This is a genomic window from Micromonospora sp. NPDC047620, from assembly GCF_043205005.1.
Classification (GTDB): domain Bacteria; phylum Actinomycetota; class Actinomycetes; order Mycobacteriales; family Micromonosporaceae; genus Micromonospora.
On the sequence record NZ_JBIDDG010000017.1, the window covers coordinates 115344 to 166898 of the forward strand.

The 51555-nt window shown below is 71.6% G+C and carries 39 protein-coding genes and 1 pseudogene (1 of these 40 cut by a window edge); 21 read left to right on the plus strand and 19 right to left on the minus strand.

From position 1 onward, the window contains the following. On the plus strand, nucleotides 1–1067 hold the 3' end of the coding sequence (locus tag ACGF5C_RS21860; protein ID WP_393304244.1) for a S8 family serine peptidase. 3202 nt of this gene lie to the left of the window's left edge; the window shows 1067 of its 4269 coding nt (coding positions 3203–4269); the start codon falls outside the window, past its left edge; its stop codon occupies nucleotides 1065–1067. A 394-nt stretch (nucleotides 1068–1461) separates the two neighbouring features. Here the strand turns inward: ACGF5C_RS21860 and ACGF5C_RS21865 are convergent, their stop codons facing one another. Beyond that, nucleotides 1462–5001 (minus strand): S8 family serine peptidase, encoded by a 3540-nt coding sequence (locus ACGF5C_RS21865; RefSeq protein WP_393304246.1) that lies wholly within the window; start codon nucleotides 4999–5001, stop codon nucleotides 1462–1464. Nucleotides 5002–5628: 627 nt separating this feature from the next. Between ACGF5C_RS21865 and ACGF5C_RS21870 the strand changes: the two genes are divergently transcribed. Then, nucleotides 5629–6654: a helix-turn-helix domain-containing protein gene (locus ACGF5C_RS21870; protein WP_393304248.1), complete on the plus strand. Its 1026-nt coding sequence runs from the start codon at nucleotides 5629–5631 to the stop codon at nucleotides 6652–6654. Between the two features lie 168 nt (nucleotides 6655–6822). Here ACGF5C_RS21870 and ACGF5C_RS21875 read toward each other — a convergent pair whose 3' ends face one another. The 3 genes from ACGF5C_RS21875 to ACGF5C_RS21885 form a co-directional block, all read right to left on the minus strand. After that, a complete protein-coding gene (locus ACGF5C_RS21875; protein WP_393304250.1) occupies nucleotides 6823–10086 on the minus strand; it encodes a S8 family serine peptidase in 3264 nt (1087 codons plus the stop codon). A 64-nt stretch (nucleotides 10087–10150) separates the two neighbouring features. After that, entirely contained in the window at nucleotides 10151–10423 is a 273-nt protein-coding gene (locus tag ACGF5C_RS21880) for a sulfurtransferase TusA family protein (protein ID WP_393304252.1), read from the minus strand. 63 nt (nucleotides 10424–10486) lie between these two features. Beyond that, nucleotides 10487–14044, minus strand: coding sequence for an ATP-binding protein (locus ACGF5C_RS21885; RefSeq protein WP_393304254.1), 3558 nt, complete (start codon nucleotides 14042–14044; stop codon nucleotides 10487–10489). Between the two features lie 512 nt (nucleotides 14045–14556). On the opposite strand from ACGF5C_RS21885, the gene ACGF5C_RS21890 reads away from it, so the two are divergent. Together ACGF5C_RS21890 and ACGF5C_RS21895 are read left to right on the plus strand one after the other, a co-directional pair. Next, nucleotides 14557–15819, plus strand: coding sequence for a phosphodiester glycosidase family protein (locus ACGF5C_RS21890; RefSeq protein ID WP_393304316.1), 1263 nt, complete (start codon nucleotides 14557–14559; stop codon nucleotides 15817–15819). A gap of 447 nt (nucleotides 15820–16266) precedes the next feature. Further along, entirely contained in the window at nucleotides 16267–17475 is a 1209-nt protein-coding gene (locus tag ACGF5C_RS21895) for an SGNH/GDSL hydrolase family protein (RefSeq protein ID WP_393304256.1), read from the plus strand. Here the strand turns inward: ACGF5C_RS21895 and ACGF5C_RS21900 are convergent. Continuing rightward, a complete protein-coding gene (locus ACGF5C_RS21900; RefSeq protein WP_393304258.1) occupies nucleotides 17433–17888 on the minus strand; it encodes a DNA glycosylase AlkZ-like family protein in 456 nt (151 codons plus the stop codon). The genes ACGF5C_RS21895 and ACGF5C_RS21900 overlap by 43 nt on opposite strands. Here ACGF5C_RS21900 and ACGF5C_RS21905 point away from each other — a divergent pair. The 6 genes from ACGF5C_RS21905 (at nucleotide 17830) to ACGF5C_RS21930 (ending at nucleotide 25383) form a co-directional block, all read left to right on the plus strand. Then, nucleotides 17830–17958: a hypothetical protein gene (locus tag ACGF5C_RS21905; RefSeq protein ID WP_393304318.1), complete on the plus strand. Its 129-nt coding sequence runs from the start codon at nucleotides 17830–17832 to the stop codon at nucleotides 17956–17958. The genes ACGF5C_RS21900 and ACGF5C_RS21905 overlap by 59 nt on opposite strands. A gap of 217 nt (nucleotides 17959–18175) precedes the next feature. Continuing rightward, nucleotides 18176–20137 carry a YncE family protein gene (locus ACGF5C_RS21910; protein WP_393304260.1) on the plus strand — a complete coding sequence of 654 codons (1962 nt, stop codon included), beginning with the start codon at nucleotides 18176–18178 and terminating at the stop codon, nucleotides 20135–20137. A 120-nt stretch (nucleotides 20138–20257) separates the two neighbouring features. After that, nucleotides 20258–21373, plus strand: coding sequence for an acetylxylan esterase (locus ACGF5C_RS21915; RefSeq protein WP_393304262.1), 1116 nt, complete (start codon nucleotides 20258–20260; stop codon nucleotides 21371–21373). A gap of 303 nt (nucleotides 21374–21676) precedes the next feature. Continuing rightward, nucleotides 21677–21871 (plus strand): hypothetical protein, encoded by a 195-nt coding sequence (locus ACGF5C_RS21920; RefSeq protein ID WP_393304264.1) that lies wholly within the window; start codon nucleotides 21677–21679, stop codon nucleotides 21869–21871. A gap of 205 nt (nucleotides 21872–22076) precedes the next feature. Beyond that, nucleotides 22077–22472, plus strand: coding sequence for a hypothetical protein (locus ACGF5C_RS21925; protein ID WP_393304266.1), 396 nt, complete (start codon nucleotides 22077–22079; stop codon nucleotides 22470–22472). Between the two features lie 2269 nt (nucleotides 22473–24741). Then, nucleotides 24742–25383 carry a DUF4240 domain-containing protein gene (locus ACGF5C_RS21930; protein WP_393304268.1) on the plus strand — a complete coding sequence of 214 codons (642 nt, stop codon included), beginning with the start codon at nucleotides 24742–24744 and terminating at the stop codon, nucleotides 25381–25383. Between the two features lie 169 nt (nucleotides 25384–25552). Here the strand turns inward: ACGF5C_RS21930 and ACGF5C_RS21935 are convergent, their stop codons facing one another. Then, entirely contained in the window at nucleotides 25553–28240 is a 2688-nt protein-coding gene (locus ACGF5C_RS21935) for an AAA family ATPase (RefSeq protein WP_393304270.1), read from the minus strand. A 98-nt stretch (nucleotides 28241–28338) separates the two neighbouring features. On the opposite strand from ACGF5C_RS21935, the gene ACGF5C_RS21940 reads away from it, so the two are divergent. Next, the gene (locus ACGF5C_RS21940) at nucleotides 28339–28749 is read left to right on the plus strand and encodes a hypothetical protein (protein ID WP_393304272.1); all 411 of its coding nucleotides are present in this window, start codon (nucleotides 28339–28341) and stop codon (nucleotides 28747–28749) included. 151 nt (nucleotides 28750–28900) lie between these two features. Here ACGF5C_RS21940 and ACGF5C_RS21945 read toward each other — a convergent pair whose 3' ends face one another. Further along, nucleotides 28901–30100 (minus strand): citrate/2-methylcitrate synthase, encoded by a 1200-nt coding sequence (locus ACGF5C_RS21945; protein ID WP_393304274.1) that lies wholly within the window; start codon nucleotides 30098–30100, stop codon nucleotides 28901–28903. A 68-nt stretch (nucleotides 30101–30168) separates the two neighbouring features. Between ACGF5C_RS21945 and ACGF5C_RS21950 the strand changes: the two genes are divergently transcribed. The 4 genes and pseudogenes from ACGF5C_RS21950 to ACGF5C_RS21965 all read left to right on the plus strand — a co-directional run bounded on the left by ACGF5C_RS21950 (nucleotide 30169) and on the right by ACGF5C_RS21965 (nucleotide 33388). Continuing rightward, the gene (locus ACGF5C_RS21950) at nucleotides 30169–31302 is read left to right on the plus strand and encodes a citrate synthase (protein ID WP_393304276.1); all 1134 of its coding nucleotides are present in this window, start codon (nucleotides 30169–30171) and stop codon (nucleotides 31300–31302) included. Nucleotides 31303–31417: 115 nt separating this feature from the next. Beyond that, a pseudogene (locus ACGF5C_RS21955) lies at nucleotides 31418–31558 on the plus strand (transcriptional regulator); the annotation flags it as partial. Then, nucleotides 31555–32130: an HD family hydrolase gene (locus ACGF5C_RS21960; protein ID WP_393304278.1), complete on the plus strand. Its 576-nt coding sequence runs from the start codon at nucleotides 31555–31557 to the stop codon at nucleotides 32128–32130. The pseudogene ACGF5C_RS21955 and the gene ACGF5C_RS21960, both read left to right, overlap by 4 nt. Before the next feature lie 280 nt (nucleotides 32131–32410). After that, a complete protein-coding gene (locus ACGF5C_RS21965; protein ID WP_393304280.1) occupies nucleotides 32411–33388 on the plus strand; it encodes a S41 family peptidase in 978 nt (325 codons plus the stop codon). A gap of 257 nt (nucleotides 33389–33645) precedes the next feature. Here ACGF5C_RS21965 and ACGF5C_RS21970 read toward each other — a convergent pair whose 3' ends face one another. Further along, complete coding sequence (locus ACGF5C_RS21970) at nucleotides 33646–34257, minus strand: hypothetical protein (RefSeq protein ID WP_393304282.1); 612 nt, start codon at nucleotides 34255–34257, stop codon at nucleotides 33646–33648. Between the two features lie 158 nt (nucleotides 34258–34415). Between ACGF5C_RS21970 and ACGF5C_RS21975 the strand changes: the two genes are divergently transcribed. From ACGF5C_RS21975 to ACGF5C_RS21985, 3 genes are all read left to right on the plus strand, one after another. Then, the gene (locus ACGF5C_RS21975; RefSeq protein WP_393304284.1) at nucleotides 34416–35492 is read left to right on the plus strand and encodes a CapA family protein; all 1077 of its coding nucleotides are present in this window, start codon (nucleotides 34416–34418) and stop codon (nucleotides 35490–35492) included. Nucleotides 35493–35608: 116 nt separating this feature from the next. Beyond that, nucleotides 35609–36112 carry a hypothetical protein gene (locus ACGF5C_RS21980; RefSeq protein WP_393304286.1) on the plus strand — a complete coding sequence of 168 codons (504 nt, stop codon included), beginning with the start codon at nucleotides 35609–35611 and terminating at the stop codon, nucleotides 36110–36112. Between the two features lie 218 nt (nucleotides 36113–36330). Then, a complete protein-coding gene (locus tag ACGF5C_RS21985) occupies nucleotides 36331–38535 on the plus strand; it encodes an ATP-dependent RecD-like DNA helicase (protein WP_393304288.1) in 2205 nt (734 codons plus the stop codon). Nucleotides 38536–38718: 183 nt separating this feature from the next. Here the strand turns inward: ACGF5C_RS21985 and ACGF5C_RS21990 are convergent, their stop codons facing one another. Continuing rightward, nucleotides 38719–39294, minus strand: coding sequence for a TetR/AcrR family transcriptional regulator (locus tag ACGF5C_RS21990; protein ID WP_393304290.1), 576 nt, complete (start codon nucleotides 39292–39294; stop codon nucleotides 38719–38721). A gap of 149 nt (nucleotides 39295–39443) precedes the next feature. On the opposite strand from ACGF5C_RS21990, the gene ACGF5C_RS21995 reads away from it, so the two are divergent. Both ACGF5C_RS21995 and ACGF5C_RS22000 read left to right on the plus strand, forming a co-directional pair. Then, nucleotides 39444–40124, plus strand: a complete 681-nt coding sequence (locus ACGF5C_RS21995; RefSeq protein WP_393304292.1) for an FMN-dependent NADH-azoreductase — start codon at nucleotides 39444–39446, stop codon at nucleotides 40122–40124. Continuing rightward, nucleotides 40121–40441, plus strand: coding sequence for a DMT family transporter (locus ACGF5C_RS22000; RefSeq protein WP_393304294.1), 321 nt, complete (start codon nucleotides 40121–40123; stop codon nucleotides 40439–40441). The genes ACGF5C_RS21995 and ACGF5C_RS22000 overlap by 4 nt, the downstream gene beginning before the upstream one ends. 161 nt (nucleotides 40442–40602) lie before the next feature. Here ACGF5C_RS22000 and ACGF5C_RS22005 read toward each other — a convergent pair whose 3' ends face one another. The 4 genes from ACGF5C_RS22005 to ACGF5C_RS22020 are packed head-to-tail and all read right to left on the minus strand — an operon-like array spanning nucleotide 40603 to nucleotide 44133. After that, complete coding sequence (locus tag ACGF5C_RS22005; protein WP_393304296.1) at nucleotides 40603–41334, minus strand: amidohydrolase family protein; 732 nt, start codon at nucleotides 41332–41334, stop codon at nucleotides 40603–40605. Beyond that, on the minus strand, nucleotides 41331–42071 hold the full coding sequence (locus ACGF5C_RS22010) for an amidohydrolase family protein (RefSeq protein WP_393304298.1): 741 nt from the start codon (nucleotides 42069–42071) through the stop codon (nucleotides 41331–41333). The genes ACGF5C_RS22005 and ACGF5C_RS22010 overlap by 4 nt, the downstream gene beginning before the upstream one ends. After that, complete coding sequence (locus ACGF5C_RS22015) at nucleotides 42068–42964, minus strand: dihydrodipicolinate synthase family protein (protein WP_393304300.1); 897 nt, start codon at nucleotides 42962–42964, stop codon at nucleotides 42068–42070. The genes ACGF5C_RS22010 and ACGF5C_RS22015 overlap by 4 nt, the downstream gene beginning before the upstream one ends. Next, complete coding sequence (locus tag ACGF5C_RS22020; protein ID WP_393304302.1) at nucleotides 42961–44133, minus strand: DegT/DnrJ/EryC1/StrS family aminotransferase; 1173 nt, start codon at nucleotides 44131–44133, stop codon at nucleotides 42961–42963. Before ACGF5C_RS22020 ends, ACGF5C_RS22015 begins: the two co-directional genes overlap by 4 nt. An 81-nt stretch (nucleotides 44134–44214) precedes the next feature. Between ACGF5C_RS22020 and ACGF5C_RS22025 the strand changes: the two genes are divergently transcribed. Then, complete coding sequence (locus tag ACGF5C_RS22025; RefSeq protein ID WP_357696756.1) at nucleotides 44215–45435, plus strand: hypothetical protein; 1221 nt, start codon at nucleotides 44215–44217, stop codon at nucleotides 45433–45435. Between the two features lie 82 nt (nucleotides 45436–45517). On the opposite strand, the gene ACGF5C_RS22030 is transcribed toward ACGF5C_RS22025, so the two are convergent. From ACGF5C_RS22030 to ACGF5C_RS22055, 6 genes are all read right to left on the minus strand, one after another. Next, nucleotides 45518–46573: a dihydrodipicolinate synthase family protein gene (locus ACGF5C_RS22030; protein WP_393304303.1), complete on the minus strand. Its 1056-nt coding sequence runs from the start codon at nucleotides 46571–46573 to the stop codon at nucleotides 45518–45520. Nucleotides 46574–46581: 8 nt separating this feature from the next. Next, complete coding sequence (locus ACGF5C_RS22035; RefSeq protein ID WP_357696752.1) at nucleotides 46582–47598, minus strand: NAD-dependent epimerase/dehydratase family protein; 1017 nt, start codon at nucleotides 47596–47598, stop codon at nucleotides 46582–46584. 93 nt (nucleotides 47599–47691) lie between these two features. Continuing rightward, on the minus strand, nucleotides 47692–48573 hold the full coding sequence (locus ACGF5C_RS22040; RefSeq protein ID WP_393304305.1) for a Gfo/Idh/MocA family protein: 882 nt from the start codon (nucleotides 48571–48573) through the stop codon (nucleotides 47692–47694). 55 nt (nucleotides 48574–48628) lie between these two features. Continuing rightward, complete coding sequence (locus ACGF5C_RS22045) at nucleotides 48629–49633, minus strand: hydroxyacid dehydrogenase (RefSeq protein ID WP_393304307.1); 1005 nt, start codon at nucleotides 49631–49633, stop codon at nucleotides 48629–48631. Beyond that, entirely contained in the window at nucleotides 49630–50529 is a 900-nt protein-coding gene (locus ACGF5C_RS22050) for a carbohydrate ABC transporter permease (protein ID WP_393304309.1), read from the minus strand. Before ACGF5C_RS22050 ends, ACGF5C_RS22045 begins: the two co-directional genes overlap by 4 nt. Then, on the minus strand, nucleotides 50526–51431 hold the full coding sequence (locus ACGF5C_RS22055) for a carbohydrate ABC transporter permease (protein WP_393304311.1): 906 nt from the start codon (nucleotides 51429–51431) through the stop codon (nucleotides 50526–50528). The genes ACGF5C_RS22050 and ACGF5C_RS22055 overlap by 4 nt, the downstream gene beginning before the upstream one ends. Between the last annotated feature and the right edge of the window lie 124 nt (nucleotides 51432–51555).

Below are 51555 nucleotides of genomic sequence, written 5' to 3' on the forward strand. Positions count from 1 at the left end.
TCTACGATCCGCGCAGCGACACGTGGAGCACGGGAGCGCCCATCCCGACCAGCTACGCCGCCTCTGGTGTGGCCACGCTCGACGGCAAGCTGTACCTGGTGGGCGGCTGCACCGACACCTGCGGCAGCAAGGACGTCTGGGTCTACGCGCCCAGCACGGACCGGTGGCAGAAGGCGGCCAGCTACCCGGAGCTGACGTCCTGGCTCTCCTGCGGGACCATCGCCGGCAAGATCTACTGTGCTGGCGGCGCCACGGAGGACCAGGACAGCAAGAAGACGTACGTCTACGACCCGGCAAGCAACGCCTGGACGAGGGCGGCGGACATGCCGTACGGCGCTTGGGGCGCCTCCTACAGCGCTGCCAACGGCTTGCTGATCGTCTCCGGCGGCGTCAACGGCGACTGGATCAGCATGGAGAACTACGCGTACGAGGCGAGCACGAACACCTGGTTCGCGCTCCCGTCATTCACCGTGCAACCCACCTACCGGGGTGGCGGGGCGTGCGGCTTCTACAGCGTCGGCGGTGGCTACGGTGAGCCCGGCTGGCTCACCCGGGCCCTCCCCGGATTCGACGTTTGCGACGAGGGCGACGCATCGTGGCTGTCGCTGGATACGCAGCGGCTCACCGTGCAGCCGAACGCGTCCGTCACGGTGAAGGTCACCCTGAACGCCGGTGCCGTGTCGATCACGCAGCCCGGCGACCTCACCGCCGAGATCGCGGTGGACTCCGACACGCCGTACCGGGTCGCTCCGGTCGGCGTCACCATGCACGTCACCCCACCCAAGACCTGGGGCAAGGTGACCGGCACGGTGACGGGTGTCGACTGCGACGGCACGCCGATGCCGCTGGCCGGCGCGTCGGTGCAGGTCGTCACCTCGGATGCCAGCTACCCGCTCTTCACCGACAAGGACGGCCGCTACGCGCGGTGGCTCGACACGAAGTACAGCCCGTTGACCGTCATCGCCGCCGACAAGGACTTCGAGTCGGAGAGCCGCAAGGTCAAGGTCAAGGCGGGTGCCACCACCGCGGCCAACTTCACCCTGAGATCCTCCCTCTGCGCCGGCTGAACACACGCGTACCAGGGCGTCTCCTGCCCTGTGCGTCGCAGCTGGGCCCGCACCGCCATCCGACGGTGCGGGCCCAGCCCGTTGTGCCGGAGGTACGCCGGTCGCGCGGGGCCCCGGCGAGTGCGTTCCGGTGGGACCGGCTTGGAAGGTTGACCTCCTCCCCCACGGCGAAAGCCGGCGGGATCCCGGGGTTGAGGCGCGTTCACGTCGGCGTTGTTACGTCACCCGCGATCAACGACCGATGAGGTTCTCTTCGGATGGAACGTGCGGCGGCATGCCCGGCGGTGAAACGGGCTCGTCGCGTCGTGCCTCGCTCAGCTGCAGTGCCGTCGCAGATGTCGGGCAAGGGCCCGCCCCGCCGGACGGCGGGACGAGCCCCTTGCTCGTCGGTCCGTCAGGCCTTGTCGGGCCGTTCGGTGACGCGGATGGCGTTGACCAGCGACTTACCGCTGGTCGCCGCGAACCGTACGTTGAGCACACCGTCGGTCACGGTGACCGTGTAGGTCCGGGTGACCGCCGCGTAGGCACCGGCCTCGTACGCGATGTCGAGGGACGGCAGTACCTCGACGTCCTCGGCGAGGACGTCGAAGACCCGCTGGCCTGGCTTGCTGCTCGACACCTCGGCGAAGTCCAGCTCCACCGTGTAGACGCCGTTGGGCACGTTGTCGAACCGGTATTCGTACATGCCCTCCCGCGCGTTCTGGAAGAGCGCCGGGTCATCGGTGCCGCTGATGGCCCGAGTCGTGGCCTTGATGCTCGACGTGCCCTGGTAGCCGAAGGAGCCCGCCGTGTACTTCTGGTCCTGCTGCCAGGTGTCGCCGAGGGTGTCCACGGCGGTGCCGGAGGCACCGGCGTCGAGCGCGGCCTGGTAGCGGGGCACAACAACCTTCACCGGAACGCTGATCACCGGTGCCCGACCGCTGTCGGAGTTCACCTGCACCGTGGCGGTGAGCACCTCGCCCGCTGGGTACCCGGCCGTGTCGACCGAGAGCTTGCCGGTGGCCTTCGCGCCCGTGGCCAGGTCGCCGCCGGTCAGGCTGACCGCCAGCCACGGGGCATCCTCGACGACGGTGTACGCGGTCGGGAAACCCGAGTTGGACAGCTCGAACGCGCGGCTGCGCTGCTGGCCGACGGGCACCACGATCTCGTAAGCGTCATTGGCGACCGCCACCTTGCCGGTCTTGAGCGCCTCGGACACCGTCGCGACGCCGCCCGACTCGAGCGTCACCGCCTGCTCGAAGGGCTGGTACGCCAGGGCGGTGAGCTTGACCGAGGTCGCACCGGACGGCGCCTGGACCAGGTATGAGCCGTCCGGCCTGGTGGTGGCGGTCACCGCCGTGTCACCCGTGCCCACGGTGACCGTCGCCCCCGCGACGGCTTCGCCGTCGTTGGCGTCGAGCACCGCGCCCCGCACCACGCCGGTCTTGCTGGTCCGGAAGTCGATGCTGAAGCCGTCGGAGAGCGCGCCGGCCGTGTTGTAGGAGTACTGGAACGCATCGGTGCCCGTAGCGTTCTCCAGGCCGATGGTGGCGCTGGAGCCGGACTCGAGGCCGGTGCTGGCGATGTCCTTGTAATGGTAGGAGATCGTGCCGTTCTCGCCGATGACGACGGAGAACGAGAACCTCTCGGATTGGGCCGACCAGTGGGCGACGTTCCGCCACTCGACGACGAACGCGCGGTGCGGGGTGGTGCCGATGACGCCGGTGTAGACGCCCGCGGTGCTCGCGTTCACGATCAGGTCGTCCCAGAACGGGTAGAGCGCGGCGTTGGGCGTGGTGGTGCGGGGGATGGTGTTGTTGGCGCTCGAGGTCGAGTTCGAGCCGAAGGTCACCACGCCGTTCGTGGTTATCCAACCGGAGGTGTAGGTCGCGCCGTACAGCGGGACCGGGAAGGGCAGGGTGATCGCCAGGCTCGCCGTGTCGCCGGTGAGGGTCGTCTTGTCCGTGCCCGCGACGTAGTCGCTGCCCTTGGCCGCCGCGCACGCGTACCCGAAGGTGTCGAGGCGGTCCGGCAGGGCGATGTTCACCGTCGTGTCGGCGGCCAGCTCGACGTGCGCGGTACCCGCTGCGGCACATGCGGACGAGGACGTGGCACCCAGGTCGTACGCCCCGAGCGGCAGGGTCACCTCGTAGTGACCCTGGGCGTCCGCAGTGGCGGTGACCGGGGTGTCCTTCACGGTGATCGCCGCGCCCGCAGCGGGGCCGGCGTGGGACGTGACCGTTCCCGAGACCTTCGCCGACGGCGCCTGCTCCAGCGCGAAGTTCCGGGTGGCGGTCTGCCCCTGCGTGATCGTGACAGCGCCGGTGCCCGAGCGGTAGCCGAACTTGGTGACCGTGAGCGTGTAGTCGCCGACGGAGAGCACGGGCAGCGCGAACGTGCCGTCGGCCGCGGTGTTGAGGGTGCGGTCCATCGGTCCGTCCACGACCACCTTCGCCCCGGCGATGGCCGAGCCATCCGAGGTGACCGTGCCGTTGAGCGCTCCGGTAGCGCCGCGCGGCGTGGCGGAGACCGCCGCGAACGCGTCGAGCCGGCCCTCACCGAAGACGTTGTTGTCGGCCGCGGTGCCGCCACAGGTGGTGTTGTCGACGTCGATGGCGGTCTGGTCGAGCAGCGCCTCGGTCTGCGCCACGTCGCCCTGGGTGGCGGGGGACGCCGACCACATCAGCGCGACCGTGGCCGCGGTGTGGGGGGAGGCCATCGACGTGCCGGAGATCGCGTTGTATCCGCCGTTCATCCAGCTGGAGCGCACGTTGACGCCCGGCGCCGCGAGGTTCGGCTTGACCGTCCCGTTCTCGCCGGTGCCCCGGGAGGAGAAGCTCGCGATCGTGTTGTTGGTGTCGAACGCGCCGGAGCTGTAGCTGCTCACGTACGAACCCGGCGAACCGCTGGTGTTGCAGCCCGGTCCCGCGTTGCCGTTGGAGAACGCCGGGAAGATGCCGGCGGTCCGCCAGGCGGCAACCACTTCCTGGTACCAGGGGTCGTAGACGTTGGCGCCCCAGGAGTTGTTCACCACGTCGGGGGCCAGGTCGGGGCGCGGGTTGGCGCCGGTCAGATCCGTGGGCGCGACGATCCACTGCCCGGAGGCGAGCAGCGAGGCGCGGCTGCAGGAGCTGGATTCGCAGCCCTTGGCGGCGATCCACTTGGCACCGGGCGCGACGCCGACCTTGTTGGTGCCACCGTCGTCGCCGACCATCGTGCCCATGGTGTGGGTGCCGTGGCCGTTGTTGTCGCACGGCGCGGCACCGGAGCACACGTCGGCCGGGTCGAACCAGTTGTAGTTGTGGTTGTAGGTGCCGTCGGCGTTGAGGCCGCGGTACTGGTTCTTGACCGCCAGGTGGTCGTACTGGACACCAGTGTCGATGTTGGCGACCACGATGCCCTCACCGCGCACCCCGAGCTCGTTCCAGACCCGGGGAGCGTTGATCCGGTCGACGTTCCACTCGATCGCGTCGACCGTGGGCTCGGTCTCGCCCGCGATTGGCCTGTCGATCGTGATCTCGTCGTCCGCCGTGATCCGCGCGACCTCGGGTAGCTCAGCCAGCTTCCCGACAAGCTCCGCACCGCCGACCGCCTGGAGAGAGTTGTCGATCCAGAAGGAGGTGTAGTCGGCTCCCGCCGACTCCAGCACCTTCACCACGTTGGCCTGGGACGTCGTGGCCTGCTGCTGCTTCGCCGCCAGGACGGCCGCCGCCTTCTCGGCCCTCGTCCGGGCCTTCGTCGCCACCTGCAGGTCGGCGTCGCGGTCGAACTCGATCCAGAAGCTGACCTTCTCCTCCTTCTGGAGCTGTCCGAGCAGTTCGGATTCCGCCTTCCGCTCGACCGCGGTCTCGTCCGTGACCGGCCGGGCAAGTGCGGTGCCGCCGGCGAGCGGCAACAGCGCGAGTGAGGCCAGGGCCGCGATGGCCACGTGCAGCGGCTTTCTTTGTCTTGACACGAGGTCTCCTTCTCGGGTACGGCGGGAGTCGCCCGCTGTGGGGGTGCAGGAAACGGGGTACGGCTCACCGCCCGTGCCAGCGGCCTCATTCATCGAGCCATCTGCAAGCCTCGATTAAGAGCTGGGCGTGATCAAGCGATGACAATGGCTTATGAATGCCATGGCGGAGATACGCCAGTGCCGCGGAGCCAGGTGCCGAGCAAGGCGCTCCAGTCGGCCGGGGCCACGGCCAGGAGGCGCCGCTGGACCGCATTCGCCTGCTGTTCGTTTACGGGCACGGCGCGGGCGACCGCCGCGAGCAGCAGGAGCGAGGCGAGGGAGGACTACCCAGCTACGTCGATCCGAGTGGATTCCGAGGGTGCCCTATTCCGGCGGTAATGGTTTGGTAACTGCCGTCTTCTAGGGTTCGCCGCGCCAGATCGCCCAGCCCCCGAGGTGGCCCATGCATCCGGTCCATGCCGTCGTCGACGCCTGCGGCGAGCCCTGGGTTGCGTGGCTGGCCTCAGGCTGCCGCCGCTTCGGTCCGGTCGCTGATGGCGGTCGTGTCCCCTGCAGCCGAGCTTCCGCCGAAGGCCCGCACAAGGCGTTGCGGCGAACTGTCTCGTCAGCCATGAAGGGGGAGAGACGGTGTTCCAGGCGCTGGGGCTGACGGAGACGGAAACCCGGTTGTACACCCTGCTGATACGGGCCGATCCATGCCGGGAAGACTCGGTGGCGGAGCTACTCGGGGTGCCCCCGGAACAGGCTTCGGCGGCCGTGGACGGCCTGGCCGCCAAGGGCCTGCTGACTCGCGCCGACGGAAATCGCACCCGGCTGATCGTGTCACCGCCCGACATCGCGGGAGAGGTGCTGCTGTTGCGGCGGATGCAGGAGCTGCACACTGCCCGTGCGGCTCTGGGGCGCCTGGCGGACGAGTACCGCACCGCGTCCTGGCCAGACGACGTACGGACGCTGGTGGAGGCGACTCCAGAGGCAGCAGTGGCACAGCGTGTCGAGCAGATTCAGCGCAGAGCGCGCCACGAGGTGTTGATCCTCGATGTGCCGCCCTATCTGACGCCACCGGCGCCGGACAGGGGCGTCACGAACAACACCGAGCTCCAGCGGCTGGCGGAGGGCGTGCGCTATCGGACGGTGTACGACCGGCGGGCGATCGAGGGGGATGGCGGTCTGACCCGGGTCTCCCGCTACATGGCGGCGGGTGAGGAGGCCCGCATCGCCCACCGGGTGCCGCTCAAGGCGATGATCGTGGACCGCGAGCTGGCAATCGTCCCTGCGGTCGCGCGCGAAACGGGACGCGCGGCTGGTTCGGCCCTGATCCATCCAAGCCCACTTCTGGACGGACTGATCGAACTGTTCGAGCTGATCTGGTCGCGGGCACTGCCCATCGAAGCCTCGGGCGTGCCGCACGCGGAAGCGCCCGCACTCGACGGGGAGGACCGTCAGCTGCTCACCCTCCTGCTCAGCGGCCTCACCGATGCGGTTATCGCCCGTCAGCTCGGCATTGGACAGCGGACCGTGCTGCGACGCGTGCGCAAGCTGATGGACCGGGCGGGGGCGGTGACTCGCATGCAACTGGCGTGGTACGCCGCATGGCACGGCTGGATCGGACCGGTGACAACCAACGATCGGCGGACGCCCCCCAAGCACCGGTGAACTGGTCGTACCTGGTGCGCCGCTTGGCTCAGGCGAGGCCAACGGTTGCGCGAGGGCCCGCCGCGAGGCCGGTTGACACCCGCAGGCGGCCCGGGCCGGGCAAACCCGGGCTGCCACGACCGGGTGCCGGGCGGTCTGCGACGCCCGGCACCCGGTCGGCTGGAGAGGTCAGGGCGCCCGGACCCCGTACGCCCGGAGGATGGTCTGCCGCACCGTGTTGCCGACGGCGTCGGCGGCCGTGGCCCGAAGCGAGACGAAGCCGTCCGTCCGCGGGTTCTTCACCTTGGCGGTGCCGTCCTCGACCTCGACCGGCGTCCAGGTGGTCCCGTCGTCGTAGGAGACCTCCAGGCCGGTGAGGGTGGTCGGGGACGGGGCCGCGCCGGGGCTGCGCTGCACGGTCACGGTCAGCTCCGAGGTGCTGGCGGCGACCGCCGAGTTGCTCATGTCCAGGCCCTTGACCTCGGCGCGGACCCCGAGCAGCGGCAGGACCGTCAGCTCGTTCGACGCCGCGGAGCGGAAGGTCCACTCGCACTCGACCCGGGTGGAGAGCCCGGCGTACGGCCGGTTGCGGGTGAGCACCCCGTGCAGCGTGTAGACGCCCTCGTCGGCCGGCACCACCGTGCCGGACTGGTACCACCCGACGGCGTTCCACCGCTTGATCAACTGGCCGTCCCGGGACAGGTCGAGGAAGCCCTCGGCGCCCCAGTCGACGCCGGTCTCACCCTCGTTGCCGCTGATCAGCCACTGCACCCCGTTCCAGTTGTGCAGGCCCATTTCGTTGCCCAGCCGGGCCAGCGCGTCCAGGCCCATGTTGGGGCCGAGCACGGCGCCGTTCCAGACCAGCCGGTTGTCCTGCCCCGGCCCGTAGGTGCGGGGCGCGATCTCGGCCGGCATCCGGCCCGCGACCCGGATCCGGTCGTTCCACGCGCCCGGGGTGCGCCAGTCGACCACCTTCGACGGGAACGCCACCGGCTGGTCGAAGATCGCCATCGGGTGCCCGTCGGCCGGGGTTGCGCCGCTGTCCCCGCCCGACGGAGCGCCCTGCGCCCGGTAGTCCACGGTCACCCGGGCCAGGCCCTCCCGACCGGTCCGGTACGACAGGTCCGCCGGCACGCCGCCCGTCCGCTTGTCGACCACGTGGTAGAAGAACGGGCTCGGCGCCGTCGACGACGCGCCCTTGCGGGCGAACGTGGCGTGCGCCCGGTAGGAGACGGCTGGGTCGGCCACGGGGGCCACGTACAGCGTGCCGAAGTCGACCGCCCGGCCGACCGTCGCGCTGACCTCGCGCGTCCCGTCGGTGACCGGCAGCGATACGCCCGCGACCAGGGAGACCCCCTCGGCCTCGGTGTCGTCCACCCGGACGTCGACCGGGCTGGCGGTCCGCGCGTCCAGGGTCACCGTCCGGTCCGCGTCCATGGTCACCGGGACGACGACCAGGCTGGTGCTGCGCGGGGCGGAGGTGCCGATGCCCTGCACCGCCCAGTACTGGCCCTCCGGCACGGTCTGCGTGGCGGAGCCGCCGGAGAGGTTGAGGAAGTACGTGGCCTCGCTGTAGCGGTCGATGAGCTGCACCGTGCCCTTGGCCGGCTGGCCGGCGCGGTCGATCGCAGTGGCGGTCAGCCGCCACGACGGTACCGGGGTGTGGTCGCCGAGGAGGCTGCGTACCGAGACGGCGCCGTCGGCGGTGGCCGCGGTGAGTACGGCGGCCTGCGTGCCGCGCGGCATCACGTCGTGGACCGTCACGGTGACCGACGCGGTGCCGTGCGCGGGCACCGTGACGCTCTGCTGGTCGAGGGTGAACATGGCCGGGTTGCCGGGCTGCCCGCCGGGCGAGGACGGGGTGTCCACGGTCAGGCCCAGGGTGACGGCGGTGTCGCCGTCGTTGCGGTAGGTCAGCTCATGGCTCTTCTCGGTCCCCGGCTGGCGTCCCCAGCCGGCGACGGCGGTGAGGTTCGCCGGGGAGACGGTGACCGGCTGGCCGACCGCTCGCGCCACGTCCACCCGCCCGGTGCCCTGCTGGTACGGGTTCAGGCCGGCGTTCGGCGTGGCCGCGCCGAGCAGGGCCGCCTTGAGCTGCGCCCCGGTCCAGGTCGGGAAGCGCTGGGCCAGCAGCGCGGCGGCGCCGGCGACGTGCGGGGTGGCCATCGAGGTGCCGCTCATCGCGACCGAGCCGCCGCCGAGCCCGGCGGCGACGATGCCCACGCCGGGCGCGGTGATCTCCGGCTTGACCGCGTGATCACCGACCCGGGAGCCCCTGCTGGAGAAGTACGCGAGCTTGTCGGAGCGGTCGACCGCGCCGACCGACAGCGCCGCGTCGGCGGTGCCGGGACTCTCGACCGTGGACACGCCGTTCTCGCCGGAGTTGCCGGCGGCCACCACGAAGAGCGCGCCGGTCTGCGCGGAAAGTTCGTTGATCGCCTGCTCCAGGGGGTTGACCCCCGGCTCGTCCGGGCCGCCGATGCTCATGTTCACGACCTTTGCGCCGGCGGTGGTCACCGCCCACTCCATGCCGGCCAGCGTCGCCGAGTCCGGGCAGCTTCCGCCGGCGGTGCAGATCTTTCCGACCACCAGCCGGGCGTCCGGTGCGACGCCGCGCAGCGTGCCGTCGGTCGTGCCGCCGATGGTGGACAGGACGTGGGTGCCGTGGCCGTGGTCGTCCTCGGCGCTGCCGACCCCGGTGAAGTCCTGCGCCATGGCCACCCGGCCGGCCAGCATCGGGTGGTCCGAGTCGTAGCCGCTGTCCAGCATGGCCACGGTGACGCCCTTGCCGGTCGAGCCGGACTGCCAGGCGGTGGGCGCGCCGATCTGCGGCACGCTGTGGTCGAGTGTCACCCGGGTCCGCCCGTCCAGCCACACCCGGCTGACCTCACTGCGCATCCGCCCGCCGGCGGTGAGCTGCCGCCAGAACGACTTCCGTTCCGCCTTCCCGGTCCGCATGGCGGTCATCCGCAGCCGGGTGAGGTCCCGGGTCACCCGGGCGGCGGGGAGCAGCCGGCCGAGGGCCGGCGCGGCCGTCCCCCGCGGGTGCTCGACGATCAGCGGCAGGTCCGCCTGGTGGGCGTCGTCGTAGCCATATTCGACGAGCCGGTCCACGTCGAAGAAACGGGCGTCGAGTGCGCCGTCGGCGACCAGGGGCAGCGCGTCGGACGGGAAGACGGAGATGTCCCCGGGACCGTCCGAGCGGGTGGTGAAGGTGATGTCCTCCCGTCCCTCGCCGGCCTGCGGCGCCACGGAGAGCACCCCGGTCGGGCCGGTGGTGACGGTCAGCGTGTCCCCGGTGACCAGGGTGAGGGTGACGGTGCGGGCGGCGCCGCCGGCGGTGACGCCGGCCGGTGGTGACGCCGTGGTCGAGGCGGCGGCCGGTACGCCGCCGAGGGTGAGCGGGAGGACAACGGCCAGCGCGGCCGCCACCCTCCGGGTCCGGTGTGGCACGAGTTCTCCCTGGTGTCGAGGGCTAGGAGGATCGGATGACGCACGCCTGGCGGGCCGGTTCCGGTCACCCCGGGCCGGGGTCCGTCCGGACGCCGCCGGTGTCGATCCGGAAGCCCGGGCCACCGTCGACGGTGGTCACCTCCCACACCGGGTAGCCGTGCCGCGCGCACCATTCGGTGACGGCGACGCGTACCCCGGGGTCGTCGGTGACCAGGTCGATGATTCCGCCGACGGGAAGCTGCCGGGTTCGCGCCGCGAGCACGGCGGCGACCCGGGCCCACGGCTCGCCACCCGCGTCGACGACGACGGCGGCGGCGGGTGGGTGATCAGCGGGCATCGGGATCCTCGATGGTCGTCCGGGCGGCCGGTCGGGACCGACGGGCCGTGGGTCGACGGGACGCTAGGAGGCGGCCGTTACCGCGGCATTACCGGCCTCGCCGTCGGCGTGGACCAGCTCCGCGCGGAGCGCCCCGGCGCGGGTCAGGTCGCGTCGGGCCACCGCGCCGCCGGCTACCACCGCGGCCCGCGCCTCCAGCAGCCGGACCAGCCCGTACGGGTACGGCATGGCCTCGGCCCGCTCCACGCTGGCGCCCAGCACGTCGAGCGCCTCGTCGGCCCGGCCGAGCGCGGTCAGCGCCAAACCGTGCACCCGGCCCGCCTCGACCCCGGCGACCCGGTCGGCACCCTCCCGTACCGCGGCGGCGACCCGTCGGGCCGTCTCGGCGTCCCCGGCCACCAGGTGCGCCCAGGCCCGGATCGGGGCGGCGCCCGCCGTCTCCACCTCCGTTAGCAGGGCGAGCGCCGCCAACGGGTCACCGCGCCGGACCGCGATCTCCGCCAGCCCGGTCCGGGCGTCGGAGAGGGCCTGCCGGTCGCCGGTGGCGGCGGCCAGGTCCTGGCACTCCGCCAGGCACGCCTCCGCACTCTCGAGGTCGTCCGTCCAGAGCCGCAGTGTGCCGAGGTTGACCAGCGCGTACGGCAGGCACCACGGGGTGCCGAGCGGCCGGGCCAGGGTCGCGGCAGAGCGGAGCAGCCGAATGCCCGGGGCCCAGTCGCCGAGCAACAGATGCAGCCGGCCCAGGTTGCCCCGGCGGAAGGCGAGCAGCGCCGGATCGCCGGTGCGTACCGCCAGATCGAGCGCCCGCCGGGCGAACCGCCGCGCCTCGGCCAGCCGACCGTCCAGGCAGGCCAGCTCGCTGAGCTGCGCCGTGACCTTTCCGGCCACGTCCGGGTCGTCGGCCGCCTCGGCGAGCGGCAGCGCCGCCCGGGCGGCGGCGTCGGCCTCGGCGGTACGGTGCAGAAGGGCCAGGCAGACCGACCGGTTGACCAGCGCCCGAACCACCTCCCGGCGGCCGACCGGACGAGACCGGACGGATCCGTCCAGGTCGATGGTGCCGGCTGTGGGCGGCCCATCCGGGGCGGCATCAGGTGCGGACCCGCCGTCCAGGTCGACGTCGAGGCCGCGGGCCACCCGGAGCGCGGCGTCGGCGGCGGCGAGGCTGTCGGCATACCGCCCGGTGGCGAACCGGGTCAGCGCCTCGGCCAAGTGGTGGGCAGCCCGCGTCGCCGGGGCCACCCCCGGCTCGTCCAGCGGGGTGGCGGCCAGCAGCTCGCCCGCATCAAGCGGCCGTCCCGCACCGACCAGGACCTGGGCGAGAGCGGCCCCGGCGGCCACCACACGGTCCGCGCGGACGTCCGCGTCCGGCCGGGAACGCCACGTGGCCAGTGCCTCGGTCAGGACCCGTTCCGCCTCCGGGTAACGGGCCAGCCGGTGAAGCACCTCGCCCCAGGCCAGCCGCGCGTCGGCGGCGGACGGGTCCCCGGCGACGTCCAGCCGCTCCACCAACGAGGCGTAGTAGCCGGCGGCGCTGTCGTTGGCGTAGAGCAACGCCGCCCGGCGCGCGGCCCGCCACAGGTACGGCACGGCACGCGGGTCATCAGCCCGGGTCAGGTGGTACGCCAGCACGTCGACCGCGTCCGGCCGGTTCCGCAGCACCGCGTCGGCGTACGCGCCGTGCAGCTGCCGCCGGACGACCGCGCGCAGCCGACGCGCAGAGGCCATCCGGATCAGCGGGTGCCGGAACCCGTACCCGGGCACCCGCCGCCCCTCGACCAGCACCTCGCGTTCCTCCACGATCCCGGCGTCAATCGCCTCGGCCAGCGCAGCGACCGCCGCCGGGCGCGGCACCGGGGGCCAGAGTCCCTGCCCGGCCACCTCGAAAACCTCCGTCAGCGGCGCGTCCCCACCGGCAACGGCGAGCGCCTCGACCACCCGACGGGCCGGGACGGTCAACCGGCCCAGCCGGGCATTGACGAGCTGCCGGACGGCGACCGGCACCCCGGCCTCACCGACGCCTTCCTCGGCGCCGGCCGGGGCCAGATCAACCTGGCGGAGCGGGCTGGCCAGCTCGATCGCGAAGAGCGGATTGCCCAGCGACAGCGCGTACACCCGCGCCAGCTCGGGCTCGGCGAGCGGACAGCCCGCCGCCTCGGTCACCAGCCGGTCGCAGTCGGCGCGGCTGAGCCGCATCAGCTCGATTCGTTGGGCAAGACCGTGCCGCTGGACGGCCTCCAGGGTGCGGCGCCGCCCGTCGTCCGCCGGCAGGTCCTCGTCCCGCCAGGTGGCGAGGAACCGCCACGGCCGGTCACCGACCGAACGGGCCAGGTTGTGCAGGAGCTGCGCCGAGCCGGCGTCAGCAGCGTGCAGGTCGTCCAGAACCACCAGCAGCGGCCGGGCGGAAAGATCGGTCAGCAGCGCGGCGACCGCCGCGAAAATCCGGCCGCGCTCCTGATCAGCGTCACCCGCTGCGGGCGGGACCAACCCGAGGCTGGGCAACAAGGCGGCCAGCTCTGGATACTGCGCGCCAACCGCAGCCCGCTCGCCGGGTGGCCGGTCGGCAAGGTAACCGTCGAGCGCCTCGACCCAGGCCCCGTACGGTGTGTGCCCCTCGGCCTCGTGCCCCGCGCCCCAGAGCACCAGGGAACCGGCCGCGGCGTGCCGGCGGGCCGCCTCGGTCACCAGCCGGGTCTTGCCGACACCGGCCTCGCCGCTGATCAGCACGACCGGGGTGGCGGCCGGCTGGTCCGGCCCGAGCAACGACAGGGCGTGTTCCCGGCCGGCCAGGGCAAGCCGGCCGGGCCGCCGCGCCTGGGCCGGCAACCGCGGGGCGGGCGCGGTTGCCGGCGCCGTCGCCGAATCGGCGAGAGCCCGCCGGTACAGCCGCTCGACCACGGGCCCCGGCCGGGCGCCGAGTTCGGCCGCGAGCAGCTCGCGGCAGCGGTGGTACTGCCGGACCGCGTTGCGTCGCTGGCCGAGCGCCAGGTACGCGCGGATCAGGGCGGCGTGCGCGTCCTCGGCGGTGGGGTCCTGCTCGAGCATCGGCATCAGCAGGTCCACGGCTCGCTGCGGCAGGCCCGCCGCGCAACTCGCGTCGGCCAGGGCGAGCGCCACCCGGTGCCGGCGTACCGCGAGTGCCTCCCGGCTGGCGGCGATCCAGGTGGCGTACCTGTCCTCGGGCAGCAGTTCGGCGGCGAGTCCGGCGTGCGCCTGCTCCAGCAGCTCCAGCGGGGCGGGCGTGGCGGCCAGCGCCGTGCCGGCCAACGCGAGCGCCTCGTCGAGGTCGACCGAAACCAGGGTGGGGCACAGGACGATCAGGTCCCCCTCGGTGAGCAGATACGACGAGGGGGTACGCGGCGCCAGCTCCGGCTCGAGCGCGTGCCGAGCGGTGTGCAGCGCGACTCGCAGGTTCCGGACGGCGGCGTCCGGTTCGGCGTCGGGCCAGCACACGTCCATGGCCTCGTCGCGGTGCAGCCGGTGGCCGGGAGAGACGGCGAGGAGCTTGACGAGCGTCCGGGCGCTCGGCCGCCGCCAGCGCTCCAGCGGGGGCAGATCGCCGGGGCGCTCGGCTCGGAAGCCGCCCAGCAGGTACAACCGCAGCGACGGCGTACCAAGATCCATGGGCGGGACCCTAGCCGACACCTACGGCCAGCCGGAATGGTGTGACGTGCGGAAATCGAACCAGTGGAAGCGGAACGGCCACCCGATCGATGATCGTGCGGCCGTTCCGGCGTCCGGTGCCCCCCGCTCGCGACCACGGGTGTCGTCTACGACTGCACCGGCGCCTCGCGCTGGGATTCCGCCACGCCACCCAAGCTCTACGGATCCGCTGGCGTCGACTCAACCTGACCACCGGCCAGTGGTCCACCGTCACCGTCTACGCGCCCACCAGCCTCAGCGCTCGCCGCAGGCAGCCCCTGCCGAACCAGCCGGCTGGCTGCGCGGGCACTGGGCGATCGAGGCCCTGGATGCCGAAGCCCGACGGAACAGACACAGCGCGTTCATGCGTCGGAAAGCTCGAGGTGCGCAGTAGGCAAGGCGGCCTTGATGCGGTGTGGTCACCGCCGATGAGGGCGAGCGCCTGGCCGCTCGACCCGACGCGGATCACATCCACAGGAGGTCAATCAGTGCTCATGACGGAATCGCGACGCCGATACGGAACAGTCGCGGGTGCGGCGGCGCTTCTGGTCGTCGTCGGGACGGGTGTGGCGGGGGCCAGTACGACGCCGTACGAGTACGACGTCGAGGTGTCGATCGGCTACACGTCGACCGAGCGGCCAGCGCCGGGCGTGCTGCACAAGGCGTTCACCGTGACTACCTCGCATGGCTCGTCCGAAGGGCACCTCCTCGAGATAGACCTGAGCAACCCGAAGGTCTCGACCGAACTCCTGCACGCGGAGCATGTCGCAGAGGGAACAACCCTCACAGACATGGCTGCCAGCAAGGGCGCGTTCGCAGCCGTGAACGCCGACTTCTTCAACATGGCGTACTGGGAGAACAACCCCGGGCTTGCGACCGAGTCGGCGGATGGCCCGGAGATCACCGGCGGGCGGCTGCGGAAAGGCGCGGTTCCCGCGGCCCAGCGCATTGGGCCAGCCATGTCCACTGGTGCGACCGGGCGTGAGGTCATCGGGGTCGGCGTGGACGGGCGCGGTCGGGTCGACGACGTCTCGATCGGTGGCTTCGTGAAGTCCGACGGCTTGGCCGCGGCCGTAGATGGATACAACCAGTTCGCCCTACCCCAGAACGGTATCGGCGTCTACGACGCCAAATGGGGCTCGGTGACCCGCAAGCGCGCGACGTGCGGCAGCGACACGTCCAGGCTCGCCCCGTGCCTCACCGACGGCGTGACCGAGGTTCTGGTCCGCAACGGCGAGGTCGTCGACATCAGCCACGAGGCAGGTAGCGGGCAGATCGGCCGAGACGAGGTCGTACTGCTCGGGCGGGAAGGCGGAGCCGCCGAACTCGACAAGCTCTCGATCGGAGACAGCCTCGACGTCAAGTGGGGTGCGCAGACCTCGGATCGTGTGCCGCTCCGCTGGGCCGTAGGCGGCTTTCCCAACCTCGCCGACGCCCAGCTCGTGGCCGGCCTCGGCGCCAACAACACAGCCGATCTCGCCCCCGGCACCGCCGCAGGGGTAAGCGCCGACGGACTGACCTTCTACCTCGTGGTCGTGGACGGCCGCTCAGCCGTATCGGCCGGCGTGACACGGGTCGAGATCGCCGAAATCCTGCGCCGGGTCGGAGCCGACGATGGCGTACAGCTCGACCGCGGTGGCAGCACGGAAATGATCATGAAGCCCGAGGCGGACACGCCCGACTACGAGATCCTGAACGTCCCGTCGGACCGCGCAGAGCGCCCGTTCCCCAACGGCATCGGTGTCTTCGTCAAGTGACTCCCCGAGATTCGTTGCCCGGTATTGGTCCTGCACCGACTCAGGACCTGCGGAACGGTAACAGCCCATAGCCGCTCCCGAACCGGCCGCCTGAGACCGCTCAACTCAGTGCCCCCACCGACTCGGCGGGCTCGCCAGCCGGTGGGGGCACTGAGCAGTCGGCAGCACGTTCGTACTCAGACGCTTCAGCTCCAGGACGTAGCCGAGGGAACCTCGTATCCCGGCCTGCAGCCAGCCCAGTTCCGCCAACCAGACCGCGACTCGGCACGGATGGCAGAAGTTGCTCGCCGCGCGTCGCCTACCACTCGACTTCGGCAAGGCGCCGCTTGCCGCCCGCCACCGCCCGCTCATCGCCCTGATGGCATCCATACCCTTCACTCGCCGGGAGTGCCGGCCTAGCGTGCCGTAACCGGTGCCTTCAGGCGCAACAGCCACAAAGGAGCCAAGATGGAGCAACCACCGATCACCCGCAGGCGACTTCTCCATCTGGCTGGGGTCGGGGGCGCGACTCTGGTCGCGCCCGCCGCGCTCAACCAGCCAGCATACGGTCAAGCTGCCCCACCAGCCGCCGCTCAGACGCGAACAGTCTCCAGCCAATCAACACACACCAAGATTGATGTAACTCCCACCATTGAGAACGGAATCGCCTGGTACGACGTCGCCCAATGGGGCGTGGAGGGCAAGGGTTGGCAGGACACGGAGCGCTTCTATGATCGCCTTCCCGCCAGAGCGAGATCAACGGTCCGATCGGCGGTGTGGGATCTGAGCCGCGACTCCGCCGGGATGCTGACCCGATTCGAGACTGACTCGCCTGTTTTCCACGCCCGCTACCGCTTGGACTCCTCGGCACTGGACATGTTCCACATGCCCGCGACAGGGATGAGCGGCTTGGATATCTACGGGCGAACCAGCTCAGGTGTCGACCGCTGGCTCGCTGGGACGAAACCGGCGACGCAGCTTGTGGAGCAACGTCTCGTGAGCGGGGTCGACCCTGGTCGCCGGCTCTACACCGCCTACCTTCCGCTCTACAACGGCGTCGAGTTTCTCCAGATCGGCGTGGATCCGGGTGCCTCCTTCCAAGGAGTGCAACCGCGCACCGAACGGCCTGCGGTCTTCTACGGAACCTCCATCATGCAGGGCGGGGTTTCGTCACGCCCAGGCATGTCGATCACCGCAATCCTCGGCCGGCGCTTCGACTGCCCGACGATCAATCTCGGCTTCTCCGGCAACGGCACGATGGATCTGCCAGTCGGCCAACTGCTGACCGAAATCGACGCGTCGGTTTATGTGATCGACTGTCTTCCCAACATGACTCCGGCCATCGTTGCAGAGCGTACCGAGCCGCTCGTGCGCCTGCTCCGCGACGCACGGCCTGACACCCCGATCCTGCTCGTCGAGGACCGGACTTACGCGAATGCCACTTTCGTCGAGTCGTCCCGGCAGCGGCACGCCGGCAGCCGCGCTGCCCTACACGCCGCGTACATGAACCTGCGCACCTCCGGCGTCAAGCATCTGTTCTACCTCGAAGGCGACAACCTGGTCGGCGACGATGGAGAGGGCGAGGTGGATGGATCGCACCCCAGCGACCTTGGAATGGTCCGCTACTGCGACGCCTACGAGCGGGTCCTGCGACCCATCCTGGCATTGGCGCAGTGACGCTCACCGTGGCCAAGCCCCGTTCGGCTGCGGGGCGCGACGTCGGGTGCGGCGAGCCGGAGCAGCCGGTGGCCCTCGGCGACGACCGCGTCGGTGTCGGCGGGTCCCAGCCGGGTGAACAGCTCGACGGTGACGAGCCCGGCGCGACGGTCCAGCTCCCAGACGCCGGACACGATGCCGTCGACGAGGACCGTGGGCCTGATCAGATCCGGCCAGCCGCGAGTGCAGGGCCAGGTACGGGTCGTCGGCGTGCTGGGTGTTGAGGCCGCCGATCGCCTCGACCGTGTCGACCACCCCGGTCGTGCCGCGCCGCCGTGGAGCCCGTCGACGACGACACCTGCCTGCTGCACGTAGGTGCCGAGTCGGCTGCGGACCTGGCGTGGGATGGTCACCTCGGTCGGCGTCGACTTCACCGTGACCGGTCCGCCGGAACTCGTCGACGCGATCCGCGCCCTCGGTGACCTGTGCCGCCGCGCCACCTGACCGCGCCGCCCGGCGGTGTGCCGGCGACCCGCGCGGCGCGGACAGTGGTTGGTTCGGTGCCTCGGCTTCCGGCGGAGCGACATCGATTCGGGCCGGTTGTGCCGGGTTGTCGCTCCCGGTCGTCAGCCTGCCGCCGGATAACCCGAACGGATCCTTGACGGCCCTTTACAGCGTCATTAAGGTCCGGGCCGTAATAACCCAGACGAACGGAGCCACCATGCCCCTCAGCCGTCGTTCGCTCCTCGCGGGTAGCGCCCTTACTGGTGCCGCACTGGCAGTTGGCCACGGGGCGGTGACCGGCCCGGCGTTCGCGCAGGACGAGCAGGAGCTCACGCCGACGAGTTTCGGTCCTGCCTCTTTGACCGCCGCCGTCCGGGGTGCCGCCGTCATCGGCGACAGCGTCTTCATCACCTCCCGGTTCAACACGCCCGAGGGGAAGATGCGACTGGGCGAGTTCGACGTCAACACCGGCGAGATGCGCAGCATCGACGACCTCACCATCCCCAGCAACGGCGGGCAGAAGCTCGCCGCCGACGGCCGGTACGTCTACATCGGCCCCGCCGGCAGCGCGTACGTCTACCGGTTCGACCCGCAGACCAAGGAGCTGGTGGCCTGGGCCCGGGCCGGGGGCAGCACCACCTGGTACTACGACATGGTCGTGCACGGCGAGCACCTCTACATCGGCACGTACCCGGACTGCACCGTCAAGCGGATCCGCCTGGCCGACGCGACGATCGAGACGTACGGCCGCATCTCCACCTCCCAGTACGCGGCGGCCGTGGCGGTCGACGACGAGTACGTCTACGGCGGGTCGGCCGCGCCCGGCACGCTGCTGGCCTGGCCGAAGGCCGGCGGCGCGCCCACCAACCTGACCCCGCACCTCAGCGCCTCGCCGGTCGGCATCCTCGACATGACGGTCTCCGACGGCGTCGTCTACGTGGCCAGCGGCCGGCAGCTGATCTCCTTCCACCGCGACGGCTCCAACCGGGTCTCCCGGGACATCCCCGCCGAGGACCGCTACGTCGACCAGGTCACCGTCGGCAGCGACGGCAAGGTGTACGCGCTGACCCGGCTCACCACCAACCTGTACGAGGTCACCGCCGACGGCCTGGTGAAGGTCGGGCAGCCCCTCGCCAACGTGGAGAACCAGCTCCTCGCCCCGCTGCCCGGCGGCGCGCTGCTCGGCGTCAGCGGGCTGGGACACCTGTGGAAGACGACGCCGGGCGGCACGGCCAGCGTGTGGCAGACCGCCACCCGGGGCTTCGGCTACCCGGAGACCATCCAGTCGATGATGCGGCACACGCGGGGCACGATCTGGGTCGGCGGCCACTACGCGATGACGGTGCACCGCACCGAGGCCGGCACCAACGACCGGTTCGACATCAACGGCGAGGTCAAGACGATGGCCGAGGGCCAGGCCGGCGTGGTCTACGCGGGCCTGTACCCGAGCACGCAGATCGTGGCGGTCGACCCGGACAACTACGAGATCAGTGTGCTGGGCCTGCTCGGCAACGAGCAGCTGCGCACCAAGCGCATCGTCGTGGACCAGCCGCGCAACCAGCTCATCGTGGCGTCCAGCCCGCAGACCACCAAGCACACCGGCGCGCTGACCTTCGTCGACCTGGCCACCAACACCTTCGACTCGCACCGCGAGTTCCTGCCCGAACAGAGCGTCATGGACGTGGTGGTGCAGGGCACCACCGCCTACATCGCCGGCGACACCTACGGCGAGGGCACCACCGGCCCGATCCGCAAGGTCGCGCAGGTGGCGGCCGTCGACATCGTCACCCGTACGCTGCTGTGGCGCGAGGAGATCAAGCCGGACTGGCAGTCGTACGAGAGCCTGCACGTCGTGGGCAACCTGCTCTACGCCATGGGCCGGCGCCCGCGCGGCGCCTGGTTCGCCTACGACCTGCACACCCGCACCATCGTGATGGAGGGCGACCTCGGCGGGTACGGGCAGTTCAACGGGGTCGACGGCCGGGTGTTCTCCTGGGTGCACTGGACCAACGACATCTGCGAGCTGCCGACCGTCCCGGGCGGCGCGGTGACCACGCTGTACGACAACGTGCCGCGCGGCTGGTACAACAACCCGGCGTTCCACTTCACCCCGGACGGCAAGTCGACCTGGGGCATGCACGGCATGGACCTGGCCCGCTTCCCGCTGCCCAAGAAGTAGTCCGAACTGGGCAGGTAGGCCGACCCGCCGACCGGAACGACCGGTAGGCGGTGCGATGGACGGGCCCGCCGGATCACGGCGGGCCCGTCCACCAGAGGTTGCAATCTGGACGGAGACCTGTTGCGGCACGAACGCCAGAACATCGACCCGGCGCTACCGCACATACCAGACGGCGCCCGGCACACCGACGCCCGCCAACGTGCCGCCGTTCGGCTCGAACACGACTTCCCCTTCGACCCGAGCTACGGTCACCGCCTCGACCAGTTGCTCCGCATCCCGGCACCAGCCGCACCCGCCGACTTCGACGAGTTCTGGCGCTCTCGACACGACGCCGCGCGGCAGGTCGCGACGGAGCCCACCATCGGGCCCCTGGAAGAGGAACGCGACGGCGTACGGATCTTCGGAGTGACCTACTCGTCCGTGGGCGGCGTCCGCATCGGCGGATGGCTCGTGCTGCCTGCCGAGTCGGCGGGACCGACCGCGACCGTCAGCGACGTCGAGCACGGGTTCGTCATCGGGCACGGGTATGGCGGCCGGCATGAGGCCGGCCCCTCCGTACCACTGCCGTTGCCCCGGTCGGCGGCGATCCTTCCCTGCGTACGCGGCATGGGCGCGCGCAGCCTGCTGCCGGGCGTACCCGCCCGCGCCGACGCGCATGTGCTGCACGGCATCGACTCGCGTGACCGGTACGTCGTCGGAGACTGCGTCGCCGACCTGTGGTGCGCGGCGTCGGCGCTGCTGCAACTGGTGCCGAGTCTCGACCTGCCCGCTGGCCCGCGCCTGGGCTATGCCGGCGAGAGCTTCGGCGGCGGCATCGGTGCCCTGGCTCTCCCCTGGGACGACCGCTTCGCCGCAGCCCGGTTGACCGTGCCCACCTTCGGCAACCACCCGCTGCGGCTCACTCTCCCGTGTGTGGGCAGCGGCGAGTCCGTCCGCGCATACCACCGTGAACACCCGGGAGTGACGCAGGTCCTGCGATACTTCGACGCCGCCACGGCCGCGACGAGGCTGCGCATCCCGACACTGGTCGCGCCCGCCCTCTTCGACCCCGCCGTGCCGCCACCGGGCCAGTTCGCCGTGCACAACGGCCTGGCCGGGCCGCGCGAGCTACACGTGCTGACCGCCGGGCACTTCCCCCACGCCGACAGCCAGACCGAGTACGAGGAACTCGTCGCGGCGAGCCAGCGCTTCTTCGGACAGCACCTCGACGACGGCGCCGACGAACCGAAGGTCTGACGGCCGGCACCGGCCCAGGACAGGATCCGGTCGCCGCGCCTCACGGCCCGGCGAACGAGACCGAGACGCTGCCAGGCGTGGGCGTCTTCGTCGCTGAGTAGGGCCCTCCCTACAGTCAGCCGAAGCGGCCTGGACCCCTCACTTGTAAGAAACTGCGCGCTTCGTCTAGCGGCGCCCGTCCGCGTCCATGACCTCGGGCTACGAACCACGCCCGATCGCCGCCGGCTGTCCTCATCTCGGGCCGTTGCTGTCGACAGCGGTTATGGCAGGCGGGACTCGCCTTCGGATCCTAGAGTGGCGTCCATGTCGGGCCGGCGGGAACGCATACGTCGGGAGCTGGGTGGCTTCCTCAAGGAGTATGGCCGCAGCTCTCGATCTCGCAACGGCATGGATCCGAACGATCGCCAGTACAGCCGCAAACTGGAGACCGAAATCAAGCGAATGCGCCCTGAGGACCTCGACCGCCTGATGCGGGACGACGAAGACGACGAGCAGTAGCCACGGACCGTCAGTTTGGAAGGTGCCTGTCGTCTGTCCGGCAGCTAGGCCAGCCTCCCTGCTGAGCAGCAACGCAACCAGAGGTGAAGCGGCCGGATTGCTCAGTTCTGCTACGGCCTGCCGCCTCCGGTTGCCCCCTCTTGACCGCTGTGTCGGGCACGCCTCGGGCACGCTTCGCGGGTAGCGCTGCTGCCCCAACTCGGGGATGATCATCGTCATGTCGGAGCAAGATCTGGCCGGAACCTGGCGTCGCATCATCCGGGGGGACAGCAAGTCCTGGGTCGTGTTCGCCCACGGCACGTGCGTCGTGCTACCAGACCCCGGACCCAGCGTTGACCTCGCCGCTCAGGCCGTCGACATCCTGCGCGAGTACGGCCCCGTCTACGCCGGCTCACCTGCTGGAGACTTTGGCACCATCACCCTCGACCCCGGTCCCGGATGGGTGGTCTACGGCCACCACAACGACGTGCTGACCTACGTAGGACCCGACGAGATCTCGGACAGCAATGATCTGGCCGTTGGTCTGTACGGACGCAGCAAGCGAGACCAGGACGGCCGTGAGCTTGACGTCGTACACGTCGAGGACAAGCGGCCTCGGTAAATCGGGGCCGAGCCGCTCCCGTCGTCAGACGTTGAAGCGGAACTTAGAGCTACTGCCCTGCCAACAGCAGGAACGGCCCGCGATACCTGCTCACACGACGTCTCGGGCTGCCAGCGTTGGTGGCTGGTTGTCGACGTTTGACACTGTCTTGTGCCCCCTGCGTGCCCCGGAGGCGGTGGCGACGGCCTGGGCCTGGTCCTCGTCGACTCCTTGACCCCCAGGCAACCAACACGGGCCGCTGACCTGGGATCGCCAGGGTGGTCTAGCTGCGGACTCCTTCCGTTGGCGTCCGTGGGCGTCCGTGGCGGTGCGCCCCGATTGTCACCCAGTTCGACTCCTGTGCATTCGGGATAGCCTCCGAGCATGCGTTACCTCACCCGGCTGTTCGCCCTCGGCGCGCTCGGCCGCAGGAAAGGCGTTGAGTAGTTCGTCGGACCCATCACGCTGGCAGGCGTCCGCTGGGTCGCGGTCTGGCCCTGGCAGGACGGCTACAATGTGTCCGTCCATGACGTACAGGACCTGGACGACGAGCACTACCGCGATCTGTCCGTGTTCCCGCCCCTCGACCCCGAAGACGAAGACGACACGGGCTACGGCCGCGTGATCGGCCACGTTCCAGATCCGGGCGAAGCGTTGGAGCTGGCGGAGCGGGACACTGGCACCTCCCCGGATCGGTGGGTCAACCACGGGTTGCCTGGGAGGACTATGCGGACTTCGCGTTGGCGAGGCGAGCCCAGCACCGGCCCTGACCGTCAGTTTGGAAGGTGCCTTGAATTGCACACAGTGCCCCTGGCAGGGACGGCCCACCTGGTGGGTTAGTGGTACGCCGTAGCAGGCCACCCTGTCGGTGTGTCTTTAGTTGACCCCTGTTGACCAACCGGACGGGCACGCGTCGGGCACGCAAGCTCCCGGTCCGTGAGCATACGGTCACCGGTCGATGAGCTGCTTGAAAGACGCCAAGCTGGTATGGCAGGCCACCGTCACGGTTTTGGTCGATCACTACACGTCACCCTGGCAAGTGTTCGGCGCTGATCGCCATCTAGCATCACCTCGTGGTTTTAACTAGCACGAACTCAGCTGGCGGGCTGCCGCCTCGGCGTCTCCCGCTGGGAGTCAACATCGCAAGCGCATCGTTGGTTCTTCAGGCGTCGTTGCTAATATTCGCGGCGATTTCCGCCGTATACGCCCAAGCGGGCATCAACGCTGCCGTAAACGACGCAGCGGGTCGTTCCAGCGTCCCGGTAGACAGCAGTTCGGTCGCACTCAAGGCGTCCTACTTCCATTTCGAAGCTCGGCTTACCCTGTGGTATGCAGTTTTCTTCGCGCCTGCATTGGTTGGCGTCGCGTTGTGGGTCAGGACGGGTCAACAGAGTGCGAGAGTAGTCGCCCTCGCAACGAGCCTGCTTAGCGTGCTTTGCTGTTGCGGTTCCGGGGGGTGGCTATGGCTATCTGACGAACCAACAGAAATTGATGAAGCACTTCCGGCCGCATTCGGTCGAATATATCCAGCATGGGTCGAACTGGGTAAGCTCGGACTAGTAGTGTCCTTTGTGCCCGCATTTATCGCGGCAGCCGCACTGGTCTACAGTGGGCGTACCGTTGCCCGCACCTCCCCAGGATCGAACCAGTGACCTCTTCGGTGTGAAAGAACCAGCACGGCTCACTGGCTTGCACTGACAGCAAGCGCGACCTGCGGGAACTGAGTCGGCTCTCGTGTCACGGACCGCGCCCCCGACGGACACCGCCACAGTGGCGCAGTTGACCCAACCTCGCCCGGCACGGACCCGGCTCCCGGGGTCGGAGCTGGCCACCCCTTCCCCTCCCAGGTGAGCAGTTGACCTGACCCCGAGCGGCTGCGAGCCGGCTCCTGTACGACCGGCATGCCCTCGGCGGACACCACCCCCATGCCTGGGGCTTGCCGCGCGGACCCGGCACGCGCCCCTCCCTGCGCCGCGCCCCTCCCTGCGCCGCGCTGCTCCGGCGCGGCGCGGCCGGCTGCCGGCGACGAACCTCCACCACTCTCCCCGCTATCCCGTCTGCGGCGGCCCCGGGCTCCCCGCTCTCCGCGCCAGCCGCCGGGCGTGTTGCGTGGCCGGCGTGGAGCGACAGCGGAGCGTCGGACGCGCACCCAGGCGACGGCGCGTACGGCCCGTCAAGGGCCACCTTGATAGATGTACAGAAAGTCCTCCCAGACCGCCGGCAGCCGGCTGTCCGGTCTCAGGACCTCAGTGACAGATCGGTCTCAGGACCTGGGTGACAGTGTGCGTCGATGTCACAGGGGGCGCGGAAACTATCGGCCGTGGACGTAGACCGGTTCTGGCAGATCGTGGAACGGGCACGGGAGGCAGCCGGTCCAGCGGCGGATCGAGCAAGGCAGGACGGGCCGAGCGCGGTGGCCGAGGCGCTGGTGGTGGAGCTGACACGCCTACCGCTGCCTGAGATCGTGGCGTTCGACCAGACGCTCAGCGACCTGTGCGATCTGGCTGACACAGGGGATATCGCCGCAGCGTGCTGGATCATCGAGCGTGCGTTCCTCTCCGACGACCGGTTCTCGGACTTCCGCGCAGGACTCATCGGCCTCGGACGAAGCGCGTTCGAAGCCGTCATCACCGAACCCGACACGCTCGCTGAGCACCCTGCGGTGCAAGAAATAAGCACATCAGACGGGCATGATCTCTGGATCGGCGACGAGACGCTGCTGTTCGCCGCGCCGGAGGCGTACGAGCAGCACACCGGCGACCCCGACGCCTTCTGGGACGCTGCCGACGCTACCGAGGTAAACACGGCTCGACCGACCCGCGCCCCGAAACCTAACGACGAGCGCTGGGACCTTCGCAACGAAGACGAGTGGCGAAGACGGCTGCCCAAACTCGCCGCGCTGTTCCTCACCCATCGCTTCATACAGGGGTAGTCCCGAGGCACTGCGCCACCTAGAGCGCCACCCAGGTCCTGAGACCGATCTGTCACGGAGGTCCCGAAACCGGACACGCCGGCAGCCGGCCGGGGCCAGCTTCGACGCACGATGAGACGGGTTGACGTGTCAGGACCCGGTGCTACTCAGGCGACCTGATCGTCAGGGCCTAGCCGAGCGCCGACGACGACCCGGCGATGTCGGCCAGTTGGGCCCGCGAGGTGATACCCAGCTTGGGAAACGCCTTGTAGAGGTGGTAGCCGACGGTCCGCGGGCTGAGGAAGAGCCGGGCGGCGATGTCACGGTTGGAAGCGCCGGTGGCTGCCAGCCGCACGACGTGGCGTTCCTGGGGAGTCAGCACGCTGAGCGGGTCGTCGGCCTTGCGCGGCGCCGCCGGCACGTCCCCCGTCGCGCGCAGCTCCGCGCGAGCCCGCTCCGCCCACAGCTGCGCGCCGAGCCGGTCGAAGGTGTCCAGCGCGTCGCGCAGTTGCGGGCGGGCGTCCGCCCGCCGCCGGGCCCGCCGCAGCCACTCGCCGTAGGCGAGCTGCGTCCTCGCCTGCTGGTACGGCTGAACGTCCTGCTGGTGAAGCTGCACGGCGTGCGCGAAGTGCGCCTCGTTCTCCTCGACGAGGGCGCGGCAACGCAGGGCGATCGCGTCCGACGACGGCTGGCGGACGTGCCCGGCCCAGGCCAGAAGGCGGGCGAGCGGCTCCTTCGCCCGCTCCGGTTCGCCGCTGCGGACGGCCGCCTCCACCTGGTCCGCGGCGCTGAGGAGAGCGATCCCTGCCGAGGGGATGGCCGCCAACTGCCGCAGGGCGGCGGCCGGACGACCCAGGCCGAGCTCCAGCAGGCCGAGTGCCCAGCGTCCGATGTCCGCCGCGAGGACCAGTCCCCGCTCGCTGGCTCCCGCTATGCCCTTCTCGGCCTTCGTGCGGCACTCTTCGACGTTCCCCTGCTGCGCGAGCACCCAGGCGAGCGAACACGTGAGGTGGCTGACCCGAGGCTCGTGGCCCAGATCCGCCGCCAGCCGCAGCCCCGCGTTCAGGGACGTCATGGCCTCGCCGTACCGGCCGAGCCACCCCTGCGCGAGTCCATGGTCGTTGAGCGCGAAGGCGAGCCAGCCGATCATCCCGTTCTTCTGGCAGTCCGCCACGACCCGGCCGGTGATCTCCTCACAGAGGGCGGCGCGGCCCAGCGGAAGGCAGACGGCGGCGGTGAAGGTCAGTCCCGGCACCCCCAGCACCGCACCCGGGTGTGCGTCGACGGCCTCGCCCATGAGCGTGATCCCGCCGCCGATGTCACCGCCCGACAGGCGGCTGAGCCCGAGCGCCGCACTGACCAGTGGTGACCCGATCTCGGGAAGCGCGCGGAGACTCGCCGCGGCCTCCTCCGCCAGTCGGGTGTCACCGGCGAACCAGGCGCAGCGGATGGCCTCCACCAGCAACCAGGTGGCCCGCTCGGTGGAGCGAGCGGCCACGCGGGGGACGTTGTCCAGGAGGATCCGGCCCGCCGCGAGCGGTGTACCCAACTCGAACTCCCGATGCGCGCGCACCTGGACCAGCGCGGCGATCATGTCCGGGTCCTCCACCTCAGGCGTCGCCCGGTCGGCGAGCGAGGCAGCGCGACCCGTCAGACCCGCGTCGCTGGCGGCCAGCGCAGCGGCGGCCAGCCGCTCGGATCGTCGCACCGGCTCGGCGGTGAGCTCGGCGGCCCGCTCGTAGGCGATCGCGATCGCGGCGTGGCCGCCACGGGTACGCGCCCGTTCCGCCGCCCTCTCCAACTCCCGGGCAACGTCCTCGTCAGGGCCGAGCGTGGCGGCGGCCAGGTGCCACGTCCGCCGGTCGGCCGCGTCCACGGCGGCCGAGCGGGTGAGGGCGTCGGCGAGGGCTCGATGTACGGCGAGGCGCCGGGTGACCGGCGCGCTCTGGTAGGCGGCGGCCCTGATCAGGGGATGGCGGAATCCCACGGTCGCGCCCCTGATCTCGATCAGCCGACTCCGCTCGGCCTCCTCGAGGCCGTGGAGGGAGGCACCCGCACCCACCAGGGTCTCAAGCTCACCCGAGCCGTCCGCCGCCGCGATCAGCAACGCGGTCCGCGCAGGCTCGGCGAGCGCGGCTATCCGTGCGTGGAACGCTTCCTGGACCCGGTCGGCGACCGGCATCGCACCCACCGGCGGCAGTCGTCCCGCCCGCTGTTCGGCGGTGAGCGCGGCGGGCAGTTCGACGAGCGCCAAGGGGTTGCCGCCGGACTCCTCGATGAGGCGCTGCCGCACCTGCGGTGGAAGATCGGTGGGAAGCAGGGCGGCGGCAGCCGCGTCGTCCAGCCCGCCCAGCCCGAGTTCGGGCAGCCCCGCGGCAGGAAATCCCACGCGGGCGGCGAAGATCATGACGACGCCTTCGGCCTCGAGGCGGCGGGCGGCGAACAGCAGCGCGTCGGCGGAGGCCTGGTCGAACCACTGTGCGTCGTCGACGAGGCAGAGCAACGCGCCGTCTCCGGCGAGGTCGGCGAGGAGGCTCAGCGTGGCCAGCCCGACCAGGAACCGGTTCTCCGGGGCGGGATCACCCAACCCGAGGGCACCGCGGAGCGCGGCGGCCTGCGCGTCAGGCAGTGCCGGGATCCGGTCGAGCCCGGCACGCAGGAGCAGGTGGAGTGCGGCGAAGGGCAACGTGGCCTCGGACTGGACACCAACGCCGCGTAGCACCCGCATGCCCTCCGCCCGTTCGGCGGCATGGTCCAGGAGCGCCGACTTGCCGATTCCCGCCGGGCCGCGGATGACCAGCACCCCGCTCCTGCCGGTTCTGGCCTCCGCCAGCAGCCGTTCGATGTCCGCCTGTTCCCCGGCTCGTCCGTGCAGCACGGTCAGGAACCTACCGTCACGATGACTGATTCGGCTCGGGGCGGATCTCCGTAGCGTCGTGCTCGCAAGCACGTCACGACTACGAACGGACCTCCGACATGACCACCGTCACCAGTCCCGCCCAGACCGTCGCCGACACCAAGCTGCTCCGTTTCGCCCTCAAGCAGGACGCGATCGGCTCCGGCGGCAACGGGGTCGTGTACGTCGCCGTCGCCGCGATCTTCGGGGAGATGTTCGGCCTTCCCGCCGGCTTCCTCTACCCGGCCGGGGTGTTCCTGGTGGCCTACGCGGCCGCCCTGTTGGTTCTCGCCTCCCGACCCGTGGTGAGCAGGGCCGCTGTGGGTGTGGTGATGGGTGCCAACGTCGCCTGGGTGGCGGCGAGCGTGATGGTGCTCGTCGCCGGTTGGTTCCCGCTGACCGGCCTGGGTACCGCACTGGTGATCGTGCAGGCGGTCGTGGTCGCCGGCTACACCGTCCTGCAGTTCGCCGGTCTTCGCAGGGCCGTCTGAGCGACCACCCGGATCGCCCCGAGCCGCGACCGGGACTGCGGGAACCGGTCCTGCGCCGGGTGGTCACCCCGCCGGGTGGCCACCCCGCCGGCGTCAGAGGCGGCTCAACTTTCGTACCGTGCGGTGCCAGGGTGCTGCCGCGCGTCGGAGTTCACGCCGGCTCCGGTGGCGGCCCGGTGTAGCCGCTGCTCCACCGGAACCGGTTGCTCGGCTGCGCGTACTCCTCGACGATGTGCGCGATCCAGCCCGCCGTCCGGGCGACCGCGAAGATCACCTCCGCCGCGCCCGGCCCCATGCCGGTCGCGTGCGCCAACGCGGCGACGGCCAGGTCGACGTTGGGCAGGGCGCCCCGCCGCGCCGCTGTGGCGACCAGGCCGTCGACGGCCCGCCGCAGCTCGCCCCCGGTCGGCAGCTCCGCGACGAGATCGAGCAGGGCGGCTCCGCGCGGGTCGCCGTCCGGGTACAGCGAGTGCCCGAATCCGGGCAGCGCGCCGGTCCGCAGCCACTCGGCGATCGCGGCCGGAGCCCCGTCCCGCAGCGCCACCTCGATCATCCGGTGGACGCTGCTGCCGACGGCTCCGTGCATCGGCCCGTCCAGCGCGCCGAGTCCCGCCAGCACCGCCGCGTAGGGGTTCGCCCGGGTCGACGCCGCCACGCGTACGGCGATGGTCGACGCGGCCAGGTCGTGGTCGGCGAGCAGGACGAGGGCGGCGTTCAGCGCCCGGAGCCCCGCTGCGAAGGGTGGCGCGCCCGTCAGCCGGGACCACAACCGGGCCGCCAGGGCGTCGTCGGTGGGGGCCTCGCCCGCGAGGGGCAGCGCGTCGACCATGCTGGACAGCAGCGCGGGCGCGAGCGCCGTCACGGTGGCGGGCGCCAGGTCGAAGCGCAGCGGGTCCATCGCGGCGACCACGGCGACGATCACCGGCAGCCGGTCGAAGAGTCGGGCCTGGGCCGGCAGGTGACTGCTCGCCTGCCGCGCCGTCTCGAGGGTCTCGGCGGACGCGACAAAGTGCTCCCGGCGCCGCTCGCCGGTCCAGAGCCACCGGGCGATCTCCTCGAACGGCGTCACGGGCGCGAGCTTCGCGACATCCAGTCCCCGGTAGTGCAGCCGCCCGTACGCGATCAACGTGGTGGCGGTCCGCATCGCCGGCGCGGCATCGCGTTCGGGCCGTGTCGCCTGGGTGCGGGCGGCCAGCCGCTCGACGTCGACCAACCGGAAGCGGCTGGTCCGCTCGCCGGGAACCTTGACCCTGGCGAGCAGCCCCCGGCTGACGTACGCGTAGATCGTCTCCGGCTTGATGCGCAGGCGATGGGCCACCTCGGCGGTCGTCAGCAGTTGCTCCTCGGCCATGTGGCCATGGTCTCACGTTGACTGGATCAATGTTGACTGGCTCCGGCCGCCGGCATGACGCTGCCCGCATGGCTGACACCATCACCGCTCCCCGCGGGCTCGCCGGCGTCGTGGTCACCGACACCACCGTCGGCCACGTCCGCGGCATCGAAGGCTTCTACCACTACCGGCAGTACTCCGCCATCGACCTCGCCGAGCGCCGGACGCTGGAGGACGTCTGGGCGCTGCTCATCGACGGCTCCCTGCCCGCCGAGCCCAAGGCGCTGCACGAGGAGATCGTCCCGTTGCGCCACATCCCGCCCGCAGTCGCCGCCGCGTTGCCCGACATCGCCACGGCCTCGACGTCGCCGGACCCGATGGGCGGCCTGCGCGCCGCACTGGCCGTCGCCGGCCTCACCGCCGGAGCCCGCCCGCTGTACGACACCTCGCCCGCCGAGCGGCGGGCGCAGGCCATGGCACTCTGCGCGCTGACGCCCAGCCTGCTGGCGGCCCTGTACCGCCTGCGAGCGGGTCTGGAACCGATCGAATCGCGCGACGACCTGTCCCACGCGGCGAACTACCTGTACATGATCACCGGCGAGGAGCCGTCCGAACGGCACGCCCGGGCGATCGAGCGCTACCTGATCGCCACCGTCGACCACGGCTTCAACGCGTCGACCTTCACCGCCCGCGTCATCGCCTCCACCGGCGCCGACCTCTACGCCTGCATCGGCGGCGCCCTCGGCGCGCTCTCCGGCCCCCTACACGGCGGCGCCCCCAGCCGGGCCCTGGACACCCTCGACGCCATCGGCACGATCGACCGGGCCGACCCGTGGCTGCGCGAACGCATCCTCGGCGGCGAGCGGATCATGGGCTTCGGGCACCCGATCTACCGCACGGAGGACCCGCGGTCCCGCATGCTCAAGGAAATCGCCCAGGATCTCGGCGGACCGTTGGTGGACTTCGCCGTCGCCGTCGAGGATCGGGTCCTGTCGTTGCTGGCGGAGCTGAAGCCCGGCCGGGAACTGCACACCAACGTGGAGTACTACGCGGGCGTCGTCATGCACCTGTGCGGGCTGCCCCGGGAGATGTTCACGCCCACCTTCGCCACCAGCCGCGTCATCGGGTGGTGCGCGAACGTGCTGGAACAGGCCGAGGACTCGAAGATCATCCGGCCGGACTCGCGCTACGTGGGCCCTCCCCCGCCGCAACCGGTGCCCTGAAAGGCCGGTAGGTCAGGCCCCTCCTGGATTCTCCCCGGGTCGGCGGTCCGCCGCCTCACCCGCCGACCCGGGAGAGCTTGTCGGGGTTGGTGACGGAGAAGACCCAGCTGACCGTCTCCCGCTCGGGTCGAGATCGAGCACGAGGACCGCGCTCCTGGACAGCGACCAGGTCTCCCCGCAGTCCCGACGGGAACTAACGTCTATCGTCTACAGCCTTCGAGCAGACGGACTCACCGGCACAGGGACGGGCAGATGAGCGACGACCACGACGCCGCCGGAGCAATGCGCTTCATCTTCGAAGCGGGCGTACTCAAGAGAGCGGCCCGCACGGGGTGGTGGTTCGCCGGTGTCAAGCACCCCGAATCCATCGCCGAGCACTCCTTCCGAACCGCACTCATCGGCATGATGCTCGCCGCCATGGAGGGCGCCGACCCCGCCCGGGTCTCCATGCTCTGCGTCCTGCACGACACCCAGGAAACCAGGGTCACCGATATCCCCCACATCGCCAAGCGCTACCTCACCGCCACACCCAACACCACCGTCACGGCCGACCAAGTCGCCGCCTGCCCACCGGCCGTCGCCGACGTCATCACCGCCGCCGTCACCGAATATGAAACCGGCGAAACTCTGGAAGCCGTCGTCGCCCGCGACGCCGACAAGCTCGAATGCCTCGTCCAAGCCGTCGAGTATCGCCACCAAGGCATCGACAACGTCCAACGCTGGATCGACAGCTCACGTGCAGCCCTCAAGACCGCATCCGCCCACCGCATCGCCGACGCCGCGCTGGCCGGGCAACCCCTCGCCTGGCTCAATCCACCGCCGGCGTAGACCAGACCCTCACTTGGCGTCGAACTCCGGCCAGCACGTTCGCCGACGTAGCCGACTGGCCGGACGAAGTCACGCGCCGGTCAGGTTCCCGGCGGGCCACCGTTTTTCGGCGGTATCAGGTGCGACGTCACGTCCCCTCGGGAGCGGACGGCTCGTTCTCTCTGCTGCCACAGCAGCCATCCGAGCTACGCCGGTTCAGCGGGTCTCGAACCTCTCGTCGCGTGACTCGACTGCAAACTCCGTTGTAGCTCCCCGCTGCTGGCCGGTAGGTTGCCCGCCGATGAGCAACGCAGACACGGTTACTGGGGCCTTGGCCCAGATCACTGCCCACTACGTCTTTCCCGAACGAGCTACCGAGATGGCAACTGTCGTGCGGCGGCATCTCGACGATGGCCGGTACGACGAGCTCTCGGGTCCGCAGTTGTGCACCACACTCACCGACGATCTTCAATCGGTTTGTCCCGATCGTCACCTGCGTCTGATCTGGCACGAGCGGGCCCGTCCCGCCTGGGATCGGGCTGACGACGACGCCGGTGAGGTGGAGGCGCGGCGGGAGCGGTACCGGCTCAATGCCGAGGGCATCCACAGGGTCGAGCGCCTCGCGGGTAACGTCGGGCTGATTGAGATGCGCGGCGTGGGCGATCCGGCCTGGACCGCGTCGGCGTACGCGGCCGCGATGCAGCTCGTCGCGCACACGCACGCGCTGATCTTGGATATGCGCCGCAACAGTGGCGGGACGCCGGATTCGGTGGCCCTGTTCTGCAGTTACTTCCTGCCTGACAAGCCGGTGCACCTCAACGACATCTACGACGGCACGACCCGGCGCACTCGCCAGTTCTGGACGCTGCCTCACCTTCCCGCTCCGCGCTACCTCGACCGGCCGGTCCTTGTGCTCACCAGTGCGCAGACGTTCTCCGCTGGTGAGGAGATCTGCTACAACCTACAGGCGCAGGGTCGGGCGATACTGATCGGCGAGACCACTCGCGGCGGGGCGCACCCGTCGGACACCTACCAGGTGAGTCCGCATGTCGACGTTCGCGTGCCGTGCGCCCGCTCGATAAATCCTGTGACCGGCACGAATTGGGAAGGCACTGGCGTGAAGCCGGACCAGTCGTGCGATGCGGAACACGCGTGGGACATCGCGTACCGGGAGGCGCTGCGTCACGTGCTAGCCGCCACGGTTGACGCCGACAGCGAGCACCAGGTGGCGGTACGGGTCGAAGCCGAGCGGGCACTGGCCGAGCTGCAGCTTCACTGAGCTTCCCAATCGGTGGTTCCCCACGTATCGCAGAGCCGAGTTGGTTGGCGTCAGGCTACGGGCACTCGTCAAACGCATGGTCCGGGCACGCTCGCGCGCGCAGTCACCGCCCACCGGGGCGCCCAAGCTGCACGGCGGGCTCGGCGCCGTCCACGGCGCCCACGGTCCATGAGTCGCTCGCGGTGGCCGTACGCGACAAGGGACCCGAGGATGGGCAACACCCTCACGGCCTCCGTGCGCGGCCGGGGGTCGCGACACTACGGACCGTCCGCGCCATCGCAGGGCGCGCCGGCGGCCAGACGCACCTCGGCCTGCCGCCCAGCCGAGCGGACCAGCAGCGGAACGCAGGCGGCCTGCGCGACCCAGGTCCCGCCGGCGAAGGCCAGCCACTGCGGCTGACCGGCGGCAGGCGCGCAGGCGCTCACGTGCACGGTCGCGGCGGGCTCAGCCGAGGGGCCCCAGGCGATGCGCGCCCGGTCCTCCCAGCCAGGTGCCACCTGGAGGTCGACCGCCGCGCCTGCGCGCACCACCAGTCCCCACTTGGCGAACCATCGCGCGGCGGGGTCGGCTTCCCCCGACTCCGCCGCCTGAAGCACTCTCCCGGTCGGCACCGCCACATCCCCCAGGACGATCCGGTACCCGTCGGGTGGCTGGGGCTTGACGTCGATGGAATCCGCACACGTCACCTGGGCGGGACTTCCGGAGGTCGGCAGCGGCGCACCGGTGCCGGCGCCGGCCGAGGTGGCAGCTCCCGGTGCGGGTCGCGGGCCGTCCCGCTGGCCCACATCCCGCGAAGACGTGCAGGCCGCCGCCGACAGGATCACGGCGACGATGACGAGTGCCTCGGCCGACCATCGGGTAACCCGCATGGGTCCATCCTGTCAGTCGGCACGTGGACGACGCGGCGGACGACGTTCGGTGCCGCGCCTGCCATCGGAGCGCGTGGCAACGGGGTCGACCCGGGGGTACGTCGAGCAACTTCGTCAAGTCGGCGCCGGGACAGGCGCCGCGCCGTACGCTGCCTGGGGTGAGACTGGCACGATCCCTCGTCGCGCTGGCGACGACCCTGACCGTGGCGCTGACCGCATGCCGGGTCGGGTCCACGCCGCCGGCCGGCGAGCCGGCCCCCTCCGCCGCGGCGGCGGCGACGGCGTCCCCGTCGCCGGCCGGGCCGGCCGAGATCACGTTGGCCTTCGCGGGCGACGTGCACTTCGCCGGTCGTACGGCGGCTCTGCTGGACGATCCGGCGACCGCGTTCGGGTCGATCGCGTCGGCGCTGTCCGCCGCGGAGCTGACGATGGTCAACCTGGAGACCGCGGTCACCACGCGCGGCACCCCGGAGCCGAAGCAGTTCCTCTTCCAGGCTCCGGCGAGCACGTACCACGCGGTGAAGGCGGCCGGGGTCGACGTCGTGTCGATCGCGAACAACCACACCCTGGACTACGGACGGGTCGGACTGGCCGACACCGTGGACGCGGCGAGGGCCGCCGGGATGCCGGCCGTCGGGGCGGGCGCCGACGCGGCGGCGGCGTACGCGCCGTGGACGACCCGGATCGGCGGCACACGGATCGCCTTCCTCGCCTTCAGCCAGGTCGACGAACTGTGGTCGCAGTGGCGGGCCACCGACGACCGTGCCGGTATCGCGATGACGAGGGACCTGACCCGGGCGGTCGCCGCGGTACGCGCCGCGCGCCAGCAGGCCGATGTGGTCGTCGTGTACGTCCACTGGGGCGCGGAGGGCGACTCGTGTCCGCCCGCCGACGCGCGCGCGTTCGCGGGTGAGATGGCGCGGGCGGGCGCCGCCCTGGTCGTCGGCACCCACGCGCACCTGCTGCTCGGTGACGGCTGGATCGACAGGACCTTCGTCCAGTACGGGCTGGGCAACTTCCTGTGGTGGCGCGACGACGCGTACAGCAACGACACGGGGATCCTGCGGGTCACCCTGCGCGGCGCGGAGATCGTGAAGACGGAGCTGGTGCCGGCGCTGATCTCCCGCCGCACCGGCCAGCCCCAGCTCACCGGAGGGGATGACGCGGCACGCATCCTTCGGGAGTACGCGGAGCGGCGCGACTGTACCGGACTCGCCGCGACGCCCAGCGAGTAGCGCGCGCCGGCAGGGCTTTCCCGACTCCCACTAGTCATACCTGTCGATGTCTGGTAGAAAATTTTCAAGGTCGGCCTTTCCCATCGCAAGGATCCCCCACGCGAACGGAGAGAGCCATGTCGTCCACCCGCTCCCCCCTGCGCCGCCGCCTGCTCACCCTGCTGGTCGCTGTCGCGGCCACGATCGGGGCCGCGCTCGGGCTGGCCAGTCCGGCCTTCGCCATCAGCCACTCCAGTGCCACGTCGCAGTTGAGCGCCGCCGGCATCTCCTGGACCTCCAGCGGCAACTGCAGCGACCGCTACGTCTCGACCTGCACCTCGTTTGACGGCATCCGACAGGCCACCATCGACGGGATCATCACCTTCAAACGCGCCAGCGGCTGCGCCATCACGATCACCGCCGGCACCGAGGTCGGGCACGCCAGCGGCACCTACAGCCACTGGAACGGCTACAAGCTCGACATCGCGCTGAGCACCTGCATCCAGAACTACATCTCGGCGCACTACACCTACGTCGGCTACATCTCCGGCTTCGGCTACCAGTACCGGGCTCCCTCCGGCAACCTCTACACCAAGGAGGGCAGCCACTGGGACATCCTCTTCTACACCTGCGGCTGCTGAGGCAGGGGTGGGCGCCGCCGCCGTCCCGGCGGTGGCGCCCACCCCTGCCACCGAGGCGACCCGCGGTCGTGAGCCACCAGCGTCCGACCGACCTCGGTCGACGACCGGCGCGACGGGCTGCCGGCGCCGCGGGTGCCGGCGTACCCAGATCGCCTGGTGGGTGACCCTCACCAGGGACACGCGCGAGCGTCGGGCAGCACGCAGGGCAGGATGGTCGGGTGACTGCCCCCACTCGCCCGCCGTCGGCCGTGTTGGACGCGGTGCTCGAACGGTTGACCTACGTCAACGAGGAGACCGGCTACACCGTCGCCCGGGTGTCCACCGACCGCAGCAGCGACCTGCTCACCGTGGTCGGGGCGCTGCTGGGGGCCCAGCCCGGCGAGAGCCTGCGGCTGTCCGGCCGCTGGTCGTCGCACCCGCAGTACGGCCGGCAGTTCGAGGTCCACTCCTACACGACGGTCCTGCCGGCCACGATCCAGGGCATCCGGCGCTACCTCGGCTCCGGACTGGTCAAGGGCATCGGCCCGGTCTTCGCCGAGCGGATCGTCGCGCACTTCGGCCTCGACACCCTCCAGGTCATCGAGACCGAACCGAGCCGCCTGGTCGAGGTGCCCGGCCTGGGACCGAAACGCACCGCCAAGATAACCGCGGCGTGGGAGGAACAGAAGGCGATCAAGGAGGTGATGGTCTTCCTCCAGGGCGTCGGCGTGTCCACCTCGCTGGCCGTACGGATCTTCAAGCAGTACGGCGACGCCGCCATCACCGTGGTGAAGAACGAGCCGTACCGGCTGGCGGCCGACGTGTGGGGCATCGGGTTCAAGACCGCCGACACCATCGCCCAGGCCGTGGGGATCCCGCACGACAGCCCCCAGCGGGTCAAGGCCGGCCTCCAGTACACCCTCTCCGAGGCCACCGACAACGGGCACTGCTACCTGCCCGACGGTCAACTGGCCGTCGAGGCCACCAAGATCCTCAACGTGCCCGCCGACCTCGTCACCACCTGCCTCGACGAACTCGTCGGCGAGGAGGGGGTGGTCCGCGAAACCCTGCCCGGGCCGGACGGCGAGCCGACGGCGGCGGTGTACCTGGTGCCGTTGCACCGCGCCGAGCAGTCCCTGGCCGGGTCACTACTGCGGCTGCTGCACCACCGCGCCGACCGGCTGCCCCACTTCACCGGCGTCGACTGGGGCAAAGCACTGGCCTGGTTGAAGGCCCGCACCGGCACCGCCCTCGCCCCGGAGCAGGAACAGGCGGTCCGCCTCGCCCTCACCGCCAAGGTCGCCGTGCTGACCGGTGGGCCGGGCTGCGGCAAGAGCTTCACCGTCCGCTCGGTCGTCGAACTCGCCACCGCGAAGAAGGCGAAGGTCACCCTCGTCGCGCCGACCGGCCGCGCCGCGAAGCGGCTGTCGGAGCTGACCGGCCATCCCGCCGCCACCGTGCACCGGCTGCTGCAGCTACGCCCCGGCGGAGACGCCTCCTACGACCGGGACAACCCCCTCGACGTCGACCTCCTCGTCGTCGACGAGGCGTCCATGCTCGACCTCGTCCTCGCCAACAAGCTCGTCAAGGCCGTCCCGCCCGGCGCGCACCTGCTCCTCGTCGGCGACGTCGACCAACTCCCCTCCGTCGGCGCCGGCGAGGTCCTGCGGGACCTGCTCGCCGCCCCGGCCATCCCCCGGGTCCGGCTGACCCAGATCTTCCGGCAGGCCGCGGAGTCCGGGGTCGTCACCAACGCCCACCGCATCAACGCCGGCAAGCCACCCCTGCTCCAGGGGCTCGACGACTTCTTCCTGTTCGCCTGCGACGACACCGAGGCCACCGCCGCCCTGACCGTCGACGTCGCCTGCACCCGCATCCCCGCCCGCTTCGGCCTCGACCCGCGCCGCGACGTGCAGGTCCTCACCCCCATGCACCGCGGCCCCGCCGGCGCCGCGGCCCTGAACACGCTGCTCCAGCAACGCCTCACCCCCGCCCGCGACGGGCAACCCGAGCGCCGCGTGGGCGGGCGGGTGTTCCGCGTCGGCGACAAGGTCACCCAGATCCGCAACAACTACGACAAGGGCCAGGCCGGCGTCTTCAACGGCACCGTCGGCATCGTCACCGCCCTGACCACCGAGGAGCAGACCCTCACCGTACGCACCGACGAGGACGAGAGCATCGACTACGACTTCGACGAGCTCGACGAGCTGGCCCACGCGTACGCCATGACCATCCACCGCTCGCAGGGCTCCGAGTACCCCGCCGTCGTCATCCCCCTGACCACCAGCGCCTGGATGATGCTGCAACGCAACCTGCTCTACACCGCCGTCACCCGCGCCAAGCAGCTCGTCGTCCTCGTCGGCTCCCGCCGCGCCCTCGCCGCCGCCGTCCGCACCGTCGGCGCCGGGCGCCGCCACACCGCCCTCGACCACCGCCTCGCCTGACCCGCTCGATCCTCCCGACTGCCGGCTCCTGGCCGGACACACCGGCATGGACGAGACGGCGATCTGGCCGTGGGCTTCCTGGAGCCTGTCTCCAGCGACCTGTTCCTCATGCGGTTGCGCGGGCCCGCCCGTTTCCTTACCACCGCCGAGGCCCTCGTCGCCGATGACGTTCCGTGACGGACGTCAGTCCGGCAGAACGTACGCGAGGCGGGTGAGCGCCGACTTGATCTCGGGCACCGTTCGCCCTCGCTCGTGGCGCTGGTACCGGTACACCTCGGGGGCGAGCGGCGCGAGCAGGACGTCGGCGAGGGCGTCCTCCTGCCAGCCGGCGTCGCGGATCAGGGACATGGCGAACGCCCGCCAGAAGCCGTAGGCCCCGGTGGCGAAGCGGGTGGCACCCAGTTCGGCGCCGAGAGCCAGCGGCAGGTGTCGTTCGAGCAAATCGATCATGGAGTCGTAGAACGCCTCGAGGCGGCGGCGAGGTGACGCGCCCGGCCCGAGCGGCGGCGGGCCGGAGAGGATCTGCTGCTGCAACCGCTGCTCGTGCACGTCGAGGAGGGCGACAGCCACGGACGTGACGTCCGGGTAGCGGCGGTAGAGCGTCGCGCGGCCGACGCCGGCGGCGGTGGCCAGGTCCGTCATGGAGATCTGCGGGCCGCGCTCGGCGAACAGGCGTTCCGCGGCCGCGAGGATGCGTCGCCGGTTGGCCGCGGCGTCGGCCCGTTCCGCGGGAGCCGGGGCCAGAAGGTCGTCCGCCATCCCGACAGCCTAACCGGACACCCCGTCCGGTTGCGACAGCCCCGGCACCCACCGAACCGGCTAAATGGACACAGCGTCCACTTAGCTGTTAGCGTCAAGGAACAACCGGACATCGTGTCCGTTTCCTCCGACGAGTAGGGACAAGAGTCATGGCCCACCTGCTGCACCTGGACGCCAGCGCCCGTCGGGCATCACACTCCCGCACGTTGAGCAGGGCGTTCGCCGACGAGTGGCGGGCCGCCCACCCGACGGGGACCTACACCTACCGCGATCTCGCCGCCGACCCCGTGCCCGTCATCGGCGAGGCGTGGACCGAGATCTGCGACTACGCGCTGCGGCACGCCATCACCGAACCCGGCCGCCTCGCCGAGGGGGTGCGGACCCCGGCCCAGCGGGAGGCATGGGCGGTGGTGGAGCCGCTGCTCACCGAACTGGTCTCCGCCGACGTGCTGCTCATCGGCGCTCCCATGTACAACTTCTCGATCCCTGCGAGCCTCAAGCTGTGGATCGACCAGGTGACGTTCCCGCACGCCGCGCTGAACCTCAAGGTCGTCGTCACCGGCGCGCGAGGCGGTTCCTACGCCCCCGGCACCCCGCGCGAGCCCGTCGACCACCAGGAGCGTTACCTGCGGGACTTCTTCCTCGGCCACTTCCAGGTCGACGACGTCACCGTCATCAACACCGAGTTCGTCAACTCCACGGTGGACCCGACGCTGGAGCGGTGGCGCGAGTCCTACCGCAGGTCGTACGCCGATGCCCGGCAGGCGGCGGTCGACGTGGCCCGCGCCGTCGCCGCCGAGGCCCTGGCACCCGCGGGACCGCAGGCATGAGCTGGCTCGTCCTGGCGCTCGCCGGCCTGGTCGAGATCGCCTGGTCGCAGACGATCAAGCCGACGCAGAACTTCACCAGGCCGGCGCCGACCCTGCTCTGCGTCGCGCTCGGAGCCGCCGCCGTCTACCTGCTCTCCCGGGCGATGCAGGACCTGCCGGTCGGCACGGCCTACGCCGCGTTCACCGGCATCGGCGCGATCGGCGCGATCTCGCTGGGCATCGTCGTGCACAAGGATCCGGTCAGTGTCGGCCGCTTCGCCGCCCTGGCCCTGATCATCGGCGGCATCGTGCTGGCCCGGGTCACCAACCCTGACTGAGCGCACAGCCACGGCTCCCTTGGCGCGTACGGCCACGGCTCGCAGCCGGCGATCACCTCGCGCGGGACCGGGGTGAACGACGACATCGCCGGGGTCGCCTCCCGGTCGGGAGGCGGCCCCGGCGACGCGTCAACGCCTGGTGCGCCCGGACGGAGCCGACGTCAGGACACGTCGAGGCGGAACAACTCGGCCGCGTTGCGCCAGGCGACCCGCTCGGCCAGTTCCGCGTCGAGGTCGGCGGCGAGCACCGCCCCGAAGGCCGCCGCCGGGTCGATGAGGGTGGCGTCGGTGCCGAAGAGCAGCCGCCCCGGGTCGACCGCCGCCGCCACGGCGGCGAACCGGCCCGCCTCGGTGTGCGAGAAGCACGGCTCCAGCCAGAGCCGGTCGACCGAGTTGGCCGCCTCGACGGCGTGCCGCCAGCCGTTCGCGCCCATGTGCCCGGCGATGGCGCGCAGCCCGGGGATGTCCGCGACGGCCTGGGCCAGGTCGAGCGGCGTCGCGTCCCAGGTGTGCACGAGGGCGGGCAGGTCGTGCGCGGCGACGAGTTCCAGCGCCGCGCGGGCCTGCGGGGAGTCCGCCGGGGAACCGGTGTAGTCGGTGTGGATCTTCACGCCGACGAACCGGCCGGTGGGCAGCAGTTCGCGCAGGTCCCGTTCGGCGTCGTCGAGGCGGCGCGGGTTGATCGTCAGGTAGCCGAGCAGGCGGTCGTTGGTCTCCAGTACCCGGGCCATCGCCCGGTTTCCGGCGGTGACGTCGTAGATGACCGCCTCGGTGGCGGAGACGACGGCGAGGTCGATGCCGTAGCGGTCCATCACCTCGAGGTTGGTGGCGACCGCCCCGACGTCCATGCTGAAGAACCAGGGTCCCCAGTGGGCGTGCACGTCGATGATCATTCCTGGCCCTCCAGGATCCGGCGGGCGTTGCCGCCCGCCACGGCGGCCACCTCGGCCGGCCCGAGGCCGCCACGGGCCAGCCGCAGTCGCGGCACGACCGGCTCGTAGAACGGCGTGCGGGAGCCGTAGAGCAGCCGCCCGACGCCGACGTGGGCGACGACGGTCTCCAACGCGTCGGGCGAGTTGAGCAGCCGGGTGGAGGTATGGAAGCCGGGCTCGTCGCGGGCCGCCACCACGAAGTCGCCCAGGTGGTAGAAGTGCGTGTCCAGGAAGACCACGGTCGCGCCGCGCAGCGGCCGCCAGAACCGGCGGACGTCCCCGCCGGCCAGGATGACCAGGCCGGCCTCGGCGGCCCGGCGGGCGACGTGCCGCACGGACGGGAAGTCCGGCTCGACGCGCTGCTCGTCGGGGAAGAGCCGCACCGCCCGGAAGCCGCGCTCGGCGAGCCGGACGACCTCCCGCTCCGCGCCGAGCGGGTCGCGCAGGTCAAGCGCGCCGACCGGCAGCACGGTGGGCCCGGCCAGGGCAGCGGCCTCGTCGTTGCCACTGGGCATGTCGAACAGCGCGGCCCGGAGACTGGCCACGGCCGCCCGCGCGATGCCGTTCGCGCCGAGGGTGGCCGCGACGTCGCGGGGGTCGCCGGTGGGGCCCGGCCGGTCGGCGTACCGGCCGACGAGGACGTCGACGTCGAAGGTGACCGGCGGCAGGTCGGCCGCGACGAACGGGTTGCCGCTCACCGCTGCCTCGCCACCGCGAGCACGCGGTCCCGGTCGCCGTCAGGTAGCGCCGGACCGTACGGGTCGACCGCGTGGGAGGCGGGGATCCGCCCCTCGTCGGCGGCGATCTGGAGCATGCGGCGCACGTACCCCTCCATCGGGTCGGTGAAGGTGACCTCGGCGAGCCGGTCGAGCCGGGCGGAGGCGGTGACGAAGTCGTCGTGCTTTCCGTCGGCGTACGCCCGCAGCACGGCGGCGGTGACCGGCACGGCGGCGGCGGCAAGGCCGACCAGGGCGGCCTGCGCGCCCCACATCAGCGACGGCCCGAACATCCGGTCCTCGCCGGTGACCGCCAGCCGGTCGGCCCGGTGCGCGGCGGCCAGGGCGGCCTGGCAGGAGAGCGCGTCGTGCAGCCGGGCGACCTTCACCCCGGCGACGCCGGGGTGCTCCAGCAGGGCGGCCAGCAGCGACGCGGAGTACGGCCGGGTGTAGAGGTCGAAGGCGAGCATCGGCAGGCCGGCGGCGCGCCAGACGGCGTCGTGGTGGGCGACCGCGTCGCCGTCGACGGGAAAGACCAGGACGCCGGCGGCGCCGAGGTCGGCGGCCCGGGCGGCCTGCGCGGCGACCTCGTCGGTGTGCTCCCCCGGACGGCCGCCCACGCCGACGACCACCGGCACCCCGGTGTCGACGGCGTGGCGCACGACCAGGTCGCGGGTGGCCGGGTCGAGGTAGGGACCACGGCCGGTGTGGGCGCACACGGCGAGGGCGTCCGCGCCATCGACGACCAGGCCGCGCAGGTAGCGGTCGAGCACCGCGGCGTCGACCGTCCGGTCGGCGTCCATCGGCGTGGCGGCGGCGGCGACGAGCCGCCAGCGCAGCCGGTCGCGCAGCGCGGCGGCGGCCGGTGCGATCACGGGGTAACCGCCGCCCGGACCGCCCGGGCAATCTCGTCGACGTGCGCGTCGGTGTACCGCTCGTTCCAGTCGATCACCAGCAGGGTCTCCGCGATGAGCCGCTCGGCGACCGGGAACGCGCCGGGCCCGTAGGCCGGCAGTCGGTCGGCCGGCGGCACGGTCAGCGGGAAGCGGGAGGTGCCGTAGACGGGGGCCTCGGTCAGCGCCGGGGCGCAGTGCAGCGGCTGCTGGAGGTAGCCGGCGCGGGCGGGGATCCCGGCGGCAGCCAGTTTCCCGGCCACCTCGTGGTTGGTCAGCGGCGGGTCGAGCACGACGGGGAACAGCCACCAGGCGTGCGCGTCGAGGTCCGCCGGCAGGCGCACGCCGGGCAGGTCGGCCAGCGCGGCGGCCAGTCGGCGGGCGGTGCGCCGCCGGTCGGCCAGCACGCCGGGCAGCTTCGCCAGTTGGGCGCGGGCGACGGCGCCGGCCAGCTCGGTCATCCGGTAGTTCAGGCCGAGGCTCACGTGCCGGCGGGCCTCGTCGCGCGGCCAGCCCTTGTCGGCGAAGAGCCGCATCCGGCGGGCCAGCACGGCGTCGTCGGTCACGGTCAGGCCGCCGTCGCCGCAGGTGATGTGCTTCCACTGCTGGAGGCTGAAGCAGCCGATCGCGCCGGCCGTGCCGGCGAGGGTGCCGTCCGGGTAGCGGGTGAGCCAGGCCTGGGCGCAGTCCTCGATCAGCGGCACGCCGGCGGAGTCGGCGACCTCGCGCAGGTCGGCGGCCGCGCCGAACAGGTGCACCCCGAGGATCGCCCGGGTGCGCGGCCCGATCGCGGCGGCGACCGCCGCCGGGTCGAGGTTGCCGGTGTACGGATCGACGTCGGCGAACACGGGCACGGCGTTCTGCGCGAGAATGGGCGCGACCGTGCCGAAGTCGCTGATCGGAGACGTGATGATCTCGTCGCCCGGGTCCGGCGCGACGGCCGCGACGGCCAGGTGCAGCGCAGCGGTCCCCGAACTGGCGGCCACGGCGTGCGACACTCCGTGGAGGTCGGCCATCTCGCGCTCCAGGGCGCGGACCTCCGTGCCCCAGACCGAGCTGAGCATGCCCGACTGGAGCACCCGACTGACGGCGGTCAGCTCCTCCGCACCGATCGTCCGGCCGCTGGCGTCGGCCATGCTGGGGAACGACACGCACCCTCCCAAGGCTACTGTAATACCGGGCCTGACCGTAATCTTGTGCTGCGAACAATGCAACCCTGACAGGAGGCAGCGGTGACCATTGAGATCGGGGTCGTCGGTCCGCACGACCTGGTCGACGACGTGGCCGCCACCTGCGAGGAGCAGCCCGGCGTCACCGCCAGACGGCTGCACTACGACCACGAGTCGCAGGCACCGGCGATCGTCGAGGCGCACGCCGGCCAGGTCGAGGCGTGGCTGTTCACCGGCGTCGTGCCGTACACCCTCGCCCGGGAGGCGAACCTGCTGCACCGGCCGGCGGTCTTCGTCGACTACACGGGCGCGACCCTGCTCCAGGCCGCCGTGCGGCTGCTGCGCGATGGCCGCGACGTCACCCGCATGTCGATCGACACCGTCACCGGCGCCGACGTCGCCGGCACCTTCGGCGAGGCCGACCTGCCGGTGGACCGGGTCCGGTCGCTGCCCTACCGCAGCGGCCTGAGCTCCGACGACGTGGTCGCCTTCCACCGCCGGCAGCGCAAGGCCGGCGCGGACGTCGCCGTCACCTGCATCAGCTCGGTCTACGAGGTGTTGCGCCACGAGATGCCGGCGTTCCGCCTCGCCCCGTCGAACCACTCGGTGCGCGCCGCGCTGCGCCAGCTCCTGCTGCACGTCGGCAGCCAGGCCCAGGAGGACGCCCAGATCGCGCTCGGGCTGGCCAACCTGTCCGACGGCGACGACGGGCTGCTCAAGGAGGTGGCCGGGCTCGGCGGCACCGTCGCGCGCTTCGCCCCCGACACGTACCTCATCGTCACCACCCGCGGGCCGCTGCACGACGCCACCGGCGGCTTCACGGCGCTGCCGATGCTGCGCCGCCTGGCCGACCGGCACGAGACCGTGCAGATCGGGTTCGGGCTGGGCCGCAGCGCCGCCGAGGCGGAGAACCTGGCACGCCGCGCGCTGAGCCGGGCCCGCCGGGTCGGCCCCACCACGGCCGTGCTGTCGCTGCGCGGCGAGACCGACATCGTGCTGGAGTCCACCACGCCGGCCCCACCGCCGGCGGAGGTGAACCTGGCGGTCATCGCCCAACGGGTCGGCCTGTCCGTGCCCACCCTGCTGCGGCTGCGCGAGGTGCGCACGACGGTCGGCGACGAGCCGCTGACCAGCCGGGAGGTCGCCGACCAACTGCGGGTGCAGCAGCGCACCGCGCGGCGCATGCTGCACCGCCTGGAGCTGGCCGGCCTGGCCGAGCGGACCGGCAACCTCGCCTCCGGCACCAGCGGCCGGCCGCTGACCCTCTACCGCCTGACCCTCTGACGGCCCGCCCGCCCCTGTCCCGGGCGGGCCGCGAGGCCGGCTGCGGAGACGGTCCCCCGCCGCCGGCCTCGCCACCGCGTGGTCAGGACAGCCAGGTGTCGAGGTGCTCGGCGACGAAGTCGTCGTCGCGCAGGTGCGGGTACGCCTGGTGCACCCGGTCCAGCTCGACCATCTGCCCCGGCGACAGCTCCTCAGCCGGGTCCAGGCACCAGCGGCCGGCCAGCAGGCCCTGCCGGCGCAGCACCTCGTGGATGCCGGGGATGCAGCCGTGGTAGCCGTTGGCGGAGTCGAAGATGGCCGCGTTGGCGTCGGTCAGGTGGCCGTCGAGGGTGAGCAGCCGGCGCAGCGCGGCGTCGTCGCCGGAGCGGGCCCGGCGGGCCTCGTCGAGCAGGGCCACCGCGGTGTTCGCCCAGACCGCCCACTGGCCGAGCAGCCCGCCGACGAACTCGACCTCGACGGTCCGACCGTCGACGACGACCCGGTGCGGCGCCACCAGGTCGGCGAGGATGTGGTCGTCGTTGCCGGTGTAGAGGGCCAGGTCGCCGTTGCGGCCGGCCGCGACGACGCCGTGCAGCACGTCCAGCGTGCGGTAGCGGTCGAAGGGCGCCACCTTGATCCCGACCACCGACTCGAGGGCGGCCAGCCGGGCCCAGAAGCCCCGGGACAGCCGTCGCCCGCCGACGGCCGGCTGCAGGTAGAAGCCGATCACCGGCAGCACCTCGCCGACCGCACGCGCCCGCTCGACGAGGGCGTCCTCGTCCAGCGGCGCGTACGGCGACAGCAGCACCATGTCGTAGCCGAGCGAGGCGGCCAGTTCCGCCTCGGCGACCGCCTGGGCGGTGTCGCCGCAGGCACCGGCGACCAGGATGGCGTCCGAGCCGGCCGCGGTCTCGGCGGCCAGCTCCAGCACGGGAGCGAGCAGCCCGACCTTCGGGTCGTGGATGGCGAACTGGGTGGTGTGCACGCCGACGGCGATGCCCCCCGCGCCGGAGGCCAGGTAGTAGCGGGTCAGCGCCCGCTGCCGGCGCTCGTCGAGCTTGCGGTCGGCGTCGAGGGCCAGCGGGTGCGCGGGGATGACGCAGCCACGCTGCAACCGGGCCAGGGCCGAGGTCTGTCGGGTGCTCGATGCGGTCAACACGGTCTCTCCTAGAACTTGCCGTCGCGGGTCTGGAACCCGGTCGGCTTGCCGAGCAGGGGCTGGCCGTCGGCGACCCAGTCCGCCGTCAGGTCGATCAGCTCGGCGACCGGCACGTCGGGGTAGCCGAAGAGCCGGTGGCAGAGCTGGGCGTTGGACAGCAGCGCGGTCGGCGCCTCGGTGCCGGTGAAGACCGGCTCACGGCCCAGTCGGGCGGCGAGCGCGGTGGCGACCTGACGGACCGAGACCAGCTCCGGCCCGGTCAGGTTCAACACGAACGGCGGTGTCCGCGTGTGGAGCAGGGCGCGCAGCGTGACCTCGTTGGCGTAGCCCTGCCAGACGATGTTGGCGTGCCCCATGGTGAGGTCCACGGGCTCGCCGGCGTGCACCGTGCGCGCGATGTCGACGAGGACGCCGTAGCGCATCTCGACGGCGTAGTTGAGCCGGATCAGGGCCAGCGGGGTGTCGTCGCGCAGCGCGAAGTGGGTGAGGATGCGCTCGCGACCCAGGCAGGACATGGCGTACTCGCCGACCGGCTGGACCGGAACCTCCTCGACGCAGCCGCCGGAGGTCACCGGGACCAGCGGGTAGACGTTGCCGGTGCTCAGCGCCACCAGGCGGGATCCGGCGAAGCGCTGCGCGACCCGCCCGGGCAGGTAGGTGTTGGTGGCCCAGGTGGCGTGCTCCCGGCCGGAGGTGCCGAACTTCGCACCGACCAGGAAAACCACGTTGGCCGCGTCGGGCAGCGCGGCCAACGCGGCGTCGTCGGTGACGTCCGCCTCGACCACCACCGCACCCTCGTCGCGCAACGCGTCGGCCAGTCCCGCCTCCGAGAAGCGGGACACCGCGATGACCTTGGCACCGGTGCCCGCCGCCGCCACGCCCCGCAGCGCCAGCCGGACGAGGCTCGGCCCCAGCTTGCCGCCCGCCCCGAGGATCAGGATGTCCCCGTCGAGCTTGCGCAGATCGTCCACCAGGACGTCCCGCGGGCGGGAGAGCCGCTCCTCCAGGTCCGCCACCGTACGCATGCCACCACACCCCTTCCGAAGTAACGGTCATGACCGTAACCTCCGGCCGGAGGGGCGTCAAGGCACCCGACGCGTGGATCGGGTCGGCGATTGTCAGGCCACGGCGCGCGCCGAGGTGAGAACGTCCAGGACGGCGCGGGTCTGCGCCCACGGCACCGGGCTCGGGGCGCCCCGGACCATGCCGACGAACGCGTCGATGGTGGCCCGGTAGCCCAACTCGTCGGCCCCGCCGCGCAGCACCACCCGGCGCTCCCCCGCGGCGGTGTGCACGGTGACCTCGTACGCCTCGCCCTCGCTGACCCCGAGCACCTCCACCGTGCCGGGCACCCCGTCGTCCCACTGCACGGCCAGCAGCCCCGTGTCCTCCGAGCGCAGGCCCCGGTGCCGGCGCACGGTGCCGGCGGCCCCCACCAGCCGCACCGCCGGCCCGAGCAGCGCGACCAGCAGCTCCACCCCGTGCAGGCCCATCATGACCAGGGTGCCCCCGCCGACCGCCGGGTCGTCCTGCCACGGGTTGTAGCCGGTGGCCCAGAGCCCGACGTCGTGCCGGACCGTGGCGCGCACCGACAGCACCTCGGCGCGCGGCACGTCGAACGCGACGAACTCCGGCGCGAAGCGCAGCACCGAGGAGGAGAGCACCAGCTCCGGGGCCCGCGCCACCACCCGTTCCAACCGGTCGAGCTGCCCGACGGTCGCGGCGGCCGGCTTGTTGACGAAGCACGGCAGCTTGCGCTCCAGCACCTGCGCCAACACCTCCGGCACGTCGGAGGTGGGGACGGTGAGGACCACGCCGTCCGGGTCGGTCGCCAGCAGCGCCGCCAGGTCCGGCGCGACCGCCGCGTCCGGCTGCTCGGCCCGGAACCGCGCCAGCCGATGCGGGTCGGGCTCCCACACCACGAGCTCCGCGTCGTCACGCAGGGTGCGGGCGTCGGTGTAGGGGTGACTGGTGGCCAGTCCGGCGAGGGCGATGCGCATGAGCGCAGAGGCTACTCATCCGGGCTGCCGCCGCGCCAGGGCAGGTCAGCCGCGCTCAGCCCGTGCGATCGAGGTGCTCCGGTCGCACCTCGTGGCGCAGCTGCTCCCCGCGTAGGAACCGGTCGATCTCGTCGACGACGATGTCGGCGGCCCGTCGCCGCGACCCGACCGTCCCGGCCGCCTCGTGCGGGGTCAGCAGCGCGTTCGGCAGCCGCCGGAACGGATGGTCCACCGGCAGCGGCTCGGCGTCGAACACGTCCAGCGCGGCGTCGATCCGCCCGGAGCGCAGCACGGCCAGCAGCGCGGCCTCGTCGACCAGCGCCGAGCGGGCGGTGTTGACCAGCAGCGCACCGTCGGGCATCAGGGCCAGCTCGCGCGCGCCGATCATCCCGACGGTCTCCGGCAGCACCGGCGCGTGCAGGGACACCACGAGGCTGCGGGCGAGCAGGTCGTCGAGCGTGACCCGCTCGACCCCGAGCGTCGCAGCCTCGCCGTCGGACAGGTACGGATCGGCCACCAGCACCCGCGCCCCGAGCGCCCGCACCAGGCCGAGGTACGCCCGACCGGTGCGGGACGCCCCGACGACCCCGACCGCCGCCCCGCGCAGCTCCCGCCGGGGCGGCGCCGCCTTCGCGGTCGCCCAGTCGACCCCGGTCCGCAACGCGTGGTCGAAGCGGTGCAGCTGGTGCAGCAGGGCGAGGGTCAGCGCGAGCGCCTGCTCCCCCACCGCGTACGCCATCGCCTCGCCGGCCTGGGTGACACGGACGCCCCGGGCGAAGCTGGCGGGGGTGACGAACGGTTTGACGCTGGCCCCGGTGTGCGCGAGCAGCCGCAGCCGGGGTGCGGCGGCGAGCACCGCCGCCGACAGCGGCGCGGTGCCCCAGCCGGTGACCACCACGTCGGCGTCGGTGAGCAGCCGGGCGAGCGTGGCCTCGGCGCCGACGTCGGCGCCGTCGGCCGGCAGCCGCACCTCCCCCAGCCGGCCCAGCGCCGCCCAGGCGTCGGCGTCGAAGAACAGCTCGCGGACCTCCGGCGAGGCCGCCACCGCGATGACGCTCATCCCTTGATGCCCGTCGTGGCGACGCCCTCCTGGAAGTAGCGCTGTCCGATCAGGTACGCCATGAAGATCGGCACGAACGCCACGACCGACCCGGCGAGGAGCATGTTCAACGCCACGTTCTCCTGCTGGAGCGAGGCGATGCCGGTGGTGAGGGTACGCATGTCGAGGCTCTGCCCGACGATGAGCGGCCACAGGAAGTCGTTCCAGTGCCACAGGAAGACGAAGACGCCGAGCGTGGCGAGGATCGGCTTGATCAGCGGCAGCACGATCGAGACGTACACCCGCCACTCGGAGCAGCCGTCGAGGCGGGCCGCCTCGAACAGCGAGTCGGGCAGCGAGGCGATGAACTGCCGCATCAGGAACACCGCCTGGGCGTTGGCCAGGGTCGGCACGATCATGCCCCAGTACGTGTCCACGCCGTTCAGCTCGGAGATGATGATGAACGTCGGGATCATCGTGACGTGGTACGGCACCATCAGCATCGCCAGGAACGACCAGAACATGGTCTCCTTGCCGGGGAACCGCTTCTTGGCGAAGGCGTAGCCGGCCATCGAGGCGAACAGCAGCACGCCGACCACCGACACCACCGAGTAGATGACGGTGTTCCACATCCAGCGCAACACGCTCTTGGCACCGACCACCTGGTCGTACGCCTCGGTGGAGAACGGCCAGGGCAGCAGGCTGTCCGGGAAGGTGACCGGTCCGGTCGGCTTGAACGACAGCACGACCATCGCGTAGAAGGGGAAGAGCGTGACGGCCGCGCCGATCAGCAGCAGCGTGGTGCGGCCGACCACCCAGCCCCTGCCGGGCCGGCCGGGCCGGTAGGGCCGGGCGCGCGTGGGCGGTGCCGGCGGGGTGGGGACGGCGGTGGCCGGTGGCGTGATCGTGTCCGTCATTCTTCCCTCCCGAGGGTCAGCCGCTGGATCAGCGCCACGATGATCGTCAGCACGAACAGCGCGACCCCGATGGCGCTGGCGTAGCCCAGGTCGAAGTACTTGAAGCCCTGGTCGTAGAGCAGGTAGACCAGGCTGTAGCTGGACCGCACGGGGCCGCCGCCGGTCATCACGTAGATCAGGTCGAAGACCTGGAACGACACGGTGGTCTCGATGATGGCGACGAAGAAGAGGGCGGGCCGCAGTTGGGGCAGCGTCACGTACCGGAAGCGCTGCCACGCCGACGCGCCGTCGGTCAGCGCCGCCTCCTCCAGCTCCGCCGGGATGTCCTGCATCCGGGCGAGCAGGATCAGCATGCCGTAGCCGAAGCGGGACCAGACCGAGACCAGCACCAGCGCGGGGACCACCAGCACGCTGTCGGCGAGCCAGGAGCCGGCGGGCAGGCCGATCGCGCCCATGGCCCGCGACCACGGCCCGTCCTCGGCGAAGACCCAGGCGAAGACCACGCCGGCGAGGACCAGGCTGGTCACCACCGGCAGGAAGAAGATGGACCGGAAGAGCTTCGCGCCGCGGAAGGCGCGGCGGGTCAGCAGCGCCATGCCGAGGGAGGCCAGCATCGACAGCGGCACGGACAGCACGGTGAACAGGACCGTGACGCGCAGCGCCGTCCAGAACGTGGGATCGTCGACGAGCCGGCGGAAGTTCTCCAGCCCGACGAAGCTGGTCTCGCCACCGATGGTGTAGTCGGTGAAGCCGAGGACCACCCCGGCGATCGCCGGCCCGAACCGGAAGACGACGAAGAGCAGCAGGAACGGCAGGACGAACAGCAGCGCCGTGCCGGCCTCGCGGGCGGAGGGGCGGCGCACGCGTACGCGCCGGCCCCGGATCCCCGGTAGTGCAACCATCTGACAACCTTTCTCGGCGGCTCGCGGGGGGGGGGGGGGGCCCCCCCCGGGCCCCGCCCGGCCAATGCGCGCAGCGGAGTGGCGGGGGTGGCCGCGGCCCCGAGCGCCGGGTGCACGGGGGTAT

Excerpts from the sequence above, each read along its gene's own strand:
- ACGF5C_RS21880 (WP_393304252.1), bottom strand. The coding sequence starts at position 10,423 with ATGCCCGCTGATCACCCACCCGCCGCCGCCGTCGTCGTCGACGCGGGT.
- ACGF5C_RS21885 (WP_393304254.1), bottom strand. The coding sequence starts at position 14,044 with ATGGATCTTGGTACGCCGTCGCTGCGGTTGTACCTGCTGGGCGGCTTC.
- ACGF5C_RS21890 (WP_393304316.1), top strand. The coding sequence starts at position 14,557 with ATGACGGAATCGCGACGCCGATACGGAACAGTCGCGGGTGCGGCGGCG.
- ACGF5C_RS21895 (WP_393304256.1), top strand. The coding sequence starts at position 16,267 with ATGGAGCAACCACCGATCACCCGCAGGCGACTTCTCCATCTGGCTGGG.
- ACGF5C_RS21910 (WP_393304260.1), top strand. The coding sequence starts at position 18,176 with ATGCCCCTCAGCCGTCGTTCGCTCCTCGCGGGTAGCGCCCTTACTGGT.
- ACGF5C_RS21920 (WP_393304264.1), top strand. The coding sequence starts at position 21,677 with ATGTCGGGCCGGCGGGAACGCATACGTCGGGAGCTGGGTGGCTTCCTC.
- ACGF5C_RS21925 (WP_393304266.1), top strand. The coding sequence starts at position 22,077 with ATGATCATCGTCATGTCGGAGCAAGATCTGGCCGGAACCTGGCGTCGC.
- ACGF5C_RS21930 (WP_393304268.1), top strand. The coding sequence starts at position 24,742 with ATGTCACAGGGGGCGCGGAAACTATCGGCCGTGGACGTAGACCGGTTC.
- ACGF5C_RS21940 (WP_393304272.1), top strand. The coding sequence starts at position 28,339 with ATGACCACCGTCACCAGTCCCGCCCAGACCGTCGCCGACACCAAGCTG.
- ACGF5C_RS21945 (WP_393304274.1), bottom strand. The coding sequence starts at position 30,100 with ATGGCCGAGGAGCAACTGCTGACGACCGCCGAGGTGGCCCATCGCCTG.
- ACGF5C_RS21950 (WP_393304276.1), top strand. The coding sequence starts at position 30,169 with ATGGCTGACACCATCACCGCTCCCCGCGGGCTCGCCGGCGTCGTGGTC.
- ACGF5C_RS21960 (WP_393304278.1), top strand. The coding sequence starts at position 31,555 with ATGAGCGACGACCACGACGCCGCCGGAGCAATGCGCTTCATCTTCGAA.
- ACGF5C_RS21965 (WP_393304280.1), top strand. The coding sequence starts at position 32,411 with ATGAGCAACGCAGACACGGTTACTGGGGCCTTGGCCCAGATCACTGCC.
- ACGF5C_RS21970 (WP_393304282.1), bottom strand. The coding sequence starts at position 34,257 with ATGCGGGTTACCCGATGGTCGGCCGAGGCACTCGTCATCGTCGCCGTG.
- ACGF5C_RS21980 (WP_393304286.1), top strand. The coding sequence starts at position 35,609 with ATGTCGTCCACCCGCTCCCCCCTGCGCCGCCGCCTGCTCACCCTGCTG.
- ACGF5C_RS21990 (WP_393304290.1), bottom strand. The coding sequence starts at position 39,294 with ATGGCGGACGACCTTCTGGCCCCGGCTCCCGCGGAACGGGCCGACGCC.
- ACGF5C_RS21995 (WP_393304292.1), top strand. The coding sequence starts at position 39,444 with ATGGCCCACCTGCTGCACCTGGACGCCAGCGCCCGTCGGGCATCACAC.
- ACGF5C_RS22000 (WP_393304294.1), top strand. The coding sequence starts at position 40,121 with ATGAGCTGGCTCGTCCTGGCGCTCGCCGGCCTGGTCGAGATCGCCTGG.
- ACGF5C_RS22005 (WP_393304296.1), bottom strand. The coding sequence starts at position 41,334 with ATGATCATCGACGTGCACGCCCACTGGGGACCCTGGTTCTTCAGCATG.
- ACGF5C_RS22035 (WP_357696752.1), bottom strand. The coding sequence starts at position 47,598 with ATGCGTACGGTGGCGGACCTGGAGGAGCGGCTCTCCCGCCCGCGGGAC.
- ACGF5C_RS22040 (WP_393304305.1), bottom strand. The coding sequence starts at position 48,573 with ATGCGCATCGCCCTCGCCGGACTGGCCACCAGTCACCCCTACACCGAC.
- ACGF5C_RS22045 (WP_393304307.1), bottom strand. The coding sequence starts at position 49,633 with ATGAGCGTCATCGCGGTGGCGGCCTCGCCGGAGGTCCGCGAGCTGTTC.
- ACGF5C_RS22050 (WP_393304309.1), bottom strand. The coding sequence starts at position 50,529 with ATGACGGACACGATCACGCCACCGGCCACCGCCGTCCCCACCCCGCCG.
- ACGF5C_RS22055 (WP_393304311.1), bottom strand. The coding sequence starts at position 51,431 with ATGGTTGCACTACCGGGGATCCGGGGCCGGCGCGTACGCGTGCGCCGC.